Annotated in this window: 49 protein-coding genes and 1 pseudogene (1 of these 50 cut by a window edge); 26 read left to right on the top strand and 24 right to left on the bottom strand. The window is 71.4% G+C overall.

Translation table 11 applies throughout. From position 1 onward, the window contains the following. Positions 1-110 precede the first annotated feature (110 nt). The 6 genes from ACFWHU_RS15385 to ACFWHU_RS15360 all read right to left on the bottom strand — a co-directional run bounded on the left by ACFWHU_RS15385 (position 111) and on the right by ACFWHU_RS15360 (position 5,325). The gene (locus ACFWHU_RS15385; RefSeq protein WP_385800035.1) at positions 111-686 is read right to left on the bottom strand and encodes a hypothetical protein; all 576 of its coding nucleotides are present in this window, start codon (positions 684-686) and stop codon (positions 111-113) included. Continuing rightward, positions 683-2,065: a hypothetical protein gene (locus ACFWHU_RS15380; RefSeq protein ID WP_387225202.1), complete on the bottom strand. Its 1,383-nt coding sequence runs from the start codon at positions 2,063-2,065 to the stop codon at positions 683-685. Before ACFWHU_RS15380 ends, ACFWHU_RS15385 begins: the two co-directional genes overlap by 4 nt. Then, positions 2,062-2,871, bottom strand: coding sequence for an ABC transporter ATP-binding protein (locus ACFWHU_RS15375; RefSeq protein WP_387225201.1), 810 nt, complete (start codon positions 2,869-2,871; stop codon positions 2,062-2,064). Before ACFWHU_RS15375 ends, ACFWHU_RS15380 begins: the two co-directional genes overlap by 4 nt. Before the next feature lie 29 nt (positions 2,872-2,900). After that, complete coding sequence (locus ACFWHU_RS15370; RefSeq protein ID WP_387225200.1) at positions 2,901-3,758, bottom strand: zf-HC2 domain-containing protein; 858 nt, start codon at positions 3,756-3,758, stop codon at positions 2,901-2,903. Further along, positions 3,755-4,315, bottom strand: coding sequence for an RNA polymerase sigma factor (locus tag ACFWHU_RS15365; RefSeq protein ID WP_387225199.1), 561 nt, complete (start codon positions 4,313-4,315; stop codon positions 3,755-3,757). The genes ACFWHU_RS15370 and ACFWHU_RS15365 overlap by 4 nt, the downstream gene beginning before the upstream one ends. Positions 4,316-4,419: 104 nt before the next feature. Continuing rightward, positions 4,420-5,325, bottom strand: a complete 906-nt coding sequence (locus ACFWHU_RS15360) for a LysR family transcriptional regulator (RefSeq protein ID WP_387225198.1) — start codon at positions 5,323-5,325, stop codon at positions 4,420-4,422. A gap of 90 nt (positions 5,326-5,415) precedes the next feature. Here ACFWHU_RS15360 and ACFWHU_RS15355 point away from each other — a divergent pair, with 90 nt between their 5' ends. After that, on the top strand, positions 5,416-6,741 hold the full coding sequence (locus ACFWHU_RS15355) for an aspartate aminotransferase family protein (RefSeq protein ID WP_387225197.1): 1,326 nt from the start codon (positions 5,416-5,418) through the stop codon (positions 6,739-6,741). Between the two features lie 83 nt (positions 6,742-6,824). Here ACFWHU_RS15355 and ACFWHU_RS15350 read toward each other — a convergent pair whose 3' ends face one another. The 4 genes from ACFWHU_RS15350 to ACFWHU_RS15335 form a co-directional block, all read right to left on the bottom strand. Next, positions 6,825-7,304, bottom strand: coding sequence for a macro domain-containing protein (locus tag ACFWHU_RS15350; protein WP_387225196.1), 480 nt, complete (start codon positions 7,302-7,304; stop codon positions 6,825-6,827). 29 nt (positions 7,305-7,333) lie between these two features. After that, positions 7,334-8,179 carry a MerR family transcriptional regulator gene (locus ACFWHU_RS15345; RefSeq protein WP_387225195.1) on the bottom strand — a complete coding sequence of 282 codons (846 nt, stop codon included), beginning with the start codon at positions 8,177-8,179 and terminating at the stop codon, positions 7,334-7,336. A gap of 198 nt (positions 8,180-8,377) precedes the next feature. Continuing rightward, the gene (locus tag ACFWHU_RS15340; protein WP_387225398.1) at positions 8,378-9,172 is read right to left on the bottom strand and encodes an ABC transporter permease; all 795 of its coding nucleotides are present in this window, start codon (positions 9,170-9,172) and stop codon (positions 8,378-8,380) included. A gap of 5 nt (positions 9,173-9,177) precedes the next feature. Next, complete coding sequence (locus ACFWHU_RS15335; protein WP_387225194.1) at positions 9,178-10,137, bottom strand: ATP-binding cassette domain-containing protein; 960 nt, start codon at positions 10,135-10,137, stop codon at positions 9,178-9,180. A 164-nt stretch (positions 10,138-10,301) separates the two neighbouring features. On the opposite strand from ACFWHU_RS15335, the gene ACFWHU_RS15330 reads away from it, so the two are divergent. After that, the gene (locus ACFWHU_RS15330) at positions 10,302-11,060 is read left to right on the top strand and encodes a DUF4118 domain-containing protein (protein ID WP_387225193.1); all 759 of its coding nucleotides are present in this window, start codon (positions 10,302-10,304) and stop codon (positions 11,058-11,060) included. 46 nt (positions 11,061-11,106) lie between these two features. On the opposite strand, the gene ACFWHU_RS15325 is transcribed toward ACFWHU_RS15330, so the two are convergent. Next, on the bottom strand, positions 11,107-11,352 hold the full coding sequence (locus ACFWHU_RS15325; protein WP_385800013.1) for a hypothetical protein: 246 nt from the start codon (positions 11,350-11,352) through the stop codon (positions 11,107-11,109). Continuing rightward, a complete protein-coding gene (locus ACFWHU_RS15320; protein WP_385800011.1) occupies positions 11,336-11,587 on the bottom strand; it encodes a DUF6400 family protein in 252 nt (83 codons plus the stop codon). The genes ACFWHU_RS15325 and ACFWHU_RS15320 overlap by 17 nt, the downstream gene beginning before the upstream one ends. Before the next feature lie 368 nt (positions 11,588-11,955). Here ACFWHU_RS15320 and ACFWHU_RS15315 point away from each other — a divergent pair, with 368 nt between their 5' ends. Further along, a complete protein-coding gene (locus ACFWHU_RS15315; protein WP_385800009.1) occupies positions 11,956-12,375 on the top strand; it encodes a DUF4190 domain-containing protein in 420 nt (139 codons plus the stop codon). A gap of 491 nt (positions 12,376-12,866) precedes the next feature. Here the strand turns inward: ACFWHU_RS15315 and ACFWHU_RS15310 are convergent, their stop codons facing one another. The 3 genes from ACFWHU_RS15310 to ACFWHU_RS15300 all read right to left on the bottom strand — a co-directional run bounded on the left by ACFWHU_RS15310 (position 12,867) and on the right by ACFWHU_RS15300 (position 15,292). Beyond that, a complete protein-coding gene (locus ACFWHU_RS15310; RefSeq protein ID WP_387225192.1) occupies positions 12,867-13,466 on the bottom strand; it encodes a TetR/AcrR family transcriptional regulator in 600 nt (199 codons plus the stop codon). Between the two features lie 134 nt (positions 13,467-13,600). Continuing rightward, positions 13,601-14,605, bottom strand: a complete 1,005-nt coding sequence (locus tag ACFWHU_RS15305) for a MerR family transcriptional regulator (RefSeq protein ID WP_387225191.1) — start codon at positions 14,603-14,605, stop codon at positions 13,601-13,603. Between the two features lie 3 nt (positions 14,606-14,608). Beyond that, positions 14,609-15,292 carry a HEAT repeat domain-containing protein gene (locus tag ACFWHU_RS15300; protein WP_387225190.1) on the bottom strand — a complete coding sequence of 228 codons (684 nt, stop codon included), beginning with the start codon at positions 15,290-15,292 and terminating at the stop codon, positions 14,609-14,611. A 213-nt stretch (positions 15,293-15,505) separates the two neighbouring features. Between ACFWHU_RS15300 and ACFWHU_RS15295 the strand changes: the two genes are divergently transcribed. The 4 genes and pseudogenes from ACFWHU_RS15295 (at position 15,506) to ACFWHU_RS15280 (ending at position 19,944) form a co-directional block, all read left to right on the top strand. Continuing rightward, positions 15,506-16,279 carry a (5-formylfuran-3-yl)methyl phosphate synthase gene (locus ACFWHU_RS15295; protein ID WP_385800001.1) on the top strand — a complete coding sequence of 258 codons (774 nt, stop codon included), beginning with the start codon at positions 15,506-15,508 and terminating at the stop codon, positions 16,277-16,279. Positions 16,280-16,286: 7 nt separating this feature from the next. Next, positions 16,287-17,696 (top strand): aldehyde dehydrogenase family protein, encoded by a 1,410-nt coding sequence (locus tag ACFWHU_RS15290; RefSeq protein WP_387225189.1) that lies wholly within the window; start codon positions 16,287-16,289, stop codon positions 17,694-17,696. Between the two features lie 62 nt (positions 17,697-17,758). Continuing rightward, a pseudogene (locus ACFWHU_RS15285) lies at positions 17,759-18,844 on the top strand (NAD(P)-dependent alcohol dehydrogenase); the annotation flags it as partial. A 191-nt stretch (positions 18,845-19,035) separates the two neighbouring features. After that, the gene (locus tag ACFWHU_RS15280; RefSeq protein WP_387225188.1) at positions 19,036-19,944 is read left to right on the top strand and encodes a class I SAM-dependent methyltransferase; all 909 of its coding nucleotides are present in this window, start codon (positions 19,036-19,038) and stop codon (positions 19,942-19,944) included. Between the two features lie 32 nt (positions 19,945-19,976). Here ACFWHU_RS15280 and ACFWHU_RS15275 read toward each other — a convergent pair whose 3' ends face one another. From ACFWHU_RS15275 to ACFWHU_RS15265, 3 genes are all read right to left on the bottom strand, one after another. Continuing rightward, the gene (locus ACFWHU_RS15275; RefSeq protein WP_387225187.1) at positions 19,977-20,717 is read right to left on the bottom strand and encodes a hypothetical protein; all 741 of its coding nucleotides are present in this window, start codon (positions 20,715-20,717) and stop codon (positions 19,977-19,979) included. A 70-nt stretch (positions 20,718-20,787) separates the two neighbouring features. Continuing rightward, a complete protein-coding gene (locus tag ACFWHU_RS15270) occupies positions 20,788-21,369 on the bottom strand; it encodes a TerD family protein (protein ID WP_242572278.1) in 582 nt (193 codons plus the stop codon). A gap of 81 nt (positions 21,370-21,450) precedes the next feature. After that, complete coding sequence (locus ACFWHU_RS15265; protein WP_387225397.1) at positions 21,451-22,026, bottom strand: TerD family protein; 576 nt, start codon at positions 22,024-22,026, stop codon at positions 21,451-21,453. Between the two features lie 201 nt (positions 22,027-22,227). Here ACFWHU_RS15265 and ACFWHU_RS15260 point away from each other — a divergent pair, with 201 nt between their 5' ends. The 6 genes from ACFWHU_RS15260 to ACFWHU_RS15235 all read left to right on the top strand — a co-directional run bounded on the left by ACFWHU_RS15260 (position 22,228) and on the right by ACFWHU_RS15235 (position 28,605). Next, the gene (locus ACFWHU_RS15260) at positions 22,228-22,662 is read left to right on the top strand and encodes a BlaI/MecI/CopY family transcriptional regulator (protein ID WP_385799992.1); all 435 of its coding nucleotides are present in this window, start codon (positions 22,228-22,230) and stop codon (positions 22,660-22,662) included. 3 nt (positions 22,663-22,665) lie between these two features. Then, positions 22,666-23,595, top strand: a complete 930-nt coding sequence (locus tag ACFWHU_RS15255) for a M56 family metallopeptidase (protein ID WP_385799991.1) — start codon at positions 22,666-22,668, stop codon at positions 23,593-23,595. Between the two features lie 137 nt (positions 23,596-23,732). Further along, a complete protein-coding gene (locus ACFWHU_RS15250; RefSeq protein ID WP_385799989.1) occupies positions 23,733-25,127 on the top strand; it encodes an LCP family protein in 1,395 nt (464 codons plus the stop codon). A gap of 166 nt (positions 25,128-25,293) precedes the next feature. Further along, entirely contained in the window at positions 25,294-26,637 is a 1,344-nt protein-coding gene (locus ACFWHU_RS15245) for a hemolysin family protein (protein WP_385799987.1), read from the top strand. Next, the gene (locus ACFWHU_RS15240) at positions 26,634-27,656 is read left to right on the top strand and encodes a hemolysin family protein (RefSeq protein WP_387225186.1); all 1,023 of its coding nucleotides are present in this window, start codon (positions 26,634-26,636) and stop codon (positions 27,654-27,656) included. The genes ACFWHU_RS15245 and ACFWHU_RS15240 overlap by 4 nt, the downstream gene beginning before the upstream one ends. A 16-nt stretch (positions 27,657-27,672) precedes the next feature. Then, positions 27,673-28,605 (top strand): ion transporter, encoded by a 933-nt coding sequence (locus tag ACFWHU_RS15235; RefSeq protein ID WP_387225185.1) that lies wholly within the window; start codon positions 27,673-27,675, stop codon positions 28,603-28,605. A 158-nt stretch (positions 28,606-28,763) separates the two neighbouring features. Here ACFWHU_RS15235 and ACFWHU_RS15230 read toward each other — a convergent pair whose 3' ends face one another. The 4 genes from ACFWHU_RS15230 to ACFWHU_RS15215 all read right to left on the bottom strand — a co-directional run bounded on the left by ACFWHU_RS15230 (position 28,764) and on the right by ACFWHU_RS15215 (position 33,193). Further along, positions 28,764-29,276, bottom strand: coding sequence for an Ig-like domain-containing protein (locus ACFWHU_RS15230; RefSeq protein WP_385799982.1), 513 nt, complete (start codon positions 29,274-29,276; stop codon positions 28,764-28,766). A 214-nt stretch (positions 29,277-29,490) separates the two neighbouring features. Next, the gene (locus ACFWHU_RS15225; protein ID WP_385799981.1) at positions 29,491-30,507 is read right to left on the bottom strand and encodes an IPT/TIG domain-containing protein; all 1,017 of its coding nucleotides are present in this window, start codon (positions 30,505-30,507) and stop codon (positions 29,491-29,493) included. A gap of 220 nt (positions 30,508-30,727) precedes the next feature. Then, the gene (locus tag ACFWHU_RS15220) at positions 30,728-31,474 is read right to left on the bottom strand and encodes an IPT/TIG domain-containing protein (RefSeq protein ID WP_385799979.1); all 747 of its coding nucleotides are present in this window, start codon (positions 31,472-31,474) and stop codon (positions 30,728-30,730) included. Between the two features lie 663 nt (positions 31,475-32,137). Next, on the bottom strand, positions 32,138-33,193 hold the full coding sequence (locus ACFWHU_RS15215; RefSeq protein WP_387225184.1) for an alpha-L-fucosidase: 1,056 nt from the start codon (positions 33,191-33,193) through the stop codon (positions 32,138-32,140). A gap of 273 nt (positions 33,194-33,466) precedes the next feature. Between ACFWHU_RS15215 and fxsT the strand changes: the two genes are divergently transcribed. From fxsT to ACFWHU_RS15180, 7 genes are all read left to right on the top strand, one after another. Next, complete coding sequence (fxsT, locus tag ACFWHU_RS15210) at positions 33,467-35,539, top strand: FxSxx-COOH system tetratricopeptide repeat protein (protein WP_387225183.1); 2,073 nt, start codon at positions 33,467-33,469, stop codon at positions 35,537-35,539. A gap of 165 nt (positions 35,540-35,704) precedes the next feature. Next, positions 35,705-36,283, top strand: a complete 579-nt coding sequence (locus ACFWHU_RS15205; RefSeq protein ID WP_385799974.1) for a dihydrofolate reductase family protein — start codon at positions 35,705-35,707, stop codon at positions 36,281-36,283. Between the two features lie 103 nt (positions 36,284-36,386). Beyond that, a complete protein-coding gene (locus tag ACFWHU_RS15200) occupies positions 36,387-36,941 on the top strand; it encodes a M23 family metallopeptidase (protein ID WP_387225182.1) in 555 nt (184 codons plus the stop codon). A 165-nt stretch (positions 36,942-37,106) separates the two neighbouring features. Then, positions 37,107-37,532, top strand: a complete 426-nt coding sequence (locus tag ACFWHU_RS15195) for a hypothetical protein (RefSeq protein WP_385799970.1) — start codon at positions 37,107-37,109, stop codon at positions 37,530-37,532. A 75-nt stretch (positions 37,533-37,607) separates the two neighbouring features. Continuing rightward, a complete protein-coding gene (locus ACFWHU_RS15190) occupies positions 37,608-37,910 on the top strand; it encodes a hypothetical protein (RefSeq protein WP_385799968.1) in 303 nt (100 codons plus the stop codon). Further along, the gene (locus ACFWHU_RS15185; RefSeq protein ID WP_387225181.1) at positions 37,889-40,033 is read left to right on the top strand and encodes a sensor histidine kinase; all 2,145 of its coding nucleotides are present in this window, start codon (positions 37,889-37,891) and stop codon (positions 40,031-40,033) included. Before ACFWHU_RS15190 ends, ACFWHU_RS15185 begins: the two co-directional genes overlap by 22 nt. After that, a complete protein-coding gene (locus tag ACFWHU_RS15180) occupies positions 40,026-40,688 on the top strand; it encodes a response regulator (RefSeq protein ID WP_387225180.1) in 663 nt (220 codons plus the stop codon). The genes ACFWHU_RS15185 and ACFWHU_RS15180 overlap by 8 nt, the downstream gene beginning before the upstream one ends. Positions 40,689-40,752: 64 nt before the next feature. On the opposite strand, the gene ACFWHU_RS15175 is transcribed toward ACFWHU_RS15180, so the two are convergent. Then, the gene (locus tag ACFWHU_RS15175; protein ID WP_385799963.1) at positions 40,753-41,070 is read right to left on the bottom strand and encodes a hypothetical protein; all 318 of its coding nucleotides are present in this window, start codon (positions 41,068-41,070) and stop codon (positions 40,753-40,755) included. A 306-nt stretch (positions 41,071-41,376) separates the two neighbouring features. Here ACFWHU_RS15175 and ACFWHU_RS15170 point away from each other — a divergent pair, with 306 nt between their 5' ends. After that, a complete protein-coding gene (locus ACFWHU_RS15170) occupies positions 41,377-42,990 on the top strand; it encodes a cytochrome bc complex cytochrome b subunit (protein ID WP_387225179.1) in 1,614 nt (537 codons plus the stop codon). A 35-nt stretch (positions 42,991-43,025) separates the two neighbouring features. Here ACFWHU_RS15170 and ACFWHU_RS15165 read toward each other — a convergent pair whose 3' ends face one another. Then, entirely contained in the window at positions 43,026-43,856 is an 831-nt protein-coding gene (locus ACFWHU_RS15165; protein WP_387225178.1) for a M23 family metallopeptidase, read from the bottom strand. A 149-nt stretch (positions 43,857-44,005) separates the two neighbouring features. Here ACFWHU_RS15165 and ACFWHU_RS15160 point away from each other — a divergent pair, with 149 nt between their 5' ends. The 5 genes in view from ACFWHU_RS15160 to ACFWHU_RS15140 are tightly spaced (at most 10 nt apart) and all read left to right on the top strand, a layout consistent with a single transcriptional unit that may run on beyond the window. Next, the gene (locus tag ACFWHU_RS15160; protein ID WP_387225396.1) at positions 44,006-45,049 is read left to right on the top strand and encodes a 3-oxoacyl-ACP synthase; all 1,044 of its coding nucleotides are present in this window, start codon (positions 44,006-44,008) and stop codon (positions 45,047-45,049) included. Continuing rightward, positions 45,046-45,327 carry an acyl carrier protein gene (locus ACFWHU_RS15155; protein ID WP_385799958.1) on the top strand — a complete coding sequence of 94 codons (282 nt, stop codon included), beginning with the start codon at positions 45,046-45,048 and terminating at the stop codon, positions 45,325-45,327. The genes ACFWHU_RS15160 and ACFWHU_RS15155 overlap by 4 nt, the downstream gene beginning before the upstream one ends. Positions 45,328-45,337: 10 nt before the next feature. Beyond that, complete coding sequence (locus tag ACFWHU_RS15150; RefSeq protein ID WP_387225177.1) at positions 45,338-46,471, top strand: acyl-CoA dehydrogenase family protein; 1,134 nt, start codon at positions 45,338-45,340, stop codon at positions 46,469-46,471. After that, positions 46,468-47,526, top strand: a complete 1,059-nt coding sequence (locus tag ACFWHU_RS15145; RefSeq protein WP_385799955.1) for an HAD-IIIC family phosphatase — start codon at positions 46,468-46,470, stop codon at positions 47,524-47,526. The genes ACFWHU_RS15150 and ACFWHU_RS15145 overlap by 4 nt, the downstream gene beginning before the upstream one ends. A 10-nt stretch (positions 47,527-47,536) precedes the next feature. Beyond that, positions 47,537-48,989 carry the 5' portion of an amino acid adenylation domain-containing protein gene (locus ACFWHU_RS15140; protein ID WP_387225176.1) on the top strand. The gene runs 416 nt beyond the window's last position, so the window shows 1,453 of its 1,869 coding nt (coding positions 1-1,453); its start codon is at positions 47,537-47,539; its stop codon lies off the right edge, out of view.

Below are 48,989 nucleotides of genomic sequence, written 5' to 3'. Positions count from 1 at the left end.
CGCACCTCGGGGGGTGAGCGGGGGGGGCGGGCGCGCCCCCCCCGCCCGCGGGGCCGCCGGGGGGGGGCTCCCGGCGCCTACCCCCGGCAACCCCCCCGCCGACGGCCCCGCTACCGTCTCGGTCCGGCGAACGCGTACGCGGCCGTGCCGACGACCGCCAGGGCCAGCGCCGTCCAGGTGCCCACCGCCGAGCCGGGCGGCAGCGTCATCCAGGTCACCACCTGCCTCGGCACACCCGGCGAGGGCGGCGCGAAGAGCGAGAACGACAGCCAGGCGACCGGCACCGTCCACGCGTTCCGCGCCCCGCACACCGTCGCTCCGACGGCGGCGAGCCCCGCCAGCCCCGCGCTGTCGCGGACGACGAACCCGATATCGGCCGGACTCCCGCCCACCGTTCGCACCGCCAACAGCACCCCGGCCACGACCGTGCCGATGAGCAGCACGTGTACGGCTCTGCGGGGCACCCAGCGGATCGCGGCCGTCCGGTCCAGCGCGACGTCCTGCCCGCCGAGTCCGACCGAGGCCGCCGTCGCCCCCGCGGCGAGGACGAGCGCGGTGAGCCGCGGATCCCCTGCCCCCTGGCCGCCGTCACGGGCGAGCGCCGAAACCACCACCGCGCTGATCACCACCACCGCGAGGGACGCGGGCACCTGTCGCGAACGCGCGTACAGCGTCAGCCATCTCACCGGGGCACACCGCCCGCCAGCACGTCGAGGGTGTCGCCCTCGCAGGAGAGCGCGGCGGCGTGCGCCGCGCGAATCCGGACGCGCTGTTCGGCCCGCGGCAGCGCCGTGAGCTTCTTCCACACGGGGCGGGCGAGGGAGACCTGGTCACCCACGGCGTGGAGGGTCCCGTCGAGCGGCTCGAAGTCCCCGCCGAGGACCCAGGCCGCCACGATTCCCTGCGCCACGACCTCCCCGAGCACGCCGCTCTCGGCTGAGCTGCGTGGGTAGCACAGCGGCGCCATGCCCTGGGCGAGCAGGGCCCGTGTCAGCTTCTCGCCCTCCGCGCCGGCGATCACCTCGTCGCCGAAGTCGACGAGAACGGTGTCGGGGGACCGCTCCGGCCTGGTCCCGATCGCTCGTATCCCGGTGCTCTCACGGACGGTGACCGGCGCCTGATCGCCGAGGGCGCCGCGGAGCAGACGCAGGGCCTTCGCGCCGGGGTCCGCGAGGCCGGCGAGCCGTGCCTGCTGCGTCCTCGTCACGCACACCGCACCGTCGCACACCTGCGTCGCGGCGTCCTCGTCGACGACATATGTCCGGCGTGCGTCGGCGGGCAGGACGAGCATGGCGATCGCCGCGCCCGCGAGGACGGGCGTGAGGGCGAGCAGCCGGGCGCGCGGGGTCGCCGCGGCCAGCAGGGCGAGGCCCGTCGCGGCCATGCCGAGCAGCCAGAGGGTCTGCCCGACATGTACGGAGGCGGAGAGGGTGAGCAGCACCTCGCGCACCTGTGCCACCGGCGGAGAGAGCAGCGACAACCGGTTGGGCACGGCGGCTTTCGGCACCGCCGAATCCTCGAACTGCCGCAGGAGGTTGGTGGCCACGAACATGCCCACGGTCAGCGCCGGCGGGGTGAGCGCGGACGGCAGGGTCCGCGCGACCCCCATGCCCAGCGCCGCCCCCGCGACCAGGGCCAGCGCCCCCACCAGGGAGATCGGCAGCCATCCGAAGTGCGTGTACGCGGTGTCGGCGGACACCTGGACCGCGCCGAGAAGGACGACGAGCGCGTACGCCGAGACCAGCGTGATCGCCGCCGTGCCCACCAGCGTGGCCGCACGGTGCCGGGCGGGCCGCGGTGTGCTCGTCAGCAGCTCGGACATCTTCGACCGGTGGTCGCGCAGGCCCTGGAGCGCCCCGAACCCCACGGCGAGCGGCCACGAGAAGACCAGCAGGGACCGGGTCCACAGGGCCATGGACGTCCACTGGGCCGTCCAGTGCGCCGTGCCCCTCCACCACGGTCCGGCGATCAGATGGAGGAAGGCCAGCGTGGTCACCAGAACCACGGCCCCGGCCCACGGGGCGACCGAGCGCCTCAACTCGGCGCGCAGGACACGGGTGTTCACCAAGTGCCCCTCTCCTGGACCGGGTCCCGCAGCAGCGCCGAGTAGCCGCGTTCCAGCGGTGAGTCGCCCACGTGCTCGGGGCCACCCGCCGCCGCCAGCTCGTCCGGGGTGCCCTGGAAGACCAGCCGGCCCTCCGCGAAGAGCACCACATTGCCGCAGGCCGCCGCCACGTCCTCCACCAGATGGGTCGAGACGACCACACACGTGTCCGTACCCAACTCCTGCAACAGTTCGCGAAATCGCAGCCGCTGCGCCGGGTCCAGGCCGGCCGTCGGCTCGTCCAGCAGCAGGATCGCGGGGTCGTTGACGATGGCCTGGGCGATGCCCACCCGCCGCACCATGCCGCCCGACAGGGCCTTCATCCGTTCGTCGGCGCGGTCGGCCAGGCCGACCCGCTCCACGGCGCGCTGGACGGCGCCGGGGATGTCCGCCTTCGGCACCTCCTTCAGCCACGCCATGTACTCGATGAACTCGCGCACGGTGAAGCGCCTGTAGTAGCCGAACTCCTGCGGCAGATAGCCGATCCGGCGGCGCAGCGCACGGTGCTCACCCCTGCCGCCCGCGGACTCCCCGAGCAGTTCCAGGGCGCCCCCGGCGGGGCGCAGCACGGTGGCCAGCGCCCGGATGAGGGTGGTCTTGCCGGCCCCGTTGGGACCGAGCAGGCCGTGTACGCCGGTGCCCAGCGTCAGGTCGAGCCCGTCGACGGCCATTCGTTTCCTGCCTGCTCGCACCTTCAACCCGACGGCCCGGATCTCCCAGGCGTAGGTCGTCGGCGCGATGTCGGCCGCGCTCACCGCGGGCATCATGTGTCTGTCCTTTCCGATGGTCAACATGGTCAACGGTGGGTTCCCAGCACGGAGTACGCGCCCCTGCGGGCGATCACGACACCGATACCGAGTGCGAGGATCAGCGCCCACACGGGCAGACCGTCCGTGCTCAGGGCGAAGGTCGTACGACTGGTGGCCACGGTCGGCGCCACGACCACCGCGGCCCAGACGGCCACCACCGCGACGGCGGCACGGCTCACACCGACGACGGCGCCGAGGGCGAGGGTTGTCGAGGTGAAGGCCAGACAGGGCAGCAGCCACTGCGCGGCGTTCACCCCCGTCAACCAGCCGCCCGCCAGCAGCGCGGGGACGACCACGACCAGGACGGACGTGGTGCGCCGCAGCACGAGTTGGAGCCCGGCTCCGGGCGCGGAGGCCGTCAGTTCGTACGCCGGGTCGAGACCGCGCGACCACGACGCCGCGACGCCGAGCACGGGCAGGACCGGAGCGAGCAGCAGTACCAACGAGACCTCACCGGTGCCGTTGCCGGTGCCGATCAGGTCGAGCACCAGCGCGAGCAGCGTCACGCTCAGGACCATCGCCAGCCACGGCACCATCGTGGGCGTCAGCCATCTCGACATCGACCTCGACAGCGATCTCGACAGCCGCGCCGGGCGGCGCCGCCGGGGAGCCGTCGTCGCGGTGGCGGCCAACTCGGGTTCGAGGCCGGACCAGACCCGCTCGACCAGCGCCGCAACGGCGGGCGCGGCTGTCCCCGTCGCGGCCGACAGCCGGTCACGGCACATCCGGCACGTCTCCAAATGGGCCTCCAGGGCCCAGAGTTCGTCGGCGGCGATGTCCCTGTCACCACGCGCGTAGGCGTCGACGAGCCGCACCGACGCGTGTCCCATGTGTTCCACGCTCATACCAGCGCCCTCCGCATCGCGATCCGGGCCCGGCGGGCACGGGTCTTGACCGTGCCTTCGGGCAGCCCGAGCAGGACCGCGGTCTCCCGGACGGACAGCCCGTCGAGCACCATGGCCTGAAGTACCTGTCTGAGTTCCGGCGCGAGGTGCCGCAACGCGTCCCCGACATCACCGCCGACGGTCCCGGCGAGCGCCTCCTCGTCGGCGGCGGGCGCCGCGTCGGGGAGAGCGGCGGCCGACGGCGGCTCGGCGTGGTGGGCCCGGCGCCGGAAGGCGTCGACAAGGCGGCGCGCCGCGATCGTCCACAGCCATCCGACAGCCGTCCCGCCCACCGAGGCCCCCGCGAACGCGCCCGCCGCGCGCCACACCGCGAGATACGTCTCCTGCATGACCTCGGCGACGATCTGCTCGTCGGCGCAGCGACGGCGCAGCCGTACCGCCATCCATGGCGCGGTGCGCCGGTACAGCTCCTCGAACGCCGCGCGGTCGCCCCTGGCCACAAGCCGGACGAGTTGCTCCTCGTCCAGCTCGGCGGGTGTTCTCCTGACTGATCTCACACCTGCAAGACGCCGGCCACGGCGGGCAGGTTTTCCTTCCGGGGTGACCTGAGTCACATCAGGTTGCGGGGGCTTGGCTGCTCGGTCCCGACTCGGCGGCGGCGTCAGTCCCGACTCGGCTGCGGCAGGCCCGGATTGTGCCGCAGCGCGTCCAGCACGACACGCACCGCCGCGCGGGGCGGCGAGCCGCGGCGGACCGCCGCCGTGATCGTGCGCGTGACAGGGTTCGCGAGTTCCCTGGTGGTGACGCGATATCGGCGGTCGACGGCCAGGCCGGGCAGCAGCGCGATCGACAGCCCGGCCTCGACGTGCTGCAGAGTCATCATGTAGTTGCTGAACCGGCACACCACCCGTGGCTCGAACCTCGACTGACGGCAGAGCCGCAGCGCGAGATTCGCCATGTAGGACTGGGGCACGTCGAACGCCCACGGCTCGTCCGCGTAGGCCGCGAGGTCCACCGCGCCGCGCCCGGCCGCGGGATGATCGGGCGGCACGACCAGCAGGACCGGGTCCGTGGCCAGCGGTACGAGATCGAGGTCCGGTCCCAGGGGCAGATCGTCGAAGTTCGTGGTCGTGATGATGATGTCCGCGTCGCCGCCCCGCAGCGCCGGCAGGCTCTCGTGCGGTTCCAGCTGGAGCAACTCGACGTCCAGATGCGGGTGTTCGCTCGCCAGACGGGTCACCGCCGGTACGGCCATGGTGTGGATCGCGCTCTGGAAGGCGCCCAGCCGCACCAGCCCGACCGGTTCTTCGCCGAACCCGCGCAGCTCCGTCTCGACGGTGTCCATGTGATCGAGGATCGCCCGCGCCCGCCGCGCGAGGATCAGCCCGGCCGGGGTCAGACGCACCCGGCGGCCCGTCCGCTCCAGCAGCCGCGTGTGCGTCTCGGCCTCCAGCGCGGAGAGCTGCTGGGACACGCTCGACGGGCTGAGGTTGGCGGCCTGGGCGACCGCCCGGACGGTGCCCAGCGTGTCCAGCTGGCTCAGCAGCCGCAGCCTCCAGGGATTCATCACGTCACCATTGTTGTGCGGCTTCACCGAACAGGAAAGCCACAATCGTGAGATGGACGTGACGCTCGGGCGCGGCCTACCGTCGAAGGCATGGCTGCTGCGATCACCAACCCGCCGTCCGACGACAGCTTCTGGTCCGATGCCGACAGGCACCTCGTCCGCTACGGAGCCGAGTTCACCCGCGAGATCATCGACCGTGCCGCCGGGAGTTTCCTGTACACGGCGGGCGGCCGGAAGATACTCGACTTCACCTCCGGCCAGATGAGCGCGATTCTCGGCCACTCGCACCCCGCGATCGTCGCCACCGTCCAGCGGCAGATCGCGACCCTCGACCACCTCTACAGCGGCATGCTCAGCCGCCCGGTGGTCGACCTCGCCCGCCGACTGGCCGACACACTGCCCGCGCCGCTGGAGAAGGCGCTGCTGCTGACGACCGGCGCCGAGTCGAACGAGGCCGCGATCCGGCTCGCCAAGCTCGTCACCGGCAAGCACGAGATCGTCTCGTTCGCGCGGTCGTGGCACGGCATGACGCAGGCCGCCGCGTCCGCCACCTACAGCGCCGGGCGCAAGGGCTACGGCCCCGCCGCTCCCGGCAATTTCGCCATCCCCGCGCCCAACCCGTACCGGCCCGACTTCACCACGGCCGACGGATCGCTCGACTGGCGACGCCAGCTGGACTTCGCGTTCGAGCTGATCGACGCCCAGTCGACCGGCAGCCTCGCCGCGTGCCTGGTAGAGCCGATCCTCAGCTCGGGCGGAGTCATCGAGCCGCCGGCCGGGTATTTCGCGGCCCTGCGGGACAAGTGCCGGGAACGCGGCATGCTGCTGATCCTCGACGAGGCGCAGACCGGACTGTGTCGTACCGGTACGTGGTACGCGTTCGAGCGCGACGGCATCGTCCCCGACATCCTCACGCTGTCCAAGACGCTCGGCGCCGGGCTGCCGCTGGCCGCCGTGATCACCAGCGCCGAGATCGAGCAGGAGGCGTACGAACGCGGGTTCCTGTTCTTCACCACGCACGTTGCCGACCCGCTCGTCGCCGCGGTCGGCAACACCGTCCTCGACGTCCTGACCGACGACAAACTCGACGAACGCGCGCGGTCGCTCGGCGAGTTCCTCCGCAAGGGCCTGACGGAGATCGCCGACCGCCACGCCGTCGTCGGCGACATCCGGGGCCGGGGCCTGCTGGCCGGGCTCGAACTCGTCGTGGAGGGCGGCACGAGGCGGAGCTCGGACGAACTGGGAGCGCGAGTCACCCGCCGCTGCCTCGAACTCGGCCTCCACATGAACATCGTCCAACTCCCCGGCATGGGCGGGGTCTTCCGGATCGCACCGCCGCTGACCGCCACCGAGGACGAACTGTCACTGGGCCTGGAGATCTTGGACCAGGCGATCGGCGAGGCCGGCGCCCACTGAGTGAAGAGATCCCCGGGCGCCGGACAGTTGGATGATCATGAGATTCATTGGTGCGCCGACCAGGGACGGAACGGTGGACGAGCTCAGCCGTGGTCGTACACCGTCACCCTGATCCCGCGGTCCGCCAACCGCGTTCGGACCAGCGGTTCCACAAGCTCCCAGCGTCCGCCGGCCAGGCCGCAGCCGATGCGGGGCATATGGACGGAGGCGCCGAGCTCACCCGCGCGCTCGGCGACCTTCGCCAGGGCGGCGTCGATCGCCCCGTACCGCACGGGCGGACCCTTGCTGCCGGTACGCATCCCGTGCTGTCCCACCATGTTCGCTATCCAGAGCGACTGTCCGACCGGCACCATCTGAAGGGCGCCGAGACCGAAGTCGTTCCCCGCGCGCTCGCGGTGCCACCGCCGGTACGCCTCCTCGGGCTCCGGCCGGCGCCGCGAGAGGGCCACCACGAAGCCCTTGCCCCAGCCGCCCAGGTCGTTGCAGACATGCGCGATCACCTTGGGCCCCTTGCCCAGTGGCGTTGTCGCGTCACCCCGTACGTACTCGATGCCCGTCCCCATGCAAGAACCGTATGCGGCACCACTGACAACTAAGACCTCTCGCCATCGCTCGCCCTGCCGGAGGCCGGCCGCGCGCCGTGTGCCGGCTCCACGCGTTCGAGCTTGGTCCAGCCCGTCCAGCCCCGCTCCTTCAGCAGCTCGATCAGTCGGCGGGCGGGGGGCAGGGTGTCGAACGCCAGGGTGTCCATCAGCTCGACGATCGGGGGCGCGATGTCGGCGTCGTCGACGTAGTCCTCGCCCTGCTCGTCGGCCATCCGCGTGATGTACGCGGCCAGTTCGTCGGCCAGCTCGACCAGCCGTTCGTCGTCGGTCGTGTCCGTCCCGCCGGCCGGATCGGTCCGGTCGAGAGCCTGGCCCAGTGCGCGGTAGAAGCCGATGAGCCGCGGGTCGGCGAGCTGCTCCCGCTTGCGCGCCATCCACTCCGGGACTCGCTCCGGTGAGTGCGCGACCAGCGGGATCCAGCCGTCGCGTTCGACCCGGACGATCCGCTCGTCGACCCCGAGCGCCCGCAGCCGGTCGAGGAACCCGACCACCTCCGGGGGCAGCGCCAGGCCGTCCCCGGAGACGAGACGCGCGATCCGCTCGCGGTGCCCCTGCCGCTCCCGGATCTCCGCCAGCAGCCGCCTGTCGATCTCCTCGACCGCCGCCGCGAAACCCTCCTCGTCGGCGCGCAGCAACTCCCGTACGCGAGCGAGCGGGACCCCGGCCCCGGCGAGGGTCCGGATCCTGATCAGCTCGATCACGGCGCCGGCGTCGTACCGCCGATAGCCGGAGTGATCACGTTCCGGCTCCGGCAGCAGCCCTCTGGCGTGGTAGTGCCGCACCGCGCGCACCGTCACTCCGGCGTACGACGCCAGCTCGCCGATGGTCAGCATCGGACCAGTCTCCCAGGGCCTGTCGTTCGGGTCTTGCCGGGCTCGCGGTCCCTGGCACGCACGCCCGCCGCGTTGTCGTCGGTCGCCAACGCTCCGCGTTGTCTCCCTCCTCCGCCTTTCGATCGCACGCACCAACGCGGACATCAGCCGCCGGCGCGGCGGGCGCTCCCTGATCCGGCCTGATCCAAACGACAGGCCCTAGTTCGCGGCGCGGGTGCGGTAGAGCCGCCGGGACCAGAGGTGACCGGCCGCCCCGATCGCCAGACACCAGCCGATGGCCAGGAGAGCGTCCGAGCCGTCCGGCGATCCGGCCAGCAGCCCCCGGAAGGTGTCCATGATCGGTGTGAACGGCTGGTGCTCCGCGAACCACCGCAGCCCGGTCGGCATCGACTCCACCGGCACGAACCCGCTGCCCACGAACGGCAGCAGTACGAAGATCATCGGCAGGTTGCTCGCGGTCTCCGGGTCCGGGCTCGCCAGCCCCAGCGCCACCGTGAACCAGGTCATCGCGAAGGACAGCAGCGCGAGCAGACCCACCAGGCCCAGCCACTGCGTCACCGACGCGCCGGTCTCCAGACCGAGCAGGAAAGCCACACCGAAGATCACCGCGAGCGCGTGCGCGGTCTGGATCATCGCGGCGAGCACATGGCCGGTGAGTACGGAGGACTTGGCGATGGCCATGGTGCGGAACCGGTCGATAATCCCGTTGGTCATGTCGGTGGCGACCAGGACCGCGGTGCCGATGGACACGCTCGCCACCGTCATCATCAGGATGCCGGGAGTGATGAACGTCAGGTAGTCGCCGCGGTTCCCCGCCCGGGCCCCCGGCAGACCGGCGCCCATGGTGCCGCCGAAGACGTAGACGAACAGCAGCAGGAACAGCAGCGGCTGCCCGATCAGCATCACCGTCATCGACGGGTACCGGACCATGTGCCGCACATTGCGCCGCAGCATGGTCGCCGAGTCGCGGACGACGTACGTCACGGTGCTCATGGTGCTCATACGGGCAGCTCCTCGGAAGGCTCGTCGGTGGTGGAGCGGCCGGTGAGAGCCAGGAACGCGTCGTCCAGATCCGGGGTGTGCACGGCGAGCCCGGTGACCGCGTCGTCGTCCTCGATCCCGGCCAGCAGCCGTCGCAGCGCGGCGAGGCTGCCGTCGTGCGGCAGGGTCACGGTGAGCGCCTCGGCGTTCGGTGCCGCTCCGGGCAGCCGGCGCGCCAGCTCGGCCAGCCGCCCGCTGTCCGCCGCGCGCAGCTCGATGTGACCGCCGGGCACCAGCCGTTTCAGCTCGGCAGCGGTGCCCTCGGCGACCAGTCGGCCCCCGTCGAGCACACCGATCCGATCGGCGAGCTGGTCGGCCTCCTCCAGATACTGGGTGGTCAGGAAGACGGTGACCCCGTCGGCCACCAACTCCCGCACGATTGACCACAGTTCACGGCGGCTGCGCGGGTCCAGGCCGGTGGTCGGCTCGTCGAGGAAGATCAGCCGAGGCCCGGCCACCAGCGTCATCGCCAGGTCCAGCCGCCGCCTCATGCCACCGGAGTACGTCACCGCGCGCCGGCCGGCGGCGTCCACCAGACCGAACCGGTCCAGCAGCCCGTCCACGACGGTCTGCGCGCGGCGTCGGCCGAGACGCCCGAGGTCGGCCATCAGCCGCAGATTCTCCCGGCCGGTCAGGAACTCGTCCACGGCGGAGAACTGCCCGGTCACCCCGATCAACGCGCGCACCCGGTCGGCCTCGCGCCGTATGTCGTACCCGGCGACCCGGGCCTCACCGGCGTCCGCGGGCAGCAGCGTGGACAGGATCCGGACGGTGGTGGTCTTGCCGGCCCCGTTCGGCCCGAGCAGGGCGTAGACGGTGCCGGTGGGGACGGTCAGGTCGACTCCGGCGACCACCTCGTGATCGCCGTACGACTTCCGCAGTCCGGCGACCTCGATCGCACGGGTTCTTGTAGTCATGCAGGCCATGCTGCGAGGTTGCCCTTGCGTCAGGGTCAACCCGTCGTGAGGTGCACGCGCGCCCGGCCCGTCATGGACCGATCAGGAATCCACGCTCCTGGTGCCACCGCGTCTTATCAGGAGCACGCTGGCAGGGAGAGGTCCCGAAACCCGGAGAGATGATCATGAGGCTTCCGCTCCGCGACGTGGCCGCCCTGGCGGCCGGATTCCTCGCCCCGTTCGCGACGGCGCTGATCTTCCAGCCGTTCCGTACGAGCGTCACGCACACCAACCTCGCGCTGGTGTTCGTGGTCGTCGTCGTGGCCGTGTCGGCCCTCGGGAACCGTCTCGCCGGCGCGATCGCCGCACTGTCGGCCGCCGCCTGGTTCGACTTCTTCCACACCGCGCCGTTCCAGACCTTCGACATCGATCGGCGCTCCGACATCGAGACCGCCGTCCTGCTCCTCGTCGCCGGTCTGATCGTGTCGCAACTGGCCGCGCGGGCGCGCGTCCTGAAACGGGTCGCGCTGACGGACGCATCCCACCTGGAGCGGCTGCACGGCACGACCCGCCTGGCCCAGTCCAGCGGCGCGTCCTCCGACGAGGTCGTGCGGCGCACACGGCGGGAGCTGACCGAGGTCCTGGACCTGAGCGCCTGCCGTTTCGAGTACGGGACACTCCTCGGGCACCCGCCACGGCTCGACCCGGACGGGACGGTGCGGGTGGCCGACTGGATCTGGGACCTGGAGCGGCAGGGGTGGCCCGAGGGGGAGATCGAACTGCGCGCCGACGTCCACGGCCGGTACCAGGGCCGCTTCATGATCACCCCGACACCCGGCTCCGTCCCGCCGTCGCTGGAGGCCCGGCTGGTCGCCGCCGACCTGGTGGCCCAGGCCGCCACCGCACTGGACGACGACACCAGGACCGGTACCGGGCAGGCGTAAGGCGCCGGGACGCCCGGACATCCCGTACCGACGGGGGGACGGCGACTCAGACGTGCGAGGTGGTGTCGTCCCGGTGCGTCACACCGGGACGGGTGTCGAGCGACCACATGTGGGTGCACAGCGGGCACTGGAGGTGGACGACCGGCCCGTTGTTGGAGATCAGATAACGCCAGTGCTGATGGCAGTTGCGGCGGTCGGCGCAGGTCGCGCAGTGACGCGCGTCGTCGCACACGGGGCACGGCATCCAGGCGCGGCGGGAGGGGTCCGCCTGCGGGTCAATGGGCTGCCGCACGGCCCGGCTCCTCACCCGGCAGGACGCCGGCCTCCACCAGCATGTCGTAGACGCGCTGCTGCTCGGCGTCCAGTCCCGAATAGAGGAGCGCGTACGCCTCGTCCTCGCCCTGGAGCGCGGCCCTGGGGTCCCAGTGGGGTCCGAGGGCGGTCACGACCTCGGCCCGCCGCCGGGCCTCATCGAAGGTGAGGTCGATCGAGAAGGGGGTCAGATCGTCGGTGCTGTCCTGGTTCATTGCGTGACTTCCGATGCGTTGACGGAACACCACCAGCTCTACCAGGCGACCACGGTGTCAGGGAAGGGTCCCCTAAGTTGCCTCGGTGGCCGTGCGTCGTGGGCCCGCCGAGGGGCCGCCTTCGGATCGGCGCCCGGGGACGGGCCGTTGACCGCACCTGCCCCGGTGCGGCGGGCACCGTCCGCCTCCGTCGCTGTGACGTACTTCATTGTCCACCCCCTCGGCATGGCGAGGCGACGGTTGTCCGGCGGCCTGCCGGAATGGCTCGCTCCGCGTCACGCACCGTGTCCGTGCTGTGTCCGCCAGGTGTTTGGGGGCAGGCGGAGGGTGAACCCGAAGGACGAGTTCGAAAACGGAGGGTGATGTCGATGTCCATGCCCAACTACCCCCACCAGGCCGCCGACGGCGCGGCGCCGTACACGGCGCCGGAGCCCGCGCCCGCACGGAGCAACCCCCTCGCGGTGGCCGCGCTGGTGCTGGGCATCATCGCCTGCCTCCTCTTCTGGACGGTCGCCGGCGGGATCGTGCTGGGCCTGCTGGCGGTGGTGCTCGGCATCATCGGTGCGCGCCGGGCCCGCGGTGGCCGCGCGCCGCACCGGACCATGTCGATCGTCGGCGTGGTGCTGGGCGCGCTGGGGCTCGTCGTCTCGACGGTGCTCGTCGTCATCGGCGTATCGCTGCTGAACTCCGACGAGTTCGAGAGCTTCGGCGACTGCATGCGGCACGCCGACAGCCAGAGCGAGAAGGACCAGTGCGCGGAGGACTTCTCGAAGGACGTCGAGAACTGAGCCCGCGTTGGACGGTGCCGATGGGGGAGTGAGCGAACGGGAACGGGACGCGCGCCCACTGGGCACGCGTCCCTTGCCCGGTGCTTACGCGGAAGGGGTGACAGGCCAGTTTCGCTTCACGACGAGGCGAGGTACCGCTGCGCCCACCCCGAAGTGTCGGCGAGGATACGTACAGCCTTCGGCCCGACACCGTGCGGCGCGAGGGGCGGGTGAGTCCACGACGGTGGCCGATGCCGCGGCCGACCGCCTCGGCGCACGGTGTTCCACCCGGTCATCACCAGGGACCACAGGTGTTGACCGCCGACATCGGCGAACGGCGCTTGGACGCCAGGCCCTGTCCGGCGGATCTTCGGGGGCCCGGGACGCCTGGCACGGCACCTCTCCGCGTTGTCGAATCATTCAAGTACGTCCAGTACGAGCACGATCCTCCGCCTTGCGATGTACCGCACCAGACGCCCCGAGCCGATCCCCGAAGATCCGCCGGACAGGACCTAGCCTGCCCCACACGGTCGGCGCAGGCCCGCCACCAGGAGCGCGACCAGTCGGCGTGCGTCGTAATCGGGGTCGCTGTCGGCGCCGATGCAGAGGTTTCCGATGCCGTGCATGAGCTGGAGGGCGTCGAGGTCGGAGTGGATCTCACCGGCGGCGGAGGCGGCGTCGAGGAGTTGCGCGCACACCGGCACGAGGCGGTCGAGGAAGTACGCGTGCAACGTCTCGAAACGGGCGTTGTCGTTCTGCATGGCGGCCGCGAGGCCGTGCTTCGTGACCAGGAAGTCCACGAAGAGATCGACCCACCGCCCGAGAGCGGCATGAGGTGTCGGGCCGGTCGCCAGCAGGGCCGGCCCTGCCGCGGCGCAGGCGTCGACCTGGTGGCGGTAGACGGCGATCACGAGGTCCGCCCGGGTGGGGAAGTGGCGGTAGACCGTGCCCATCCCGACACCCGCCTCGGCCGCGATGTCGCGTACCGGCGCCTCCACCCCCGAGGTGACGAACACCGTCGCGGCCGCGTCCAGCAGGGTCTGGCGGTTGCGCCGGGCGTCCTTGCGCTTGGATCCGGCGGCGCTTCCCGCGCTCCGGCCGCTGTCGTCCACCGCGGCGCTCCTTCCGTGGGCTGCGAAGCGGAACCGTCCTGCGCACTATGAGCGGAGCGAGGTTCCGTTTCGCCCATGATGGCAGACCGGGGGACTTACCGTTCATCGCCGTCCCACTCCGGCCCACCGGAGGCTCACCCCGCGTCGCGCAGCCGAAGAAGGTACGCCGCGGTCAGCGCGACGGCACGGTCCGCGTCGTGCGACAGCTCCACGAGGGCCCCCGACGCCCTCGTCCCCGGGATTCCCGCCAGCGCCTGGGTCAGCCGTCCGCGCGCGGGCGCTTCGGTGGTGTCGTGGGCGAGCCGGTAGACCAGCCCGGTCGCGATCCGGTCCGCCGTCGCACGGTCGCCCGCCAGGACGCTCAGCGCGTCGGCCGCGTCGGTGTCGTTCCTTCCCTCCACGATCATGTCGACGAGCGTCGGGACCGCGTCGGCCACACCACGTGTCCCGAGCGCCGGAGCCGCGACCCCGCGGACCACGACGTCGGGGTTCGCGAGAGCGTCCCGCAGTCGCGCGGTGGCCTCATCGCCGGGCAACTCGGCGAGGGCCTGGACGGCACGTTCCCGTACGGCGGCCACCGGTGAGCCGATGCCCTCCGCCAGCAGCGCCGCGCCGCCGTCGCCCGAGCGCGCCAACGCCCAGCGAAGGGCGCCGGCGACGTTCGGATCCGTCTCGCTCAGGGCCGCCTCGACCAGGGCCTCCACCGGCACCGGAACCTCGTCGACCGAGGAGAGCGCCGCGCGCTGGCGTGCGTCGGCGCTCTTCGACCCCAGCGCCCGGAGGAGCGCGACGACCTGAAGGACGTCCTCCCAGCCGGCGGGGGCGGCGGCATCGATCCGGCGCAGCCGCGTGAGCAACTCGGTCTCCGCCGCAATGCGTTCACGCGTCTGACGGACGAGGTCGCCGACCAGCGCCGAGGGCGTGAAGCCGGGATCGTCGAGCGCGCGTCCGACCTCACGCAACGACAGACCCAGCGAACGCAGGCTCTCGATATGGAAGATCCGCCGGATGTCCTCCCCGGAGTACTCCCGGTAGCCGGAGCCGGTACGACCCGAAGGACGCACCAGACCGAGCGACTCGTAATGCCGGAGCATGCGGGGACTGACCCCGGACCGTCGCGCCACCTCACCGATCAACACGCCCTATGGTCCCTCCTGGCCGGACCCTCCGAGGGCCACGGCGCGCTTCGCCTCCTCGATCGCGAACTCGAACCCGGCGTCCGGATCGTGCAACAGCCGCTGTGTGGCGAGCGCGTGCGCCCGCGCGCGTGGGCCGGGGGCCGTCGTCGCAGCGAGCAGAGCCGGCACGATCACCTCACCCAGCGCGACCAGCGCCCGGCTGAGACTCAGCCGCGTCTCCCGCCCACCGCGCCCGAGTTGCGTCGCCAACACCGTGGCCAGCGCCGGCTCCTCGCCTTCCGGTACGAGCACGACCGCGGCCCGCCAGGCGCTCCGCGCCACCTCGTCGTCCGCGTCGGACAGGAGCGTGTCCGTGATGACCGGCCACGCCTGCCCGTCCCCGATCTTGGACAGCGTGTGCAGCGCCTGGCTCCGAGCCTGCCCCTGCTTCGAGCGGACCTCGCGGAGCAGCCCGGGAAGCGTCAGGGACACCGGGTGACGGGTGAGCGCCCAGGTCAGCATGTCGCGGACGAAGAACTCGGGCTCGATCGCGGATCGCTCGATCAGCTTGTCGACGAAGCGCGGGTCGGGCGTCGTGCCGACCGCCAGGGCGGCCCGCAGCCGCACGGACGAACGGCCGTCCTCCAACCCCCGGAGCGCCCGCATCGCATCCGTGTCCTGTCCCGTGTCCTTTCCCGTGATCGTCATCGAGACCACCTCCCTGGTGAGCAGTGAAAGGCCTGTCACCGTGTCAAGGTCAAAAGAGCCGGTTCGAACCGGCGCGCACGGCGCACCAGATGCTCCCCGGCCGTACCCGTTCGGACTCCGCACGCCCTACCGGCGGCCTCGGGCCGCCGTAATGATGAGCGGACCCGAAAGGGATCCAGGCGACCCCGCACACCTGCCTCTTGGCAGGTGCACATGCGGTGGAAGGAGTCCACATTGTTGCTTCTCATCTCCCCGGACGGCGTCGAAGAGGCCCTCGACTGCGCGAAAGCGGCGGAGTATCTCGACATCGTCGATGTCAAGAAGCCCGACGAGGGGTCGCTCGGCGCGAACTTCCCGTGGGTCATCAGGGAGATCCGCGACGCGGTCCCGGCGGACAAGCCGGTGTCCGCCACCGTGGGAGACGTGCCGTACAAGCCAGGCACGGTGGCCCAGGCCGCACTCGGCGCGGCTGTCTCCGGAGCCACGTACATCAAGGTCGGCCTCTACGGATGCACGACGCCCGAACAGGCCGTCGACGTCATGCGAGGGGTCGTCCGGGCGGTGAAGGACTACCGGCCGGACGCGTTCGTCGTCGCCTCGGGCTACGCCGACGCCCACCGGATCGGCTGCGTCAACCCGCTCGCCCTGCCCGACATCGCGCGCCTCTCCGGCTCCGACGCGGCCATGCTCGACACCGCGGTCAAGGACGGGACACGGCTGTTCGACCACGTCCCGCCGGAGGTCTGCGCGGAGTTCGTCCGGCTGGCCCACGAGGCCGATCTGCTCGCCGCCCTCGCCGGCAGCGTGAAGGTGGGCGACCTCGGCACGCTGACCCGCATCGGCACGGACATCGTGGGGGTACGCGGGGCGGTCTGCCAGGGGGGCGACCGCAACACCGGAAGGATCCGGCCGCAGCTGGTGGCCGACTTCCGGGCGGAGATGGACCGGCACGCGCGGGAACACTCGGCCGCCCTCGCCGCGGGCTGACCCCGGTATGCCGACGACTCAGCCCCGCCGCGCGTCCAGGACCCGCGGCAAGCGTCTCGCCGTACTCGATCCGGCGACCGGCGACACCTTCGAGGACGCTCCGGACCAGCGGCCGGACGAGTTGGACGCCGTCGTCGGCAGGGCCCAGAAGGCCTGGCGAGGCTGGCGTGCCGACCCCGTCGCCCGCGCGACCGCGTTGCTGGCGGCGGCCGATGCCGTGGAGGCGGCCGGCGCGGACCTCGCCCCCCTGCTCACCCGTGAACAGGGCAAACCCCTGGCCGAGTCGTACGCGGAGATCGCCCGCACGGCGGCCCGGCTGCGCTACTTCGCCGAACTGGCCCCCGGGCCCGGACCTCAGCCGATCACGGACGGCCGGCCGGTACGCGGCGAGATCCGCTGGCGACCGCTCGGGCCCGTCGCCGCGATCGTCCCGTGGAACTTTCCCCTCCAGCTCGCGTCGGCGAAGTTCGCCCCCGCGCTCGCCGCGGGCAACACGGTGGTGCTGAAGCCCTCTCCCTTCACACCTCTCGCCACACGGCTTCTGGTATCCGTCGTCTCCACCGCGCTCCCCGAGGACGTGCTGACGGTCGTCACCGGTCACGAACCCCTCGGCGCCCGCCTCGCCGCACACCCGGGGATCCGTCATGTGACCTTCACCGGTTCGATTCCCACCGGACGCGCCGTCGCCGAGGGCGCGGCTGCGTCGCTCGGCCGCGTCACCCTGGAGCTGGGCGGCAACGACGCGGCGATCCTGCTGGAGGACGTCGATGTGGAGCGGATCGCGGACCGGCTGTTCTGGGCGGCGTTCCGCAACTGCGGGCAGGTCTGCATGGCGGTCAAGCGCGTCTACGCCCCGGCCCGGCTCTACTCCGACGTCGTCGAGGCCCTCGCGCGGCGCGCGAAGGCCGCGGTCGTGGGTCCCGGCCTCGACGCCGGTACGCAACTGGGCCCGGTCAACAACGCCCCCCAATTGTCCCGCGTCGAGCGCTACATGGCGCGGGCCCTGGCGGACGGTGCCCGGGTCGTGACCGGCGGGCACCGGCTGGACCGGCCCGGCCACTTCTACGCCCCGACGATCCTGGCCGATGTCCCGCCCGGCAGCCCGGTGGTGACGGAGGAGCAGTTCGGCCCAGTCCTGCCGGTGCTGCCGTACGGGAGCCTGGACGAAGCCGTCGAGGCGGCCAACGACACCGGCTTCGGGCTCGGGGGCTCGGTATGGGGGACCGATCTCGACCGGGCCGAGGCGGTGGCCGACCAACTGGAGTGCGGGACGGCGTGGATCAACCACCACGCCGAACTCTCCCTCGCCCAGCCCTTCGCGGGCATCAAGGAGAGCGGTGTCGGCGTCGCGGGCGGGCTGTGGGGGCTCTACGGGAACCTCAGACCGTTCGTCGTACACCGTCCGGAGGCGGCATGAATACGAGGTCGGGCACATGACGACCAGGTCCGGCACATGACGGCGAGGTCCGGCATATGACGATGAGTTTCGGCGCGGCGGTACTGCGCTCGTACGACAGCCGATTCGCCGTCGAGGAGGTGACCCTCAACACGGGACCGGCCGACGGCGAGGTCCTGGTCAGGATCGCGGGCTGCGGGATGTGCAGGACCGATCTCGCCGTCCGGCGTTCGGCGGGCCGCTCACCGCTGCCGGCGGTGCTCGGCCACGAGGGGGCCGGGATCGTGGAGGAGACAGGCGGCCCGCACACCGGTCTCAGCGTCGGAGACCACGTCGTACTGAGCTTCGACTCCTGCGGAAACTGCCGGAACTGTATGGGCGCGGCCCCCGCCTACTGCGACTCCTTCGCCTCGCTCAACCTCTTCGGAGGGCGCAAGGAGCACGCCGCACGGTTCACCGACGCGGCCGGGGACGAGCTGGCCCCCCGGTGGTTCGGCCAGTCGTCGTTCGCCGAGTACGCGGTGGTTCCTGCCCGCAACGCCGTCCGGGCAGACCCCTCGCTGCCCGTCGAACTGCTCGGCCCGCTCGGCTGCGGCTTCCTCACCGGCGCCGGAGCGGTCTTCAACTCCTTCGGCGCCGGGCCCGGCGACACCGTCGCGGTCCTCGGCGCGGGAGCGGTGGGCCTGGCCGCGGTGATGGCCGCCGCCGCGTCCGGAGCGGTGACCGTTGCCGTCGACCGGCACCCCGAACGACTCGCCCTCGCCGAACGGTTCGGCGCGGTCCCGCTGCACGCCGCATCGGCCGATCTGCCCGGCCGCATCCGGCGACTGACCGACGGCGGCGCGCGGTACGCGCTGGACACCACGGGCTCCGCCCGGCTGATCAACGACGCGCTACGGGCGCTGCGCCCCACCGGCCACCTCGGTCTCGTGGCACGGCTCCACACCGCGCTGCCGATCGAACCGGGGGCACTGGACCGGGGCAGGAAGATCTCCCACATCTGCGAGGGGGACGCGGTGCCGGGACTGCTGATTCCGCGGTTGACCGGGCTCTGGCAGGCCGGCCGGTTCCCCTTCGACGAACTGATCCGTACGTACCCACTCGCCGACATCAACGAGGCCGAACGCGACTGCGACGCGGGCCGCGTGATCAAACCCGTCCTGCTTCCGGGCGGTGCGGCCCGGTCCGGGACCAGGCCGGTGAACGGGGCGCCCCGAGTGGTGGCGTCGCGCGTCCACCACTGATCGCCCGATGTTGATCGGGCACCGCTGATCGCACACCGGTGTTCCCTCAGCGGTACCGCGATCCCTCATCAGTACTTCTCACTCCTCGTGGTCCCAACTCGTCCAAGGGAGGACATGTGGTCGGCACAGCGCATCCGAACACCGGTGTGGAGGGCGTGGAAGGGGGTGTCGGTCTGACCGCTCTCATGGTCGCCGCGGCGCGGGCGATCGAGACCCACCGCCACGACACCCTGGCAAGGGACATCTATGCGGAGCACTTCGTGCTCGCCGCACCGGCGTCCGCCGCCTGGCCGGTCCGCATACAACAGGTCGAGGACGGGGACGCGAACCCGCTGTGGGGGCGGTTCGCGCGCTACTTCGGTCTGCGTACGAGGGTCCTCGACGACTTCCTCCTCCGGTCGGTGCACACGAGCGGCGCCCGCCAAGTGGTCCTGTTGGGGGCGGGGTTGGATTCGCGGGCGTACCGGCTCGACTGGCCCCCCGGCTGTGTGATCTTCGAGATCGACAGGGAAGGCGTGCTGGCGTTCAAGCACAAGGTGCTGGACGGACTGTCGGCCACCCCGAAGGCGGAGCGCGTACCCATCCCGATCGATCTGCGCGAAGGATGGGTCGGCGCGCTGGCCGACGCCGGCTTCGACACGGCCGCACCGACCGTCTGGCTGGCCGAGGGGCTGCTGTTCTACCTGCCCAACGCCGCCGAGACGTATCTCATCGACACGGTCGACCGGTTGAGCGCGGGAGGGAGCGCCCTGGCGTTCGAGGTCAAGCTGGACAAGGACCTGCTGGAGTACCGCGACAGTCCGCTCTACACCTCGACGACGCGGCAGATCGGCATCGATCTGCTCGACCTGTTCGACAGGGAGCCGCGGCCCGACTCCGCCGGTGATCTGGCGGGCAAGGGCTGGTCCACATCGGTCCACACCCCCTTCGACTTCACCCGCCACCACGGACGCGGCCCGTTGCCCGAGGACAACGACGCGCTGGCGGGCAACCGGTGGGTGTTCGCGAACAAGCCCCGGCCGTAACGCCGTTGCCGCTGCCGCCGCTGTTCGCGGGATCAGCCCCGCAGGGTGGGGAGATCAGGCCGCGGGGGCTCGGGACTTCCGAAGTCGGGCCCGCTGTAGCGGGGGCTGCTGAAGCGGGGGCGATGGGCCGCCGGCTCGTCGTCGCCCGCCACGGGCGGCGCGAATTCGTCGAGGTACTGGAGCAGAAGCGCCCGTATGGCCTCGCGCAGTTGTCGCTGCCAGGCAGTCCGGGCCGCCGCCAGCTCCGACGAAGGCCCCGGGTCCCGCCGGCTTCCCAGCGCTCGGTGTCGTGAGGCCGTCCGGTACAGCCCGAGAACGCCGCCGACGGCGGTCAGCACCCCGACGCCGAGACTGATCCAGCCGGAAAGGACGAGGGTGTCCGCCGCGGCCGGTGCGCTCCCGGCGAAGCGCAGGCCGTGACCCAGCAGCAGGAACACGCCGGCGGCGATGAGGGCGAGGATGGGGGTGAGGACGGCCAGGACCGGCAACAGGCCCGCGCCGTCCACCTGTTGGCGCCCCGGTCCGGACAAGGACGGTATGAGAGGAGGTCCCTCGCCGCCGGCCTGCCGCCGTAGCGCGAGGTACGACCGGTACTCGGGCTCGACGGCCGATGCCACCCGCGGTCCGGCTGCCAGTCCCAGAACGCGTAGCCGACTCGTTTTGACGCCGGCCCGTTCCAGCCGCCGCTGCATTTCGGCCGACCCGATGACGTCGTCCAGTGCCGCGGTGTAGTCGGCTCTGTCCTCGTCGTGGAGCCGCGGTGATCCGTCCATACCGCCCCCGAGTTGTGGTTTTCCCCGGTGTCTCCGGCGTCTCTGCTGTCTTCGCGTCGCGCGCGCTTCGTCAGAGGTGCGAGGCGACGGAAGGCATCAGGTCCTGGAAGGTGCGGCCGTCGGCGGGGGCGCCGATGGCCGTCATCTGCCAACCGCCGCCGGAGCGCCGCACCTTGGCCATGATCTGCGCGGTGTGCCGCCCGCCGCCGGTCAGGGTGTAGCGCGCCAGTTCCTGCCCGGTCGTCTCGTCGACCAGGCGACAGAAGGCGTTGTCGACCTCTTCGAAGGTCTGGCCGGTGAACGAGTTGACGGTGAACACGATCTGGTCGACGTGTACGGGGACGCGTTGCAGGTCGACGACGATCGACTCGTCGTCCCCGCCCTGGCCGGCGCCGCCCACGCGGTTGTCGCCGGTGTGCCGCACGGAACCGTCGTCGCTGTTCAGGTGCTGGAAGAAGACGACGTCCTGCGCCTCCTTCCCGGCGAACAGGACGGCCGACGCGTCCAGGTCGATCTCACGGGCGGTCATACGGGCGAAGAAGCCCTTGCGGGGCGCGGACTTCCAGCCCAGTCCCATCCGTACGACGGTGAGTTCACCGCCGCCGGACTTGGTGAGGCTGATCTGCTGGCCCTTGGAAAGATTGACAGTCATGATTCGTTCCGCTCTCTACAGGGGACGGTGGCCGCCCGGCCGGTCGAGGACGACGGCGGCCGGCCGATGATGTTACGGGGTTCAGAGATTGACGCCGAAGTCCTTGACGATGCCGCTCAGACCCGAGGCGTAGCCCTGTCCGACCGCGCGGAACTTCCACTCCGCGCCGTGCCGGTACAGCTCACCGAAGACCATCGCGGTCTCCGTGGACGCGTCCTCGCTCAGGTCGTAGCGCGCGATCTCCGCTCCGCCCGCCTGATTGACGACGCGGATGTACGCGTTGCGCACCTGGCCGAAGCTCTGGCCGCGGGTGTCGGCGTCGTGGATCGACACGGGGAAGATGATCTTCGCGACGCCGGCGGGTACGGAGGCGAGGTCGACCTTCACGGTCTCGTCGTCGCCCTCGCCCTCACCGGTGAGGTTGTCGCCGGTGTGCTCGACGGAGCCGTCCGGGCTCGTGAGGTTGTTGTAGAAGACGAAGTGCTCGTCGGAGAGCACCTTGCCGGCCTGGTCGCAGAGCAGCGCGCTCGCGTCCAGGTCGTGGTCGGCGCCGGTGGTGGTCCGGACGTCCCACCCGAGGCCGACAAGGACCGCGGTCAGGCCGGGGGCCTCCTTGCTCAGCGAGACATTTCCGCCTTTGCCGAGGCTCACACCCATCGCGATTCCCACTCTCCACTCGTCGTGTTCCGGACGATGACCGTCCGGGGGCTCTGTGCCGCTCCCTGAAATCTACAACACTGTAGAGATTGGATGCTGCGGGATCCGCCGCGATCAGCGAGAGTGGAGCGTCCCGCGGACCTGCCGGCTCGATGCCGGAGGTCGTTGTGGGACAGCCGGATTCGGGAAGGGGATCACATCGTGGCCGGAGAGCGTGATGATCACGGGCAGCCAGCGCGCGCCCGGAGGCGGGGGCAGGGGGAGCTCGAAGCGCTGGTGCTTTCGGCGCTCGGGGACGCCACCACTCCGGTGCCCGTCGGCTGGGTTCAGCGGCGACTCGGGGAGGACCTCTCGTACAGCACGATCATCACGATCCTGACCCGTCTGCACGAGAAGAAGGCCGTGACCCGCACCGGCCCCGGGCGGCCCGTCCTGTGGCAGTCGGTCGCGGTGGACGAGGCCGATCTCACCGCGCTGAGCATGCGCCGACTGCTCGACCGGCAGGACAACCGCGACGCTGTCCTGTCCAGCTTCGTATCGGCTCTGTCCTCCGACGACGAGGACCTTCTGAGGTCCCTGCTGAACGACGCCGGGCCCGGATCGCCCGCCGCACCGACCGCCGAACCGGACGAATGATCCATGGGTGTCTTCGTCTTCCTGCCCCTGGTGCTTCCGCTGACCGCGCTGCCCATCGCGCGCCTGGCCGAGCGGCACCTGCACCCACGACGTGCCGCCCGCCTGCTGGCGGCCGTCGCGGTGATCCTCGCGTCGTGCAGCACGCTGTGCCTGGGACTGCTGGTGGTCGTCGGCACCGCTCAACTGCCCGGCAATCCGCTGCCCGACGGCTGGTCGGACCCGGAGGTGCGCGAGGCGGTGCCGCACGACCAGTTCTTCGGCAAGGCGGCCATCATCGCCCTGCTGGTGGTGGCGACGGCGTGCGCGTGCGTCGTGGCGCGTCAGCACCGTTTCCACGCGCTCGCGCATCGCACACTCGACTCCGATCCGGACCGCTCCGAGGTAGCGGTCCTGCGTGACGCGTCCCCGTACGCCTACGCGCTCCCCGGCACCCCCGGCCGGATCGTGGTGTCCACCGGCATGCTGGCGTGCCTCGACCCGGCGGAGCGCGAGGCGCTGCTCGCGCACGAGCGCGCGCACCTCGCGGGCCGCCATCACCGCCTGCTGCTCGCGGTCCGGCTGGCGGGCTGTGCCAACCCGTTGCTGCGTCCGCTGATGTCCGCCGTCACCTACGGCACCGAACGCTGGGCGGACGAGGAGGCCGCCCGCGTGACGGGTGACCGGCGCACGGCCGCCCGTGCCGTGGGCAAGGCCGCGCTCGTCTCCCGGCGCGCCTCCGCGCCGCCGCTGCCCGCGTTCGCAGCCGGACCGGTGCCGCGCAGGGTGGCCGCGCTGCTGGGCCCCGTACCGCCGGACCGGCGCTGGCCGCCGGCGCTCACCCCGACCGGCGTCGCGGCCTACGTCGCCGCTGCGGGCACGGCGCTGTCCGCGCTGTCCGCCCTCAATGCCGCGATCGCGCTCTTTCTCGTACTCGAAGCGGCGACCCCGCTGTAGGGGGTGTCGTCCGGACCGGACCCGGCCGGCCGAGGCCGACGCCGAGCGATCCTCTACAGCTATGTAGAGTTCGTGTGGTGTGATTCGGCCCGGCGACGGGGCGGGCAGAACCGCACGCCGGACGCGGAAGGAACGACATGGGTGGGGAACGCAGGAAGCCACGGGGGCGCGCGGCGCGCGACGCCGGCGGAGAGCCGCCCGCGCGGCTGACCAGGCGGGGCCGGCTCCTCGTACGTGGCGGCGCCGTGCTGGCCGTCCTGCTGGTGGCTGCCGGCGGCGCCGGCCTCTGGGCGTACCAGAGCCTGGACGGCAACATCCACTCCGCGGACATCGACAGCAAACTCGGCGACGATCGGCCGGCCAACACCAGTCCGGGATCGAAGAACATCCTCGTGGTCGGCTCGGACTCGCGCGACGGCGACAACGGGAAGTACGGCAAGGGCCTGACCACCATGCAGTCGGACACCCTGATGGTCATGCACGTGGCGGCCGACCGGGAGTGGGCGACCGTGGTCTCCCTGCCCCGCGACTCCTGGGTCCGGATACCGGCCTGCGACCGCGGCGACGGCACCACCTCGACGGCGCACCAGTTCAAGATCAACGAGGCGTTCGCCGTCGGCGGCACCAGCGGCGAGGTCGCCGGAGCCGCGGCCTGCACCATCAGGACGGTCGAGGAGAACACCGGCCTGCGCATCGACCACTTCATGTCGGTCGACTTCCAGGGGTTCAAGGGCATGGTGAACGCCCTGGACGGCATAGAGGTGTGTCCCGAGACGGCGATCCACGACACGAAGGCACATCTCGACCTGGAAGCGGGATGCCAGACGGTCAAGGGCGAGAAGGCGCTCGGCTACGTCAGAACCCGCTACAGCGTCGGAGACGGTTCCGACATCGGCCGCATAGGCCGTCAGCAGGAGTTCATGGAGGCGCTCGCGGCCAAGGCGCAGAAGAAGCTGACGAGTCCGACGGCTCTGTACGGTTTCCTCGACTCGGCGACCGAGTCGCTGACCACGGACAAGGAACTGGCCGGCATCAAGCCCCTGACGGCGCTCGCCTCCGAACTCAAGGGGATCCCCGGCGACCGGCTCACCTTCCTGACCGTGCCCAACTACCCGCGCGAGGCCGACGTACCCACCGACAAGGCGAATGTCGTCTGGCAGTATCCGCAGGCGGCCGACCTGTTCTCCTCGCTGGCCAAGGACCGGGAGGTGGACAAGAAGTCGGTCGAGGCCGACAGCGAGAACCCGCTCTACGCGACGGCGGTCCAGGTCCGCGTACTCAACGCGACGGGCAAGGCCGGCGAGGCGGCCAAGGTCGCCGACCTCCTGCGCGCGGCCGGCTTCACCGTCGTGGGGACCGGCAACGCGCCCCGGGGCAGCGACGACACATCGGTCAGCTTTCCCGGCGGACTGGAACGGCAGGCACGGGCGCTCGCCTCCCGGCTGCCCGGAACGGAGCCGTCCAAGGACAGCGACGCCACCCCTGGTGAAGTGACCCTGACCGTCGGCGGCGACTTCGACGGTGTCCGCTGAACACGACCGTGCCCGATCCGATTCCGTCCGTCATCAGATCGACCCACCGACCGACAGAGAGCTGTGGTCCCGTCATGGATGAACCTCCCGGCGCAGGCGGCGCCGCCGTTGTCGCCGCCGCTGTCACTCCCAGGGCGTGCGCGAGCCGCGGGCCGGAGGTGTCGCGATGAGCGCCGTGCTCCTGTTGCTTCTCGCCCTGGCACTCACCCTTGCCTGCGCCGTCTTCGTGGCGGCCGAGTTCGCCCTGACCACGGTCGAACGCGACGAGCTGGAGCGCGCGGCCGACGCGGGGGAGCGGGGCGCCGGAAGCGCCCTGAAGGCCGCGAAACGGCTGACCTTCCAGCTGTCCGGCGCCCAACTCGGCATCACCGTCACCTCGTTGATCATCGGCATGCTGGCGGAGCCTTCCCTGTCCGTGCTGCTGCGCGGCCCGCTGGAGGCCACCGGCCTGCCCGCGGGCGGTGTCTCGACCGCCGCCACCGTGCTCGGTGTCGCGGCGTCCACCGTGATGCTCATGGTGATCGGCGAACTCGTGCCGAAGAACTGGGCGATCGCCAGCCCCCTGGCCGTCGCGAAGGTGGTCGCGGCCCCGCAGCGGGGCTTCACCGCCTGCTTCGCCCCGCTGATCCGGCATCTGAACAACACCGCCAACCGGGTCGTACGCCGGATCGGTCTGGAACCCGCCGAGGAACTGGCCTCCGCCCGTACGCCGGAGGAACTCGTCGCCCTCGTACGGCACTCCGCCCGCGAGGGCGCCATCGAGAAGGACTCCGCCGAACTGTTCGTCCGCACACTCCACCTGGGCGAGCTGACCGCCGAGAACGTCATGACTCCGCGCGTCGACATGCGGGTCCTCGAGGCCCGAGCCACGGCCGCCGACGCGGCGAACCTGGCCTTCGCGACCGGGCTGTCCTGTTTCCCCGTCCACCGCGACGGCCTGGACGACATCGTCGGCACCGTCCACATCCGTGACGTGCTGGCCCTCGACGAAGCGGTACGGGGCGACACCCCGGTCACCGCGCTGGTGACCGAGCCACTGCGCGTACCCGACTCCCTCCCCGTGGACCGGCTGCTGCGACGGCTCAGGCAGAGCCGCACGATGGCCGTCGTCGTCGACGAGTACGGCGGTACCGCGGGCATCGCCACGGTGGAGGACATCGTGGAGGAGGTCATCGGCGAGGTCCGCGACGAGCACGACCTCCACGAGCGCCCCGATCTGATCGAGCGTGAGCCCGCCGCGGACGGCCGTGCCGTCTGGGAGGCGGACGGCGGCGTCCGCCTGGACGAGCTCGAACGCATCGGGTTCGAGGCCCCCGAGGGTTCCTACGAGACCCTCGCCGGTCTGATCGCCGACCGGCTGGAGCGCATCCCCACCGTCCAGGACCGGCTCGACGTCCAGGGATGGCAGCTGGCCGTCCTCCACATCGAGCACCACCGCGCGGACCGCGTCCGCGTCACCGCCCCCGAGCCGCCGTCCCCGGCTTCACCGAACGACACGGAGCCGTCATGACAGCCCTTCAGCTGGCCATCGGTGCTTTCACCCTTTTCACCAACGCCTTCTTCGTCGGGGCCGAGTTCGCCCTGATCTCCGTACGCCGCAGCCAGATCGAACCGGCCGCCCTCAAGGGCAACACCCGTGCCAGGAACACCCTGTGGGGGCTGGAGCACCTGTCGGCGGCGATGGCCACCGCCCAGCTCGGCATCACCATCTCCTCGCTGGTCCTCGGCGCGGTGGCGGAGCCGGCCATCGCCCATCTCCTGGAACCGCCCTTCGAGTCCCTCGGTGTGCCGGACGGCCTCGTCCACCCGATCGCCTTCGTGATCGCGCTGACCCTGGCCACCTATCTGCACATGCTGATCGGCGAGATGATCCCGAAGAACATCGCGCTCGCCGCCCCGGCGCGGACCGCGCTGATCCTCGCTCCGTCACTCGTCGCCCTGACCCGCGGCCTGCGGCCGGTCATCTTCGGCATCAACGCCTTCGCGAACGTGCTGCTGCGGCTGATGAAGGTCGAACCGAAGGACGAGGTCGCCTCGGTCTTCACCGACGACGAACTCGTACGGATGGTCAAGGGCTCAAGCGACGCCGGCCTGATCGAACCGGCCGACGGCGAGCGTCTGCGCGACGCCCTTGAACTGGGCACCCGGCCCGTGGGCGAGGTGATGGTGCCCCTCGCCAGAACGGTCACCGTCCGGCACGACGTCACACCGCGTCTTCTGGAAAGTACGGCGGCCACCTCGGGATTCTCCCGTCTGCCGGTCACCGGGCCGGAGGGCGAGGTGCGGGGATATCTGCACATCAAGGACACCCTCGGGGTGACGGAACGCGATCTGCCGCTGCCCGCCACCGCCCTGCGCCCGGTGGTGCGCGTCGAGACGGACACACCGCTCGACGACGCCATGACCGCGATGCGATCCGCCGGAACCCATCTCGCGGCGGTGGCCGGCGGCACGGGCGCCGTCCTCGGCTTCGTCACCATGGAAGACCTGCTGGAAGAACTCGTCGGCCCCGCGACGAGCGAGACCTGAAAGAAGCGACATCGCGATGTCCGAACGGACCGCCCACTTACGCCTCGCCCTGGCGGTCCGTACACGCCGTATCACCGAGTCGGCCGCGTTCACCGCCGCGGTCTTCGGTCTCATCCTCGGCAACGCCGTACTGCTCGGAGCCGAGACCTACACCGGCGCCGTGGAGCAGTGGCACGACACACTGAAGGCGGCCGAACATGTCTTCCTCGCGGCCTTCACCGCCGAGATCCTGCTGCGCGCCGCCGCCTGTGCGGACCGCCCCAAGGACTTCTTCCGTGATCCGTGGAACCTCTTCGACCTCGCGGTGGTCGGCCTGGCCTTCATGCCCTTCGCACGCGAGAACGCGACCGTACTGCGACTCCTGCGCCTGGCCCGCGTGGTGCGCGCGGCCCGGTTCCTCCCGCAGCTGCGCATCGTCATCGTGGCCGTCGGCAAGAGCCTGCCGGGAACGCTGAGTTTCGTACTCGTCGGCGCGCTGCTTCTCTACGTCTACGCGATGGTCGGCTGGGTCTTCTTCGCCCCCGAGGACCCCGAGCACTACGGCTCACTGGGCCGCGCGGCCCTCACCCTGTTCCTTCTGATCACCCTCGACGGCCTCGGCGACGCGGTACGGGCGGGCCTGGAAATCTCCCGCTGGACCATCCTCTACTTCGCCTCCTTCGTGCTGCTCGGCTCGTTCCTCCTGGTGAACCTGCTCATCGGCGTCGTCATCAACTCCCTCCAGGAAGCACGGGAGATGGAGGCCGAGACGGACGCGGGACCGGGACAGCGCGGAGCCGCCCCCGACACGCGGCACGACCTCCGGGAACAGCTCGCCGCCGCGAGACGGGCCCTGGACACCATCGAGGCAGAACTCGGGCACGCCCGCCCCGCCGAGGACCGACCGGGCGCGACAGGCGCGGCCGGTGGGCCGGCGCCTGTCGACAACCCTCGCGTGCGGTGCACCTAGGGCCTGTGGTTCGGATCTTGCCGGGCTCGCGGTCCCTGGCACGCACGCCCGCCGCGTTGTCGTCGGTCGCCAACGCTCCGCGTTGTCTCCCTCCTCCGCCTTGCGCTCGCACGCACCAGACCCCGCTCCCTGATCCGGCCTGATCCAAACGACAGGCCCTAGTGCGGACGCCCGTTGTGCTGGTTCCCGTACTTGTTCTTGTTGATGTTGACGGTGTTGTTGATGTCACCGGTGGAGAAGTTGATCAGTCCGCCGCAGGCGAGCAGACAGAAGCCGGGGTTCGGACCGGGCGGCGTCGGGGCGGACGTCACCTGGACGGTCGTGGTGCTGTTGGAGGCGTCGCACTCCGAGGTGCCGTTGTAGGCGGCGGTGATGGTGTGCGAGCCGACGGTGGTGAACGTGGTGTTGTAGCTCGCCTGGCCGTTGGCGTTGACGAGCACGGTGTCGAGCTCGGTGCTGCCGTCGAAGAACGTCACGCCGAGTCCGCCGGTGGGGTCGGCGGGACAGTCGACCGTGGCCGCCAGCAGCACCGAGGCGCCCACCTGGGCGGATTGCGGAGTGGCCGTCACCGTGGTGCTCGACGGTACGGCCCAGGCCGGCGAGGCCAGCCCCAGCACGGCGGCCAGGGCTGTGGCGACGACGAGTCTCCCTCTGCGTGGTGTGATGTTCACCGGTTCGGCTCCTTGTTCTGTCGCCGGGCCCGCGGGGCGCGGGCGCCGTGGAGCTTCACGCTATGGCGATCTCTTTCGCCGTCCGGGGAGGCGGCGCCCACATATAGCCTGACTGGATCAGCGGCCCGGAACGGTCGTCGGCAATCGAGTGGGGGAGCGGTCGGCAGGGCCGTACGAGGGGTGTGCGGCGGCTCCTTTCCCCGGCGTCCGCGTGTCAGATGCCGGGCGCGGCGACTCGGGTGTAGGTCAGTCCGGGGCCGGTGCCGCCCGCCGTGGTGACGGTCACGGTGACCGGACCCGCGGCTCCCGCGGGTGCGACCGCGGTGATCTGTGTGTCCGACACGACGGTGAACGGGACGGCCGTACCGCCGAAGGTGACGGCCGAGGCCGTGGCCAGGTTCGTGCCGGTGAGGGTGACCACGGTGCCCGCGGACGTCGGACCGCTGCTCGGCACCAGCGCGGTCAGAGTGGGCGCGGTGACATAGGTGAAGGCGACGGGGTTGCTCGTGCCGCCCGGCGTGATCACCGTGATCGGTGAACTTCCCGTCCCCGGAGGGGCGGTGGCCGTGATCTGGGTCGCCGACACCACGGTGAAGGAGGTGGCGTTGGTGATCCCGAACCGTACGGCACTGGCGTTGAGCAGATTGCTTCCGGTCAGTGTGACCACCACGCCGCCGGCCGTCGGGCCCTGGGTGGGCGCGGCACTGTCGAGGACGGGAGAGGCGGCGTAGAAGAAGAAGGCGTCCGGGGCGCTGGTGCCCCCCGGTGTCGTGACGGCCACCACCGCGGCCCCGGTACTTCCCGCGGGTGTCACGGCGGTGATCTGGGTTGCCGAGTTCACGGTGAAGGACGTCGCCGGGACCCCGGCGAAGGTGACCGCCGTGGCCCCGGTGAACCCGGTTCCCGTGAGGGTGACACTGGTGCCGCCCGATGTCGGACCGCTGCTGGGCGCCACACTCGTGACAACCGGGACCGTCAACACGACATAGGTGAACGTCACCGAGTTGCTGTTGCCGGTGGGATGGACGACGATCACCGCCGCCGCACCCGCGGCGCGGGGCGGGCTCACGGCGGTGATCTGGGTGGCGGAGTTCACGATGAAGGACGTCGCGTTGGTGCTGGCGAACCGTACGGCGGTGGACCCCGTCATCCCGGTGCCGGTGAGGGTGACGGTGGTACCCCCGGTGGTGGGCCCTTGCGAGGGATTGATGGTGCTGATCGTGGGCGGCATATGGATGCTCCTATGGCAGCCTGGGCGAAGCCCAGGGGTGACGCGGATGTCCGGTCCGGGCCGGGAGAAACCGCCGCGCCCGAGGCGTCGGCGGATGGGTGCCCCCGCCCGCCGGGGAACACATGGCCGGCCGGCGGGGAGGGCGGGAATCACCGCTCGGGAAGCGGTGGTCAAGGCAGGCTGCCGCCCGGCGAGGGCCGGGCGGCAGCGTGGGTGACGGTCAGATACCGGGAGGCGCGACGTAGGTGAACGCGCCGGCGGCCGTGTCGGAGCCGGCCGGGTTGGTCACCACCACATCGACCGCGCCGGCGGCGCCGGGCGGGGTCACCGCCGAGACCGTGGTGGAGTTCACCAGGGTGAACGGTGCGGGGTTGCCGTCGAAGGTGACCGACTCGGTGGTGCCGAGGTTGGTCCCCGTGATGGTCACACCGGTGCCGCCGGACGTCGGCCCGGAGGTGGGCGTGACGGCGGTGACGGTGGGAACGTCCACGTAGGTGTAGGACAGACCGTTGTTCGTTCCGCCCGCGGTGGTCACGCTCACTCCGACGGGGCCCGCTGCCGCGCCCGCCGGCACGGCGACGGTGAGCTGGGTGTCGGAGATGACCGTGGGCGTCGCGGAGTTGGCGCCGAACGACACACTGGTGGCCGTCGCCAGCCCGACACCGTTGATGGTGACCGTGTTGCCGCCCGCCAGGGGGCCGGAGGTCGGCCCGAGCGAGGACTTGAACGGGGCACCGATGTAGAAGAACGGGATCGGGTTGCTCGTGCCGCCCGGGGTGGTCACGGTCACCCCGACGCTGCCGGCGCCCGAGGGCGACACGGCCGTGACCTGGGTCGGCGATACGTTGGTGACGCTGGTGGCCGACTTGGTGCCGAATTTCACGGCGCTGGTGCCGGACAGGTTCGTACCAGTGATGGTCACCAGCGTGCCACCGCCGGTGGATCCCTGGTTCGGGGAAATAGGCATGGAGAGACTCCTCGCTGACAGGACGTGGGACTGAGGACGCAGCGAAGCCTGGGGACCGCCGGGCCGTCCTTCGCGGAAGACCCTCACGGGAGGACGGACGGGTGAACCGTGCCGCCTGGTCAACGGAGTTCCCTCGTAGGCACACAGAGGAAGAACCGGCAGGCGCCGCCCTTTACCGTGATCCCCGGTCTGGGATGGGCGGCCCACCGGTTCGCTGTCTCAAGTACCCCATAGGGAGCCATCTCTGACAAGGTGTCATTCGCGACATTTTTGAACGCGGCGCGGTGGCGCCCGTGTACCACCGGCGCGCGCCCTCGGTCTGCGCCGGCCGGCACAGAAAAAGCCAGTCGGCACCGCGCGAGCGGCACCGACTGGCGATCCAACCCCCTCGGGGTGCCCATCGTGACCCCGTCGTACCCGCACCCTCCCCACGTGTGGAGGGCGACAGCCAACTCCGGCACCACGCTTCCCGAGTGGTACGGGCTGCCCATTGGTTGGAATAGGTCCAGTAACGCAGGATCCCGGCATATGCCACAAGTCCTGGGTTGCGGTATCACCCAATCGGCTGAGTGTGTGCGCCTCATCCCGTTCTACGCCGTTCCCACGGGTGTGTCCCAACCACACGGCCTGTGTTGGCTGTTGGTGTGGTGGTCGGCCGCCCTGTCAGCTCCGGGGCATCAGATCGGCCGGGTCCAGGACTCGCCCGTCCCGGGTGCGGATGCTTCCGGGGTCCGGCCCCGGGCCGGCGCCGTACACGGCGTCGCCGTGGGGTTCGAGCCGGCGGCCTATGTCGCGCAGCCGCTCCTGTGCGGGGGCGGGTACGTCGCCGGACTGTGTGGGGCCGATGTTCAGCAGCAGGTTGGAGTCGGCTGCCACACAGTCGAGCAGTGTGGCGATGAGCCGGTCGGGTTCTTTGTAGGCCGTGTCGTGGGGTACGTAGCCCCAGCTGTGGTTCATGGTCAGGCAGGTCTCGCGGGGTACGGCGAGGGCCGGGCCGGGGTTGAGGCCCGAGGTGTTCTCGCCCGGGAGGTCGTTCTCGAAGCCCTGGACGTCCTCGCCGGGTTGCAGGCCGTCCTTGCGGTTGTTGAGGAGTACGGCGTCCGGCTGGAGGCGGTGGATGAGGTCGTACAGCTCGGGGTAGCGCCACGGCTGGTCGGTGGTGAACCAGCCGGGGTGTTCGCCTGACACGGGCGAGTTGGGCCAGTCGCCGTCGAACCAGATCTGGGCGACGTCTCCGTACTGCGTGCACAGCTCCTCGACCTGCCCGAAGAGGAAGGCGAGGTATTCCTCCCAGCGGGTGGTGTCGAGGTAGCCGGGGTGGTGCCAGTCCACGAGGGAGACGTAGAAGCCGAGCTTGACGGTGCCGGACTCCCGGCAGGCGTCGGCGAGTTCGGCGATCGGGTCGCGCCGGAACGGGGAGCGGGTGATCCTGAAGTCGGAGAGTTTGGTGTCGTACATGGAGAAGCCGTCGTGATGGCGGCTGGTGATGGTGAGGTAGCGCTGGCCCGCCGCTTCCGCGAGGGCCACGAGCTTCTTGGCGTCGAAGGCGGCGGGGTTGAACAGCTTGGCCAGCGGCGCGTACTCGGCCGGCGGAATGCGGGCGACGACCTGCTCCCACTCGCCGCGGCCGATCATCGAGTACAGGCCCCAGTGGACGAACATGCCGAACCGGTCGTGGCGGTACCGGTCGAGCCCCCGGGGGCTGGCCTGGCGAGTCATCGGGTCACCTCCGGCCCTTGCGCGGCCCGCCGTTCGGCCCGGTCCCGTGCGAGATGTCCGAGATCATGCTTGGTGTCTTCCACGGTCGGTCACCCTATGCCCCGGGGGATTCGGCGTCGCGGTCGGCGTGTCGGGTCCGCCGCATCGCGTGGAACTGACCACGACGGGTGAGGGGATGGCGGTCCGGCAGGTCTGGCGCGCTGGTGAAGACCCGTGTCGGGCCCTCCGCCGGCCGTCGGTCAACCGCCCTTCGGGTGTGGAGACTTCCGGGCTATGCTCGCGTCGGCTGTGGCCGTCGCGGTCGCCGTCACGACCCGAGGGGGAGCCATGCGGCGGAGGCTGGTCGGCGCGGTCGCCGGTCTGCTCGTACTCTTCGTCGGCAGTCTCGCCTTCAACGCCGCCTCCGGGCACAGCCGCTGGCCCGGACCGCTCGACTTCGTGCGCGTCCACCCGTGGCTGGTCCTCCTGTTCCTGATCCCGCTCGCACTGGTCCCACTGCTACAGCAGCCACGCGGGGAGCGCCCACCGCGCCCGACAACGCCCGCGACCTACCGGCTGCCGCCGCGCAACACCCACTTCACCGGCCGCGACGCGACCCTGCGGGAGCTGCGACGGCGCCTCACCTCGGCGGGCGACGGCGCGATCCAGGTCGTCCACGGGCTGGGCGGTGTCGGCAAGACGCAGCTCGCCGTCGAGTACGCCTACCGCCACCTGCCGAAGTACCGGTTCGTCGGATTCATCGACGCGGAGGACCCCGACCTGATGGCGTCCCAGTTCACGTCGCTGGCCAGGGAGCTCGAACTGGTGGAGGTGGGCTCGGACCAGGTCGTCCCGCGGGTGTACGGCAAGCTGCGGGACCGCAGGCCCTGGCTGATCATCTTCGACAACGGGGAGAAGCCGGGCACGCTCGTGCGCGCGCTCCCGTCGGGAGACCTGGCGAGCAACGGCCACGTCGTCGTCACGACCAGGATGAGCGGATGGTCGAGCAGGGCCGGAGTGGTGGACCTGGAGGTGTTCACCCGGCAGGAGTCGGTGGAACTGCTGGTCCGGCGGGTGCCCGGCACGACCGCGGAGACGGCGGACAGGATCGCGGAGCAACTGGGGGATCTGCCGCTCGCGTTGGAGCAGGCGGCCGGCTACATGAGCTACAACCAGACGGCGCCCGGGGAGTACCTGGCCCTGCTGACCTCGCGGTTGGAGGAGATGATCGCCAGGGGCGAGCTGACCGACCGGCCGACGGTGGTCGTCGCGACCCTGTGGCGGCTCAGCGTGCGCAGACTGGAGAGGGAACAGCCGGAGGCGGTAAGGCTGTTGGAACTGTGCGCCATGCTCGCGCCGGAACCGATCCCGCTGAGCCTGTTCGGCGGCCCGGACCCGCTGATCACCGCGGCGGCGGACCCACTGGCGTGGGACACGACGGTCGGTGCCCTGGCCGGTCTGGGCCTCGCCCGGCGCGATGGCTCCTCCCTGGTGCTGCACCGGCTGGTCCAGGCGGCGATCCGCGCCGCGATGCCGGACGACGGGCCGGCGAACGCCCGGGTCCGGCTGTGCGGCGCACTGCTGGCGGCCGTGCCGCACGACATCCACGGCGACCCGGACGCCCGGCCGCGCTGGCACGGGCTGCTCCCGCACGTACTGGCCGTGACCAAGGACGACCCACCGGCCGAATGCGCCGCGCAGACCGCGGTGCTGCTGCGGCTGGCCGCGGAGTTCCTCGTGCAGATCGGTGACCACGGGGTGGCGCTGCCCCTGTGCGAACGCGCCCTCGCACTCGACGAGGCGCTCGGAGGCCGGGACGCCGAGATCGGCTTCGACCTGATCGTCCTGGCACAGATCCACCGGGACCTCGGCGCGCCGCGGACGGCACGCCCGCTGGTGGAGCGCGCGCTGCGCCTGCACGAGTCGTGCCTGCCGGCGGAGAGCCCCGCCATCGCGACGGACCTGGCGACGCTCGCGCGGACGCTGTGCCTTCTCGGTGAGCACGAAGCGGCGCTGCCGTTGGCCGAGCGGGCGCTGCACATCGACGAGGCCGCGTACGGGCCGGACAACCCGTACGTGAGCTTCGACCTGATCGCCCTGGCGACCGTCCACCTCGACCTCGGCGACACCGCAACGGCCGAGCCGCTGATCTCACGGGCGCTGCGGATCCGCGAGGCCCTCTACGTACCGGACCACCTGTACATCGGGTACGCACTGCTGCTCAAGGCCCAGGCCCTGCACACGTTGGACGACCCGTCCGCGGTGGACCTCGCCAGCCGGGGCGCACAGATCCTGCGCACCCGGCTGGGCGCTACCCATCCCAAGACCGAGGACGCCCTCGCGCTGGTGGACCGGCTGAAACGATGACCCGTACGGACCATGGGCCGTCCGCCTCGTCGTCCGACGGGCATCCGCCCTGGTCAGATGCCCGTCCCTGGTGCCCGGAAGAAGCCGAGCCTCTCCGACGATGAGTTTTAGTGGTTTCCGGTCAGTACTCCCAGTACGTGATCAGCCACACTCGAGGAGAGCGCCATGTCCGCTGTCTATACGTTCGACGTCTTTTCCAGCCTCGACGGCTTCGGCGGCGCCGGCGGTGACTGGGGCGGCTACTGGGGCAAGCAGGGCCCCGAGCTCCTCGACCACCGCCTCGCCCTGTACGGCGAGGAGCAGCGGATGGTCTTCGGGGCCAACACGTATCGGGCGTTCGCTCAGTTGCTGGCCGCGAGCACCGAGGAGTCCGACGTCCGTGACCCCTGGGTCACACGGATGAGGAACCTGCCGGCGACGGTGGTGTCGACCACGCTGGAAGGACCGCTCGACTGGCCGGATGCGGACATCGTGAGCGGGGACGCGGTCGATGTCGTCGCTCGGCTCAAGGAGGAGTCCGAGGTGCCGTTGCGCTCGCACGGCAGCCTGTCGATGAACCGCGCGCTGATGGCCGCCGGTCTGGTCGACCGCGTTCAGGTGACGCTCTTCCCTGTGCTCACCGGCCGGAACGGGCTGAACCCGATCTTCCGGGGGGCGGCCGACTTCGACCTCGAACTGATCGAGAGCCGGACGCTCGACGGCCACATCCAGGAGCTCGTCTACCGGCCGACCCTGCACGCCTGAGCCGAGCGGCCGACTGTGCTCGCTTCCAACTGGCTTTCATTGCACGTCAGTTGGTGACACGCTCATGCGTTCTACGTCCAGCACCTGAAACGGGAGACGCATAGTGCTCAACACGAGGACAGTTCCGCACCGGCTGGTGGCCACCGCGAGCGCCGCGCTGATCGCGGTGGGGGTGGGCCTGCTCGGGGCCGGCCCCGCCGCGGCAGCCGACTACTACTACGAGGCCCCCTACCCGGCGGGCGAGGCCTACACGGTCACCCAGGGGCCGGAGGGAACGTACTCGCACACCGGGCCGTACAACGAGTACGCCTGGGACTTCGGGTTGCCGGCGAACTACGAGGTGTCCGCCGCGCAGGGCGGCACGATTCTCGTGTCGGACTGGTCGGCGTACTGGCAGAACGGCATCGAGGTCATCATCCGGCACTCCAACGGCCAGTGCACCCACTACGCGCACCTGAACAAGGCGATCTACAACACCGGTGACTGGGTCCCACAGGGCAGGATCATCGGCTGGTCGGGCAGCACCGGAGCGTCCACCGCGCCGCACCTGCATTTCCAGGTGATCGACTGCAACACCCGCGTCGGCATACCGGCCACGATCCAGGGCTGGACACCCTCCACCGGAACCGCCCCGGTAAGCGTCAACACCCGGGCCTGACCGCCTTTCCGCCCTCGCGGCACGCCTCCTCGCGCAACGCGCGCGGCTGCGACCTCGGCGTTCCGGCGGGCGTATCGAGGGCCGCTGCCTCAGGTGCCCGGGAAGCCGGGCGGGGGACGGTGGTGCTCGGCCCGCCGGGAAGTCGCGGGCGGAGAGGGCGATGACATGTGTAAGGCACGGGAATGGGCTCCGAGCGCTTCCGACCTGGACGATCTGGTGGGCCGGGTGCGGGCCGCCGGCGGGAACACGGCGGTGGTCGGGGCGCTCAGGGCCGCGCTCGCCGACAGCGGCGGGGTGCGGGTGGGCTCGTTGGCTCCTGCGGATCTGCGCGGACTGAAGCGACGGGTTGTCGTCCACGCCCTTTTCTACGGGGGGAGCGCACTGGACGCGCTCCTGGTGCGCCTCGATGACCGGACGGCGAGGTACGTGCGGCTCCACGCCGCGCGGCTGGCCGTGCATCTGGACCGCACAACCGACTGGGCCGTACAGCCGATCGCTCAGTTTCTGGCCTTCTGCGGTGTACCGCGCAGCAGTGCGCTGGCAGCGGGCCGTGCGGTGCTGGGCCTCACCGACCGCCCCGCTCTCACCTGACGGCCGTCGCCGCCGCCCCGCAACGCCGGTGCCGACCGCGTCGTTGCCCACTCGAAGAACCCGAAGGAGACCATCATGTCGCGTACCCGTTCGCCTCTCTGCCCGAATCTCTGCCCGAAGACCGTCGTCGCCACGCTCGCGCTGGCACTCGCCGCCCTGAGCGCGCAGACCGCGCACGCAACGACGCCGGCGCCGGTGCCCGCGTCCGCCGTGTCGTCCTCGTCGGATGCCGACGCGAAGCGGTACATCCGCTCGTACCACACGGAGGACGCCTGCCACGCCGGTGGCCGCGAGGGCGTACGGAAGAAGACGTGGACGAGCTACCAGTGCACCAAGTCGGCCGGGGACTTCGGCCCGTGGGACCTGTGGGCGAGTTGACCGCGCTGTCCGACCAACCGCCGGACCGGCAGCCGGACCGGCGGGCGCTGCGGGTGGCGGGTGGCGCCGCCGCCCTGCTCGCGGCGCTCCTGCTGGTGCGGCTGGCGGTCGTGCTGTCCGCCGAGGAGACGTGGCTCGCCGTTCACTACTCGTCGCCGCAGACCACGGCCGAGGTCACCCGCCTCGTCGTCGGCCTCCCGGTCTGCGCCATCGCGGTGCTCCTGCTCGCCGACCGGGCCGGGCAGCGGGCAGGCGGCCTGCTTCTGGCCGGGGGAGTGGTGTGGATCGTCCCCCCGGCGGTGTCGGACCTGGTCGCGTCCCTCGTCGGCGGCGGAGTCGTGTCCGTCGACGCGGCGATGATCCTGCTGGGGGGTGCCGCGATCACCGTGCAGCCGCTGACGGTGCTGCTCCTCCCCTTCTGTCTCCTCCCCGACACCTCCCCCGCGCCCGCCTTCGCGCGCCGGTGGCGCGGTGCCGCCGTACCCGCCGTCGTCACCTGCGTGGGGTACGGCGTCCTGTGGACCTTGGGTACGCCGGGAATGAACCCCTTCCCCAACCCTTGGTCCGAGACGGCCCCCGGCCTCTGGGCGGCCGGACTGCTCGCCCCGGCCGGAGATGTGCTGGACGCGGTGAGTGCCGCGGTGGCGGCCTGCATCACGGGAATGCTGGCCCACCGGACGTACGGGACGCCGCCGGGCGGCGCGCGGCAGCTGTGCCTCCTGCTCACAGCCGCCTACCCGGCCTATGCCGCCCTGCTGTTGGCGGACGTGTGGGGCGAGCGGTGGACCATGGCGGCCGGGGCGGCGGGGGGCGCCGTATGGGTCGCCGTGCTCTGTCTGGCGGTCACCCGGGAGAGCATGTGGCACCTGGGCCGGGACACCGGCCACCGGCTCTCGGTGGCCTTCGTGCTCACCGCGCTGGCCGCCGCGGCGGTCTGCTCGGTGGTGACGATGTGGGCGCTGTTCCCACACTCGGGCAGCACGGCCCCGCCCTTCGTCGCGGGCTGCTCGCTCGTCGCGGGCTGGGCCGCCAGACCCGTCGTACGGCGCGCCTCGCTCGCCGTGGAACGGGCCTTCTACGGTCCCAGGGCCCGGCCGCACGAGGCCATAAGGGCACTGGCGGTCCGGTTGCAGCAGGCCCCGCACCCGGCCGAAGTACCCGAGCAGATCTGCCGAAGTGCCGTGGAGGACCTGGGTCTCGCCGGCGCGACGGTCCAGGTCGACACCAGCGCCGGGCCGCGCCGGCTCGCCGCCGTGGGCCGGCCGGTGACCACACCCAAGGAGGTCTTCGTGCTGCACCACCACGGGCAGGTCGTCGGCCGGCTGGAAGTGGCGCGGGGTGAGACGAGCACCCCGCCGGAACGCGACAGCGACCTGCTGTCGCTCCTCGCCGACCAGGCCGGGCCCGCCCTGGCCGCCCTGCGACTGGCCGAAGAGGCGCAGGCTGCCCGGGAGAAGTTGGTGCTGGCCCGCGAGGAGGAACGGCGCCGCCTCCGCAGGGAGATCCACGACGGCCTCGGACCCCAACTGGCCGCCGTACAACTGCGGCTGGGCACCGCGCAGGCGTGCGTCGCCCCGGACTCCCCGGCGCCCGCACACCTGCGGGTGGCGGCCGAGGGACTCGGCGAGGCACTGGCCGAGGTACGGCGGATCACCGCCGGGCTGGCCCCGGCCGCGCTGGTCGAACGCGGTCTGCTCGACGCGACCGAGACGCTGGCGCGCCGTCTCAGCACGGAGAGCGTACGAGTGGTGGTGGTCCGGCCCGCCGCGCCGCTGACCGCACGGCCTATGGCTCCCGCGGTCGAGACCGCCGCCTACCGGATCGCCGCCGAAGCGGTGACCAACGCCGTACGGCACTCGGGCGCCCGGCTCGTACGGATCACCTTCACCTCCGACGCCGCCCGGCTCACCGTCACCGTCACCGACGACGGCACCGGCCTGCCCCGTGAGCCGGTGCCCGGCACGGGCCTGGCCTCGTTCGCCGAGCGGGCCGAGGAGATCGGGGGCACCACCACCGTCTCCACCGGCCCCCGAGGCACCACGGTCCAGGCCGTCCTGCCCGTAACCAGCGCCCTCACCACCCCTCTGCCCCCACTACCGGTCCGGACTGGTCATCATGAGTGAACCCTCATCCCCCTTGCGCGTCCTGCTGGTCGACGACCACCCGCTCTTCCGGGAGGGACTGGCCGCCGCCGTCGATCTCGACGACGGGTTCAGCGTGGTCGCTCAGGCATCCACGGGCGAGGAAGCGCTCACCGAGGCCGCCCGCACCACACCGGACCTGGTCGTGATGGATCTCGGTCTGCCCGGACTCTCCGGCATCGAGACCACCCGCCGACTGCTCACCGACCGCCCGGAGACGCGTGTTGTCGTCATGACCATGTCCGAGGAGGACAGCAACCTGCTCGCGGCGATGCGCGCCGGGGCCCGCGGCTATCTGCTCAAGGGCGCGGTGCGCGAGGAGATCCTGCACGCCCTGCACACCGTGGGGCGCGGCGGCGCGGTCTTCAGTCCGCTGATGGCGGGGCGGCTCGGCAGTCTGTTCGCCGCCATGGGCAGCGCCCCGGCGAGGGAGGCGTTCCCGACGCTCACCACGAGGGAGCGGGAGATCCTGGAGCTGCTGGCGGGCGGACTGAGCTACCGGCAGATCGCGCAGCGGCTGTTCGTCGTGGACAAGACCGTGCGCAACCACGTCGGTTCGATCTTCTCGAAGCTTCAGGTGCACGACCGGGCGGCGGCGATCGTACGGGCCCGCGACGCGGGGCTCGGGCCGGGCTGACACCCGGTACGGCTCCGCGTCGCGGGCTGCGTTCACTCGTCGGGACCGTGACCGGGGACCGGGGTCAGTCGGTCCACAGCACCCACTGGAGGGTGCCGTTGGCGCACTCGTACCCGGTCCAGTGGCCTCGGTTGATGCCCTCCTGCCCGGCCTCCAGGCAGCCGCCGCGCGTCCAGTACTTGCCCCTGAGGTGGGGGTACCGGCCCGACAGCGCCGACCGGTCCGCGGCGGACGCCCGCTCGGACACCGTCGCCCGCTCGGAGACGGAAGGCCGTTCGGCCGGTCGCGCCTGCTCGGCGGCGGAGGCCGGGAAGGCCCCGAGCCCGGTCATCGCGGTCACGGCGACGGCGAACCCGGCTGCGGTGAGACCCATGCGCTTCATGTGTGTTCCTTTCCTCAAGTCCTGCGAACCGCTTCGGACAAGAGGAGCTTCGACCGCCCGGTGACCCGGGCACATGAGCCGTCCGCCCCCTCCTCCCCAGGGGACCATCAGAGGGTTTTCCCGGGAGCCGCCGAACAAGCCCCAACGGAATTACCGCCCCAATCCATATGGAATGGAACAATTCCGCCGAGTGATCGGTTCAAGGGCGACAACGGTGCACCGCCTCGTCACGGAGGAGCCGGCCGACAACTCGCCGGGCCTTCGACGCGCTGCCGACGTCCGACGGCACCAGACGAGTGGTGGAAGATGACGAAAGAGATCGAGCCGGCCGGGCCGCGACACCCGAACACGGGGGAGCGGGTCGCCGAATGGGCCCGCGTCCGCCTCGGCCGGCGTGGCCCCGGCAGGAGCCTGCTGCGCAGGGTCTTCCCCGACCACTGGTCCTTCCTGCTCGCGGAGATCGCACTCTGCACCTTCGTCGTCCTGCTCCTCACCGGCGTGTACCTCTCGCTGTACTTCCACCCCTCGTCGGAGCAGACCGTCTACAACGGCAGCTACGTCCCGCTGCGCGGCCAGATGGTGTCGGAAGCGTTCAGCTCGACCCTGGACATCTCCTTCGACGTCCGCGGCGGCATGCTCATCCGGCAGGTGCACCACTGGTCGGCCCTGATCCTCGCCGGCAGCCTCCTGGCCAACCTGATGCGGGCCTTCTTCACGGGCGCCTTCCGCAAGCCCCGCGAGCTCAACTGGGCATGCGCCTTCCTGCTCCTGGTCCTGGCCATGTTCGCCGGTCTGACCGGATACGACCTGCCGGACGACGGACTGTCCGGAACCGGGCTCGCCATCGTCAACGGCACGATCCTCGCCACGCCGATCGTCGGCACCTATGTGTCGATGTTCCTCTTCGGCGGGGAGTTCCCGGGCGACGACCTGGTGGCACGCTTCAACACGATCCACATCCTGATCATCCCCGGCCTCATGGCGGCACTCTTTCTCGCGCTGGTGTTCCTGTTCTTCCGTCACCAGCGCCCGCAGTACCCCGGCCCCGGACGCACGAACGACAACATCGTCGGCCTCCCCTTCCCCGCGTACGCGGTGAAGTCGGCGGGACTCCTCGCCATGGTCGTCGGCGTGATCTTCGTCCTCGGGGCCATCGCCCAGATCAACCCCGTCTGGCTGTACGGGCCCTACCACCCGAACCAGGTCGGAGCCGGAGCGCAACCGGACTGGTACATGGGCGTGGCCGACGGCCTGCTCCGCGTCATGCCGGGCTGGGAGCTCAATTTCTGGGGCCACACCCTCGCCCTGGACAACTTCGTCCCGCTGCTGGTCGGCGTCGGCTTCTATCTGGCCCTCGGCCTCTACCCCGCCCTCGAAGCCTGGGTCACCGGCGACCACCGCGAACACCACGTCCTGGACCGGCCGCGCAACCGCCCGGTGCGCACCGCTCTCGGGGCCGCGTGGCTCAGTGTGTACGCGGTGGCTCTGGTCGGCTGGGCGAACGACCTGATCGCCACCCACTTCCATCTGTCCGTCAACGTGGTGACCTGGGCGGTCCGCGTCGGCCTGTTCGTCGCACCCGTCGTCGTGTACGTGGTGACGAAGCGGGCGGCGCTCGGCCTCCAGCGGCGGGACCGCGAGAAGGTTCTGCACGGCCGCGAGACGGGCACGCTCACACGCCTCATCCACGGCGAGTACGTCGAGAACCACGAACCCCTCAGCCGGGCGCAGCTGTACACCCTCACCCAGCACGAGCAGTACACGCCCCTGACCGCAGAGCATGAGGGCGGCGGCGCGGCGCCCACCCGCACGCAGTCGCTGCGATCCAGGCTGAGCCGCGGCTTCTACGGCGAAGCCACCCAGATCCCCAAGCCGACCGCGCGGGAGTACAGAGAGATCACCGACCGGAACCACCGGTGAGCCGTCTCAGGGGAGTCGCGCCGCGCGGGACCGCCTCACGGGTGCCGGTGGTCGTCCGGAGGGACCGCCACGGCAGGAGTGAAGCAGGTGTTGTCGGCCGGCGCCCCCTCGTGCTCCTTGCCGTCGTCGTCCCGGTACCGCCAGGTGAAGCGCCGGCCGCGGGCGGACGTGATGTCGGGGCTGTCCATGAGCTGGAAGTGCACGTGCGGTTCCGAGGAGTTCCCCGAGTTGCCGCATTCGGCCAGCGTCTGGCCTTCCGTCACCCGGTCGCCCACGGCTACCTTCGACGAGTGGCGCCGCAGGTGCGCGAAGACCGCGTACGCCCCGTCGTCCAGGTCGAGAACGATGTGGTTGCCCAGCAGGTGGCGGGGCGCGCCGAGTGAACGGATGAAGGTCTCGGCGAGTACGTAGAACAATCCGCCCAGCGAGGTCCGTGAGAGGTGGTCCCGCTGTGAGTCCGAGACGGCCACGACACGGGCTTCCGCGGGGGCGGACACCGGCTCGCCGAACGACGGGTAGGACTCGGGGCGCAGGGCCACCGGCCACAGCCACACGGGTTCCGGCGCCGGGCGCCGGGCGAGGTCGATCGCGTAGGTCTGCGCCAGGTTGTGGGTGTGGCTGGGCACCTTGGTCGCGGGCCCGTTGCGTGCCATCCAGCGGCCGGTCACCGGGATCGCGAGGGCCAGCGGCGGGGCCTCCTCACGGGGCGGCCGTTGTCCGAGCGTCATGGCCCGGCGCATCAATACGCCGATGACCAGCAGGGCGACCCCGGTGAACCACAACGGCCCCACGCCCTGAGCGTTGACGAGGACGCACACGGCGCCCGCGGCCACCACGAGACCGTGGCGTTTCCAGAGAGTCTGCAACGTCGGGCCTTTCACGAGATGAGCTGTGTGACAGGACCTCAGCATTCCAGATCCCGGCGCAACTATCATTAGTTCTTACGTACTTGCGCAATCACGTAGATCAGTTTTAGTGTCTCCGACGTCCGAGCCTCGACACGGTGGGAGCGCGCATGGGCGCCGAGGGCACGTTCCGCACGAGCACGCCGACGGTCGCGATCGACGCCGTCGGCCGGCACCTTCCGGACCGCACCCGGTCCGTCGCAGAGCTGCCCGAACTGGCGGGCCTGGCCGAGGCGGACCGTCTCACCTGCCTGCGGCTCGGCATCGACACCGTGGCGGTGGCCGACGGCCTCACCGCCGCCGACCTGGCCGAACGGGCCGCGAGCGACGCGCTGGAGTCGGCCGGTGTGCCGGCCGCCGCCCTCGGCGCGCTGATCCTGGTCGAGTCGCGCGCCCCGGAGACCCTGATCAGCTCGGAGGCGACCAGACTCCAGCACGCGCTGGGCGCCGAGACGGCGCTGACCTTCTCGGTCGGCGGCCTGGGCTGTGTCTCCTCCACCCCGGCGCTGCTGGCGGCGCGCGGCCTGCTGGCCGCCGACCCCGGTCTCGGCCCCGTGCTCGTCGTCCACGGCAGTAAGCCCGCCGGCGAGCACCGCTACCGGCACCCGGTGACCGTCAACGGTGACAGCGGCCTGGCGCTGCTGCTCGGGCGCCCCCACGCCGCGGCGCCGTTGCGGATCCTCGACCTCGCGCAGCACACCAACGGCCGGTACTGGAACCTCTTCGGCCTGGAGTACCGCGACCGGCCCACCGCGCAGTGGCGCGAGGAGTGCACGGACCTGCCCGGGTACTCCTTCCGGCTGGCCATGGAGAGCAGACAGCGCCTCGCCGAACTGGTGGCCGGCCTGCTGGCGCGCAACGGGCTCACCCCGTCCGACATCGCGGGTTACGTCAGCCAGAACCTCTCGGCCGGCGGCATGGCGTTCACCGAGGAGATCCTGGACATCGCCTTGCTGCCCTCCTGCCGGGAGAACCTCCGCGGCCTCGGGCACCTGGGCCCCAACGACACGTTCCTGAACCTCTCCACAGCCCTGGACCGCAAGGAGTTGGCCGAAGGGGACCTGGCCGTACTCATCAACGTGAGTCCCGTGGCGGCGTGGAGTGTCCTACTGGTCGAGATCGGTCCGCAGAGCGGACGGGGGAGCTTCGCATGACTCATCAACACGATCGGACGATCGAGGAGATCACCCGCTTCCTGACCGACGCGCTGCGCCGCCCCATCGGTCCCGACGACGACTACTTCGCACTCGGACTGGTCGACTCGCTGTTCGCGCTGGAACTGGTCACCTATGTCGAGGAACGGTTCTCGCTGACCGTCGAGGTGGAGGACCTCGACCTGGACAGCTTCCGCACCGCACACCGCCTCACCGCCTTCGTCCTCGGCAAGACCGGCGCCGACGAGCCCACCCGGATCCATGCCGGCGATCACTGAGTCCGAGGACATGACCGGGACACCGGCACTGGTCGCGGCCGCCGCCGAACTGGCCGCCACGGCACGGGTACCGGCGGGGGAGTGGGACACGGACGGCAACGTCCCACCGGAGGTGCTCCGGGGGCTCGCGCGGACGGGACTGCTCGCCGCCGACCTGCCCGCGCACTACGGCGGTGGCGATCTGACACCCGGTCAGCTCGGCGAGGTCGCCGCCCATCTGGGCGGGGTGTGCAGCGCCCTGCGCGGCCTGCTCACCGTGCAGTCGATGGTCGCCGCCGCGCTCCTGCGCTGGGGCACCCGCGAACAACGTGCCCACTGGCTGCCGCAGTTGGCCGACGGAACGCTGACCGCCGGCTTCGCGGCCACCGAGGACGGTGCGGGCAGCGCACTCGGCGAGGTGCGGACGGAGATCGAGGAGTCCGGGGACGGCGCCACGCTCACCGTGACGGGCCGCAAGAAGTGGATCACGTTCGGACAGTCCGCCGACGTCCTCCTCGTACTCGGCCGCTGTGCCGGCCGGCCCACCACCGTACTGGTGGAGACCGACCGTCCGGGTGTGCGCCGGGAGCCCGTCCGGGGACAGCTCGGCATGCGCGCCGCCGGGATCGCCCATGTCACCCTGGACGCCGTCCGGGTGCCCGCGGACCACCGGGTCGGCCCGCCGGGAGCCGGCCTGTCGCACATCGCGGCGACAGCTCTCGACCACGGCCGCTACACGGTCGCCTGGGGCTGCGTCGGTATGGCGGAGGCGTGTGTCGCCGACGCCGCCGCACACGCCGCCACCCGCTTCCAGGGCGACGTACCGCTCGGACGGCACCAGTCCGTCGGCGCGTTGCTGGCCCGAACCGCCGTACGGGCCGCCGGCGCGCGCGAGCTCGCCGCGGCCGCCGGCCGCGCGCGGGCCGGCGGACCGGGGCACGGCATCACCGAGACGATCATGGCGAAGTACGCCGCTGCCGCCGCCTGCGCCGAGGCCGGAAGCGACGCCGTGCAGATCCTCGGCGCCGCCGGGTGCGCGCCGGACAGCCGCGTCGGACGTCACTACCGGGACGCCAAGGTCATGGAGATCATCGAAGGAGCCCAGGAAGTGGCCGAATCCCACATAGCCGCACACCTCTTGCGCCGGTTCGGAGCGGTCGCGTGACGGCCCCGGGGGGCAGGCCGACCGTCAAGTGCCTGGTCTGGGACCTGGATGACACCCTGTGGGACGGCGTCGTACTGGAGGGGGACGATCCGCGGCCCTTCCCGCACGTCCCGCCGGCGCTGCGCACTCTGGACGCCCGCGGCATCCTGCACGCCGCAGTCAGCCGGAGTGACCACGCCGCGGCCACCGCCCATCTCGACGCCTGCGGTCTCGCCGACTGGTTCTGCGCGGTACGGATCGGCTGGGGCGACAAGGCCGCCGAGGTCCGCCGTATCGCCGAGACGCTCAACATCGGCCTGGACACCATCGCGTTCATCGACAACGACCCCGCCGAACGCGCCCAGGTCAACGCCGAGCTGCCCATGGTCCGCTGCTACTCCGCCGACCTCGCGGGACAGCTCTCCGCACGCCCCGAGTTCAGCCCCGCACATGTGACGGCGGAGGCCGCGGGCCGCCGTCAGCTCTACCGTACGGAGTGGCGCCGCCGGCAGGCCGAGGAGGAGTCCGGCGACGACCGGCGGGAGTTCCTCGCCTCGCTCGGCCTCGTCATGGAGATATCCCCGGCCACCGAGAACGATCTCGCGCGCGCCAGCGAGCTCACCGTACGCACGAACCAGCTCAACAGCACCGGCCTGATCTACAGCGAGGACGAACTGCGCCGGCTCAGCGCTTCGCCCGACCACCAGATCCGGATGGCCAGGCTCCAGGACCGTTTCGGCGACTACGGCATCGTCGGCCTCTCCGTCACGGAACTCACCCCGGCGGAGTCGGTGCTGCGCCTGATGCTGATGTCCTGCCGGGTCGCCTCACGCGGCGCGAGCGGAGTGATGCTGGCGCACCTCATCCAGCAGGCCCGTAGTGAGGGCCGCCGGCCGGTGACGCACTTCGTACCGACCGCCGTGAACCGCAACATGCTGGTCACCCTGCGCTTCGCCGGATACGCGCCGGTCGGCGCGGAGCACCGGGGCGCGGGACCCACGGTCCTCGAAGTGCCCTCCGACCACCCGACCCCGGAGCCCGGCGGCCATGTCCGTCTGCTCGTCCGGAACGCGTGAGGAGGCCGAAGTGACGGACACTCAGCCGAAACCGCTGCTGGACGCGTTCCTCGCCCAGGCATCCCGGGTCCCCCAGGCCACCGCGCTCGTCATCGGCGACACGTCGTTCTCCTACCGGGAGCTCGCCGACGCCTCCGCGGGCCTCGCCGGGCTGCTGCGGAAAGCCGGCGCCCGTACCGGCAGCACCGTGTGCGTCCGTCTCGAACAGAGCGCCGTCGCCGTCGTCGCCGTGCTCGCCGCCCTACGGGTGGGAGCCGCCTGGGCCGCGCTGGAGCCGGACCTGCCGGTGGCCCGGCTGCGCGCCCTCCTGAACGACACCGACTGCGCCGTGGTCATCGGCACCCGGGACGACCAGGACCTGGCCCGCCTCCCCGACACGCCACCACTCCTGGCCGCCGAGGACCTCGACCTCTCCGCCCTGGTCGAGGCCGGGGCCGGTGCCGACGAGGGCCCGACCCCCGCGGTCGCCGAGACCGCTCCCGCCTATCTCATCTACACCTCGGGCTCCAGCGGCCCGCCCAAGGGCGTCCTGGTGAGCCGCGGCCAGCTCGCCGACTCCGTCCGCCCGCGCGGCGCCGTCTACGGCACCGACCCGTCGGTCTTCCTCATGGCGATGCGCCTGTCCTTCGACGGCATGCTCGCCGGCATGTTCTGGTCGTTCTCCCACGGCCACACCGTGCTGCTGCCCACCGCGCGCGAACTGCGCCTGGCCCCCGAATTCGTCCAGCTGGCCCGTCGGCACCGAGCGACCCACCTCGTTGTCGTGCCTTCCTACTACCGGCTGCTGCTGGCGGAGCCCGGCCGGCTTCCCGACACCCTCCGGGTGGTGGTCGTCGCCGGCGAGGTCTGCACGCCCGAGCTGGTCGCGAGCCATCGCGCGCAACTGCCCGGCGCCCGGCTGGCCAACGAGTACGGGCCCACCGAGACCGTCGTCTCCTGCACGGTCGAGGACCGTCCCGACCCGGCGTCGGAGCGCGTTCCCATCGGACGCCCGTGGCCCGGCGCCACCGCCCACGTACTGGACGACAAGCTGCGCGAGGTCGACGACGGGGAGACGGGCGAGCTGTACATCGGCGGCGCCTTCGTCGCCCTCGGCTACGCCCGCGCACCCGGGGCCACGGCCGAACGCTTCATCGCCTCCCCGTTCGGCCCGGCCGGAACCCGTCTCTACCGCACCGGCGACCTCGCCCGCCGCGACGAGAGCGGCGCGCTGCACTACCACGGCCGGACGGACCAGCAGGTCAAGATCCGCGGCGCCCGCGTCGAACTCGGGGACATCGAGGCCGCGATCGAGGCGCACCCGGCGGTCGACCAGGCCGTCGTGGTGTGCACGGGATCCGTCGCCGACGCGCCGACGCTGACCGCCTACCTCACCCCCGCGCCGGGGCGCACGCCCCCGGATCCGCGGGAGTTGCGCCGCCACTGCCGGCTCCACCTGGTCGAACAGGCACTGCCGACCAGCT

It is taken from the genome of Streptomyces sp. NPDC060366 (assembly GCF_042725135.1).
Taxonomy (GTDB): Bacteria; Actinomycetota; Actinomycetes; order Streptomycetales; family Streptomycetaceae; genus Streptomyces.
Note: the sequence above shows the minus strand (reverse complement) of the source record. Positions and strands in the feature narration are given on the sequence as shown.

What these genes read in the sequence shown, in the direction of transcription:
- ACFWHU_RS15375 (WP_387225201.1), bottom strand. Translation starts at nt 2,871, where the DNA reads ATGATGCCCGCGGTGAGCGCGGCCGACATCGCGCCGACGACCTACGCC.
- ACFWHU_RS15370 (WP_387225200.1), bottom strand. Translation starts at nt 3,758, where the DNA reads ATGAGCGTGGAACACATGGGACACGCGTCGGTGCGGCTCGTCGACGCC.
- ACFWHU_RS15360 (WP_387225198.1), bottom strand. Translation starts at nt 5,325, where the DNA reads ATGAATCCCTGGAGGCTGCGGCTGCTGAGCCAGCTGGACACGCTGGGC.
- ACFWHU_RS15355 (WP_387225197.1), top strand. Translation starts at nt 5,416, where the DNA reads ATGGCTGCTGCGATCACCAACCCGCCGTCCGACGACAGCTTCTGGTCC.
- ACFWHU_RS15350 (WP_387225196.1), bottom strand. Translation starts at nt 7,304, where the DNA reads ATGGGGACGGGCATCGAGTACGTACGGGGTGACGCGACAACGCCACTG.
- ACFWHU_RS15345 (WP_387225195.1), bottom strand. Translation starts at nt 8,179, where the DNA reads ATGCTGACCATCGGCGAGCTGGCGTCGTACGCCGGAGTGACGGTGCGC.
- ACFWHU_RS15340 (WP_387225398.1), bottom strand. Translation starts at nt 9,172, where the DNA reads ATGAGCACCGTGACGTACGTCGTCCGCGACTCGGCGACCATGCTGCGG.
- ACFWHU_RS15335 (WP_387225194.1), bottom strand. Translation starts at nt 10,137, where the DNA reads ATGACTACAAGAACCCGTGCGATCGAGGTCGCCGGACTGCGGAAGTCG.
- ACFWHU_RS15330 (WP_387225193.1), top strand. Translation starts at nt 10,302, where the DNA reads ATGAGGCTTCCGCTCCGCGACGTGGCCGCCCTGGCGGCCGGATTCCTC.
- ACFWHU_RS15320 (WP_385800011.1), bottom strand. Translation starts at nt 11,587, where the DNA reads ATGAACCAGGACAGCACCGACGATCTGACCCCCTTCTCGATCGACCTC.
- ACFWHU_RS15315 (WP_385800009.1), top strand. Translation starts at nt 11,956, where the DNA reads ATGTCCATGCCCAACTACCCCCACCAGGCCGCCGACGGCGCGGCGCCG.
- ACFWHU_RS15300 (WP_387225190.1), bottom strand. Translation starts at nt 15,292, where the DNA reads ATGACGATCACGGGAAAGGACACGGGACAGGACACGGATGCGATGCGG.
- ACFWHU_RS15295 (WP_385800001.1), top strand. Translation starts at nt 15,506, where the DNA reads ATGCGGTGGAAGGAGTCCACATTGTTGCTTCTCATCTCCCCGGACGGC.
- ACFWHU_RS15290 (WP_387225189.1), top strand. Translation starts at nt 16,287, where the DNA reads ATGCCGACGACTCAGCCCCGCCGCGCGTCCAGGACCCGCGGCAAGCGT.
- ACFWHU_RS15275 (WP_387225187.1), bottom strand. Translation starts at nt 20,717, where the DNA reads ATGGACGGATCACCGCGGCTCCACGACGAGGACAGAGCCGACTACACC.
- ACFWHU_RS15270 (WP_242572278.1), bottom strand. Translation starts at nt 21,369, where the DNA reads ATGACTGTCAATCTTTCCAAGGGCCAGCAGATCAGCCTCACCAAGTCC.
- ACFWHU_RS15265 (WP_387225397.1), bottom strand. Translation starts at nt 22,026, where the DNA reads ATGGGTGTGAGCCTCGGCAAAGGCGGAAATGTCTCGCTGAGCAAGGAG.
- ACFWHU_RS15255 (WP_385799991.1), top strand. Translation starts at nt 22,666, where the DNA reads ATGGGTGTCTTCGTCTTCCTGCCCCTGGTGCTTCCGCTGACCGCGCTG.
- ACFWHU_RS15250 (WP_385799989.1), top strand. Translation starts at nt 23,733, where the DNA reads ATGGGTGGGGAACGCAGGAAGCCACGGGGGCGCGCGGCGCGCGACGCC.
- ACFWHU_RS15245 (WP_385799987.1), top strand. Translation starts at nt 25,294, where the DNA reads ATGAGCGCCGTGCTCCTGTTGCTTCTCGCCCTGGCACTCACCCTTGCC.
- ACFWHU_RS15240 (WP_387225186.1), top strand. Translation starts at nt 26,634, where the DNA reads ATGACAGCCCTTCAGCTGGCCATCGGTGCTTTCACCCTTTTCACCAAC.
- ACFWHU_RS15235 (WP_387225185.1), top strand. Translation starts at nt 27,673, where the DNA reads ATGTCCGAACGGACCGCCCACTTACGCCTCGCCCTGGCGGTCCGTACA.
- ACFWHU_RS15225 (WP_385799981.1), bottom strand. Translation starts at nt 30,507, where the DNA reads ATGCCGCCCACGATCAGCACCATCAATCCCTCGCAAGGGCCCACCACC.
- ACFWHU_RS15220 (WP_385799979.1), bottom strand. Translation starts at nt 31,474, where the DNA reads ATGCCTATTTCCCCGAACCAGGGATCCACCGGCGGTGGCACGCTGGTG.
- ACFWHU_RS15215 (WP_387225184.1), bottom strand. Translation starts at nt 33,193, where the DNA reads ATGACTCGCCAGGCCAGCCCCCGGGGGCTCGACCGGTACCGCCACGAC.
- fxsT (WP_387225183.1), top strand. Translation starts at nt 33,467, where the DNA reads ATGCTCGCGTCGGCTGTGGCCGTCGCGGTCGCCGTCACGACCCGAGGG.
- ACFWHU_RS15205 (WP_385799974.1), top strand. Translation starts at nt 35,705, where the DNA reads ATGTCCGCTGTCTATACGTTCGACGTCTTTTCCAGCCTCGACGGCTTC.
- ACFWHU_RS15195 (WP_385799970.1), top strand. Translation starts at nt 37,107, where the DNA reads ATGTGTAAGGCACGGGAATGGGCTCCGAGCGCTTCCGACCTGGACGAT.
- ACFWHU_RS15190 (WP_385799968.1), top strand. Translation starts at nt 37,608, where the DNA reads ATGTCGCGTACCCGTTCGCCTCTCTGCCCGAATCTCTGCCCGAAGACC.
- ACFWHU_RS15180 (WP_387225180.1), top strand. Translation starts at nt 40,026, where the DNA reads ATGAGTGAACCCTCATCCCCCTTGCGCGTCCTGCTGGTCGACGACCAC.
- ACFWHU_RS15175 (WP_385799963.1), bottom strand. Translation starts at nt 41,070, where the DNA reads ATGAAGCGCATGGGTCTCACCGCAGCCGGGTTCGCCGTCGCCGTGACC.
- ACFWHU_RS15170 (WP_387225179.1), top strand. Translation starts at nt 41,377, where the DNA reads ATGACGAAAGAGATCGAGCCGGCCGGGCCGCGACACCCGAACACGGGG.
- ACFWHU_RS15160 (WP_387225396.1), top strand. Translation starts at nt 44,006, where the DNA reads ATGGGCGCCGAGGGCACGTTCCGCACGAGCACGCCGACGGTCGCGATC.
- ACFWHU_RS15155 (WP_385799958.1), top strand. Translation starts at nt 45,046, where the DNA reads ATGACTCATCAACACGATCGGACGATCGAGGAGATCACCCGCTTCCTG.
- ACFWHU_RS15150 (WP_387225177.1), top strand. Translation starts at nt 45,338, where the DNA reads ATGACCGGGACACCGGCACTGGTCGCGGCCGCCGCCGAACTGGCCGCC.